This is a genomic window from Microbulbifer sp. A4B17 (genome assembly GCF_003076275.1).
Lineage (GTDB): Bacteria > Pseudomonadota > Gammaproteobacteria > Pseudomonadales > Cellvibrionaceae > Microbulbifer.
On sequence record NZ_CP029064.1, the window covers coordinates 4,807,501 to 4,865,171 of the forward strand.

General features: G+C 51.9%; 57 protein-coding genes and 1 tRNA gene (2 of these 58 only partly in view). 28 read left to right on the forward strand and 30 right to left on the reverse strand.

The window, feature by feature from the left end:
- Positions 1-103 carry the 5' end (the start) of a hypothetical protein gene (locus BTJ40_RS21025; RefSeq protein WP_108734915.1) on the reverse strand. It extends 491 nt beyond the left edge of the window, so the window shows 103 of its 594 coding nt (coding positions 1-103); it begins with the start codon at positions 101-103; its stop codon lies off the left edge, out of view.
- Complete coding sequence (locus BTJ40_RS21030; protein ID WP_108735381.1) at positions 100-603, reverse strand: RNA polymerase sigma factor; 504 nt, start codon at positions 601-603, stop codon at positions 100-102. Before BTJ40_RS21030 ends, BTJ40_RS21025 begins: the two co-directional genes overlap by 4 nt.
- A gap of 174 nt (positions 604-777) precedes the next feature.
- On the opposite strand from BTJ40_RS21030, the gene BTJ40_RS21035 reads away from it, so the two are divergent.
- The 3 genes from BTJ40_RS21035 to BTJ40_RS21045 all read left to right on the forward strand — a co-directional run bounded on the left by BTJ40_RS21035 (position 778) and on the right by BTJ40_RS21045 (position 2,961).
- Complete coding sequence (locus tag BTJ40_RS21035; RefSeq protein WP_108734916.1) at positions 778-1,221, forward strand: MarR family winged helix-turn-helix transcriptional regulator; 444 nt, start codon at positions 778-780, stop codon at positions 1,219-1,221.
- 267 nt (positions 1,222-1,488) lie between these two features.
- On the forward strand, positions 1,489-1,911 hold the full coding sequence (locus tag BTJ40_RS21040) for an organic hydroperoxide resistance protein (protein WP_108734917.1): 423 nt from the start codon (positions 1,489-1,491) through the stop codon (positions 1,909-1,911).
- 30 nt (positions 1,912-1,941) lie between these two features.
- Positions 1,942-2,961 carry an alpha/beta hydrolase gene (locus BTJ40_RS21045; protein ID WP_108734918.1) on the forward strand — a complete coding sequence of 340 codons (1,020 nt, stop codon included), beginning with the start codon at positions 1,942-1,944 and terminating at the stop codon, positions 2,959-2,961.
- A 41-nt stretch (positions 2,962-3,002) separates the two neighbouring features.
- Here BTJ40_RS21045 and BTJ40_RS21050 read toward each other — a convergent pair whose 3' ends face one another.
- From BTJ40_RS21050 to hutI, 5 genes are all read right to left on the reverse strand, one after another.
- Positions 3,003-3,404, reverse strand: coding sequence for a RidA family protein (locus tag BTJ40_RS21050; protein ID WP_108734919.1), 402 nt, complete (start codon positions 3,402-3,404; stop codon positions 3,003-3,005).
- 91 nt (positions 3,405-3,495) lie between these two features.
- The gene (locus BTJ40_RS21055) at positions 3,496-4,395 is read right to left on the reverse strand and encodes a LysR family transcriptional regulator (protein WP_108734920.1); all 900 of its coding nucleotides are present in this window, start codon (positions 4,393-4,395) and stop codon (positions 3,496-3,498) included.
- Between the two features lie 131 nt (positions 4,396-4,526).
- Positions 4,527-5,489 (reverse strand): formimidoylglutamase, encoded by a 963-nt coding sequence (gene hutG / locus BTJ40_RS21060; RefSeq protein WP_108734921.1) that lies wholly within the window; start codon positions 5,487-5,489, stop codon positions 4,527-4,529.
- 287 nt (positions 5,490-5,776) lie between these two features.
- Positions 5,777-6,892 carry a heparan-alpha-glucosaminide N-acetyltransferase domain-containing protein gene (locus BTJ40_RS21065; RefSeq protein ID WP_108734922.1) on the reverse strand — a complete coding sequence of 372 codons (1,116 nt, stop codon included), beginning with the start codon at positions 6,890-6,892 and terminating at the stop codon, positions 5,777-5,779.
- Positions 6,893-7,373: 481 nt separating this feature from the next.
- Positions 7,374-8,603 (reverse strand): imidazolonepropionase, encoded by a 1,230-nt coding sequence (hutI, locus tag BTJ40_RS21070; protein ID WP_108734923.1) that lies wholly within the window; start codon positions 8,601-8,603, stop codon positions 7,374-7,376.
- 187 nt (positions 8,604-8,790) lie between these two features.
- Here hutI and hutC point away from each other — a divergent pair, with 187 nt between their 5' ends.
- The 5 genes from hutC to BTJ40_RS21095 all read left to right on the forward strand — a co-directional run bounded on the left by hutC (position 8,791) and on the right by BTJ40_RS21095 (position 14,298).
- Positions 8,791-9,501: a histidine utilization repressor gene (hutC, locus tag BTJ40_RS21075; RefSeq protein ID WP_108734924.1), complete on the forward strand. Its 711-nt coding sequence runs from the start codon at positions 8,791-8,793 to the stop codon at positions 9,499-9,501.
- A gap of 89 nt (positions 9,502-9,590) precedes the next feature.
- A complete protein-coding gene (gene hutU, locus BTJ40_RS21080; protein ID WP_108734925.1) occupies positions 9,591-11,267 on the forward strand; it encodes a urocanate hydratase in 1,677 nt (558 codons plus the stop codon).
- A 267-nt stretch (positions 11,268-11,534) separates the two neighbouring features.
- Positions 11,535-13,085, forward strand: a complete 1,551-nt coding sequence (gene hutH, locus BTJ40_RS21085) for a histidine ammonia-lyase (RefSeq protein ID WP_108735382.1) — start codon at positions 11,535-11,537, stop codon at positions 13,083-13,085.
- A 280-nt stretch (positions 13,086-13,365) separates the two neighbouring features.
- Complete coding sequence (locus BTJ40_RS21090; RefSeq protein WP_108734926.1) at positions 13,366-13,698, forward strand: hypothetical protein; 333 nt, start codon at positions 13,366-13,368, stop codon at positions 13,696-13,698.
- 96 nt (positions 13,699-13,794) lie between these two features.
- On the forward strand, positions 13,795-14,298 hold the full coding sequence (locus BTJ40_RS21095) for a hypothetical protein (protein WP_108734927.1): 504 nt from the start codon (positions 13,795-13,797) through the stop codon (positions 14,296-14,298).
- 450 nt (positions 14,299-14,748) lie between these two features.
- Here BTJ40_RS21095 and pyk read toward each other — a convergent pair whose 3' ends face one another.
- Positions 14,749-16,185, reverse strand: a complete 1,437-nt coding sequence (gene pyk, locus BTJ40_RS21100) for a pyruvate kinase (protein WP_108734928.1) — start codon at positions 16,183-16,185, stop codon at positions 14,749-14,751.
- A 177-nt stretch (positions 16,186-16,362) separates the two neighbouring features.
- On the opposite strand from pyk, the gene BTJ40_RS21105 reads away from it, so the two are divergent.
- Both BTJ40_RS21105 and BTJ40_RS21110 read left to right on the forward strand, forming a co-directional pair.
- Positions 16,363-16,836 carry an META domain-containing protein gene (locus tag BTJ40_RS21105; RefSeq protein ID WP_108734929.1) on the forward strand — a complete coding sequence of 158 codons (474 nt, stop codon included), beginning with the start codon at positions 16,363-16,365 and terminating at the stop codon, positions 16,834-16,836.
- Positions 16,837-16,900: 64 nt separating this feature from the next.
- A complete protein-coding gene (locus BTJ40_RS21110; protein ID WP_108734930.1) occupies positions 16,901-17,461 on the forward strand; it encodes an META domain-containing protein in 561 nt (186 codons plus the stop codon).
- 91 nt (positions 17,462-17,552) lie between these two features.
- On the opposite strand, the gene smrA is transcribed toward BTJ40_RS21110, so the two are convergent.
- The 6 genes from smrA to BTJ40_RS21140 form a co-directional block, all read right to left on the reverse strand.
- Positions 17,553-18,140, reverse strand: a complete 588-nt coding sequence (gene smrA, locus BTJ40_RS21115) for a DNA endonuclease SmrA (RefSeq protein ID WP_108734931.1) — start codon at positions 18,138-18,140, stop codon at positions 17,553-17,555.
- 18 nt (positions 18,141-18,158) lie between these two features.
- A complete protein-coding gene (locus BTJ40_RS21120) occupies positions 18,159-19,022 on the reverse strand; it encodes an NAD(P)-dependent oxidoreductase (protein ID WP_108734932.1) in 864 nt (287 codons plus the stop codon).
- Positions 19,015-19,467: a thioesterase family protein gene (locus BTJ40_RS21125; RefSeq protein ID WP_108734933.1), complete on the reverse strand. Its 453-nt coding sequence runs from the start codon at positions 19,465-19,467 to the stop codon at positions 19,015-19,017. The genes BTJ40_RS21120 and BTJ40_RS21125 overlap by 8 nt, the downstream gene beginning before the upstream one ends.
- 132 nt (positions 19,468-19,599) lie before the next feature.
- Complete coding sequence (gene secB / locus BTJ40_RS21130) at positions 19,600-20,091, reverse strand: protein-export chaperone SecB (RefSeq protein WP_108734934.1); 492 nt, start codon at positions 20,089-20,091, stop codon at positions 19,600-19,602.
- Positions 20,092-20,239: 148 nt separating this feature from the next.
- Positions 20,240-20,512 (reverse strand): glutaredoxin 3, encoded by a 273-nt coding sequence (gene grxC / locus BTJ40_RS21135; RefSeq protein ID WP_108734935.1) that lies wholly within the window; start codon positions 20,510-20,512, stop codon positions 20,240-20,242.
- Between the two features lie 30 nt (positions 20,513-20,542).
- The gene (locus BTJ40_RS21140) at positions 20,543-20,959 is read right to left on the reverse strand and encodes a rhodanese-like domain-containing protein (RefSeq protein ID WP_108734936.1); all 417 of its coding nucleotides are present in this window, start codon (positions 20,957-20,959) and stop codon (positions 20,543-20,545) included.
- Between the two features lie 217 nt (positions 20,960-21,176).
- Here BTJ40_RS21140 and gpmI point away from each other — a divergent pair, with 217 nt between their 5' ends.
- The 3 genes from gpmI to BTJ40_RS21155 all read left to right on the forward strand — a co-directional run bounded on the left by gpmI (position 21,177) and on the right by BTJ40_RS21155 (position 25,586).
- Positions 21,177-22,724, forward strand: a complete 1,548-nt coding sequence (gpmI, locus tag BTJ40_RS21145) for a 2,3-bisphosphoglycerate-independent phosphoglycerate mutase (RefSeq protein WP_108734937.1) — start codon at positions 21,177-21,179, stop codon at positions 22,722-22,724.
- The gene (locus BTJ40_RS21150; RefSeq protein ID WP_108734938.1) at positions 22,724-23,851 is read left to right on the forward strand and encodes a murein hydrolase activator EnvC; all 1,128 of its coding nucleotides are present in this window, start codon (positions 22,724-22,726) and stop codon (positions 23,849-23,851) included. The genes gpmI and BTJ40_RS21150 overlap by 1 nt, the downstream gene beginning before the upstream one ends.
- 376 nt (positions 23,852-24,227) lie before the next feature.
- A complete protein-coding gene (locus tag BTJ40_RS21155; RefSeq protein WP_108734939.1) occupies positions 24,228-25,586 on the forward strand; it encodes a S41 family peptidase in 1,359 nt (452 codons plus the stop codon).
- Between the two features lie 47 nt (positions 25,587-25,633).
- Here BTJ40_RS21155 and hisF read toward each other — a convergent pair whose 3' ends face one another.
- From hisF to hisB, 4 genes are read right to left on the reverse strand one after another with little or no spacing between them, the layout of a single operon-like run.
- Positions 25,634-26,395 (reverse strand): imidazole glycerol phosphate synthase subunit HisF, encoded by a 762-nt coding sequence (gene hisF / locus BTJ40_RS21160; protein ID WP_108734940.1) that lies wholly within the window; start codon positions 26,393-26,395, stop codon positions 25,634-25,636.
- Complete coding sequence (gene hisA, locus BTJ40_RS21165; protein ID WP_108734941.1) at positions 26,395-27,126, reverse strand: 1-(5-phosphoribosyl)-5-[(5-phosphoribosylamino)methylideneamino]imidazole-4-carboxamide isomerase; 732 nt, start codon at positions 27,124-27,126, stop codon at positions 26,395-26,397. Before hisA ends, hisF begins: the two co-directional genes overlap by 1 nt.
- A gap of 47 nt (positions 27,127-27,173) precedes the next feature.
- Positions 27,174-27,827 carry an imidazole glycerol phosphate synthase subunit HisH gene (gene hisH / locus BTJ40_RS21170; protein ID WP_108734942.1) on the reverse strand — a complete coding sequence of 218 codons (654 nt, stop codon included), beginning with the start codon at positions 27,825-27,827 and terminating at the stop codon, positions 27,174-27,176.
- Positions 27,827-28,414, reverse strand: a complete 588-nt coding sequence (gene hisB / locus BTJ40_RS21175; RefSeq protein WP_108734943.1) for an imidazoleglycerol-phosphate dehydratase HisB — start codon at positions 28,412-28,414, stop codon at positions 27,827-27,829. The genes hisH and hisB overlap by 1 nt, the downstream gene beginning before the upstream one ends.
- Positions 28,415-28,515: 101 nt before the next feature.
- On the opposite strand from hisB, the gene BTJ40_RS21180 reads away from it, so the two are divergent.
- The 8 genes from BTJ40_RS21180 to BTJ40_RS21220 all read left to right on the forward strand — a co-directional run bounded on the left by BTJ40_RS21180 (position 28,516) and on the right by BTJ40_RS21220 (position 37,336).
- Positions 28,516-28,830 (forward strand): hypothetical protein, encoded by a 315-nt coding sequence (locus BTJ40_RS21180; protein ID WP_157954186.1) that lies wholly within the window; start codon positions 28,516-28,518, stop codon positions 28,828-28,830.
- Between the two features lie 80 nt (positions 28,831-28,910).
- On the forward strand, positions 28,911-31,016 hold the full coding sequence (locus BTJ40_RS21185; RefSeq protein ID WP_108734945.1) for a TonB-dependent receptor: 2,106 nt from the start codon (positions 28,911-28,913) through the stop codon (positions 31,014-31,016).
- A gap of 165 nt (positions 31,017-31,181) precedes the next feature.
- Positions 31,182-33,341: an AsmA family protein gene (locus BTJ40_RS21190; protein WP_108734946.1), complete on the forward strand. Its 2,160-nt coding sequence runs from the start codon at positions 31,182-31,184 to the stop codon at positions 33,339-33,341.
- Between the two features lie 373 nt (positions 33,342-33,714).
- On the forward strand, positions 33,715-34,242 hold the full coding sequence (locus BTJ40_RS21195) for a hypothetical protein (protein ID WP_108734947.1): 528 nt from the start codon (positions 33,715-33,717) through the stop codon (positions 34,240-34,242).
- A gap of 798 nt (positions 34,243-35,040) precedes the next feature.
- The gene (gene mutY / locus BTJ40_RS21205; RefSeq protein WP_108735383.1) at positions 35,041-36,126 is read left to right on the forward strand and encodes an A/G-specific adenine glycosylase; all 1,086 of its coding nucleotides are present in this window, start codon (positions 35,041-35,043) and stop codon (positions 36,124-36,126) included.
- Positions 36,127-36,141: 15 nt separating this feature from the next.
- Positions 36,142-36,417, forward strand: a complete 276-nt coding sequence (locus BTJ40_RS21210) for an oxidative damage protection protein (protein WP_108734949.1) — start codon at positions 36,142-36,144, stop codon at positions 36,415-36,417.
- A 126-nt stretch (positions 36,418-36,543) separates the two neighbouring features.
- Positions 36,544-36,619, forward strand: a tRNA-Phe gene (locus BTJ40_RS21215).
- Positions 36,620-36,997: 378 nt separating this feature from the next.
- Positions 36,998-37,336, forward strand: coding sequence for a hypothetical protein (locus BTJ40_RS21220; protein WP_108734950.1), 339 nt, complete (start codon positions 36,998-37,000; stop codon positions 37,334-37,336).
- A gap of 835 nt (positions 37,337-38,171) precedes the next feature.
- Here the strand turns inward: BTJ40_RS21220 and BTJ40_RS21225 are convergent.
- Positions 38,172-38,723: a nuclear transport factor 2 family protein gene (locus tag BTJ40_RS21225; RefSeq protein WP_108734951.1), complete on the reverse strand. Its 552-nt coding sequence runs from the start codon at positions 38,721-38,723 to the stop codon at positions 38,172-38,174.
- Positions 38,724-39,326: 603 nt separating this feature from the next.
- On the opposite strand from BTJ40_RS21225, the gene BTJ40_RS21230 reads away from it, so the two are divergent.
- Positions 39,327-39,764 carry a DUF1810 domain-containing protein gene (locus BTJ40_RS21230; protein ID WP_108734952.1) on the forward strand — a complete coding sequence of 146 codons (438 nt, stop codon included), beginning with the start codon at positions 39,327-39,329 and terminating at the stop codon, positions 39,762-39,764.
- Positions 39,765-39,776: 12 nt separating this feature from the next.
- Here BTJ40_RS21230 and BTJ40_RS21235 read toward each other — a convergent pair whose 3' ends face one another.
- From BTJ40_RS21235 to BTJ40_RS21245, 3 genes are all read right to left on the reverse strand, one after another.
- Entirely contained in the window at positions 39,777-41,114 is a 1,338-nt protein-coding gene (locus BTJ40_RS21235; RefSeq protein WP_108734953.1) for a dicarboxylate/amino acid:cation symporter, read from the reverse strand.
- 189 nt (positions 41,115-41,303) lie between these two features.
- Positions 41,304-42,284, reverse strand: a complete 981-nt coding sequence (locus tag BTJ40_RS21240) for a YHYH protein (RefSeq protein ID WP_108734954.1) — start codon at positions 42,282-42,284, stop codon at positions 41,304-41,306.
- Between the two features lie 56 nt (positions 42,285-42,340).
- Positions 42,341-43,372 carry a LysR family transcriptional regulator gene (locus BTJ40_RS21245; RefSeq protein WP_238152087.1) on the reverse strand — a complete coding sequence of 344 codons (1,032 nt, stop codon included), beginning with the start codon at positions 43,370-43,372 and terminating at the stop codon, positions 42,341-42,343.
- A 1-nt stretch (position 43,373) separates the two neighbouring features.
- Between BTJ40_RS21245 and BTJ40_RS21250 the strand changes: the two genes are divergently transcribed.
- The 4 genes from BTJ40_RS21250 (at position 43,374) to BTJ40_RS21265 (ending at position 47,265) form a co-directional block, all read left to right on the forward strand.
- A complete protein-coding gene (locus tag BTJ40_RS21250) occupies positions 43,374-44,288 on the forward strand; it encodes a CmcJ/NvfI family oxidoreductase (RefSeq protein WP_108734955.1) in 915 nt (304 codons plus the stop codon).
- A 65-nt stretch (positions 44,289-44,353) separates the two neighbouring features.
- The gene (locus tag BTJ40_RS21255) at positions 44,354-45,685 is read left to right on the forward strand and encodes an aldehyde dehydrogenase (protein ID WP_108734956.1); all 1,332 of its coding nucleotides are present in this window, start codon (positions 44,354-44,356) and stop codon (positions 45,683-45,685) included.
- A 34-nt stretch (positions 45,686-45,719) separates the two neighbouring features.
- On the forward strand, positions 45,720-46,517 hold the full coding sequence (locus BTJ40_RS21260; RefSeq protein ID WP_108734957.1) for a 2OG-Fe(II) oxygenase: 798 nt from the start codon (positions 45,720-45,722) through the stop codon (positions 46,515-46,517).
- 106 nt (positions 46,518-46,623) lie between these two features.
- A complete protein-coding gene (locus BTJ40_RS21265; protein ID WP_108734958.1) occupies positions 46,624-47,265 on the forward strand; it encodes a DUF6058 family natural product biosynthesis protein in 642 nt (213 codons plus the stop codon).
- 34 nt (positions 47,266-47,299) lie between these two features.
- Here BTJ40_RS21265 and BTJ40_RS21270 read toward each other — a convergent pair whose 3' ends face one another.
- Positions 47,300-47,947, reverse strand: coding sequence for an SOS response-associated peptidase family protein (locus BTJ40_RS21270; protein WP_108734959.1), 648 nt, complete (start codon positions 47,945-47,947; stop codon positions 47,300-47,302).
- 589 nt (positions 47,948-48,536) lie between these two features.
- On the opposite strand from BTJ40_RS21270, the gene BTJ40_RS21275 reads away from it, so the two are divergent.
- A complete protein-coding gene (locus BTJ40_RS21275; protein ID WP_157954187.1) occupies positions 48,537-49,508 on the forward strand; it encodes a right-handed parallel beta-helix repeat-containing protein in 972 nt (323 codons plus the stop codon).
- A 77-nt stretch (positions 49,509-49,585) separates the two neighbouring features.
- On the opposite strand, the gene map is transcribed toward BTJ40_RS21275, so the two are convergent.
- Positions 49,586-50,371: a type I methionyl aminopeptidase gene (map, locus tag BTJ40_RS21280; RefSeq protein WP_108734961.1), complete on the reverse strand. Its 786-nt coding sequence runs from the start codon at positions 50,369-50,371 to the stop codon at positions 49,586-49,588.
- Entirely contained in the window at positions 50,364-50,570 is a 207-nt protein-coding gene (locus BTJ40_RS21285) for a ParD-like family protein (protein WP_108734962.1), read from the reverse strand. Before BTJ40_RS21285 ends, map begins: the two co-directional genes overlap by 8 nt.
- 151 nt (positions 50,571-50,721) lie before the next feature.
- Here BTJ40_RS21285 and BTJ40_RS21290 point away from each other — a divergent pair, with 151 nt between their 5' ends.
- A complete protein-coding gene (locus BTJ40_RS21290) occupies positions 50,722-52,425 on the forward strand; it encodes an NAD(P)/FAD-dependent oxidoreductase (protein ID WP_108734963.1) in 1,704 nt (567 codons plus the stop codon).
- 44 nt (positions 52,426-52,469) lie between these two features.
- On the opposite strand, the gene BTJ40_RS21295 is transcribed toward BTJ40_RS21290, so the two are convergent.
- The 5 genes from BTJ40_RS21295 to BTJ40_RS21315 all read right to left on the reverse strand — a co-directional run.
- Positions 52,470-53,045: an OmpA family protein gene (locus tag BTJ40_RS21295; protein WP_108734964.1), complete on the reverse strand. Its 576-nt coding sequence runs from the start codon at positions 53,043-53,045 to the stop codon at positions 52,470-52,472.
- An 86-nt stretch (positions 53,046-53,131) separates the two neighbouring features.
- On the reverse strand, positions 53,132-53,779 hold the full coding sequence (locus tag BTJ40_RS21300) for an HAD family phosphatase (protein ID WP_108734965.1): 648 nt from the start codon (positions 53,777-53,779) through the stop codon (positions 53,132-53,134).
- 14 nt (positions 53,780-53,793) lie between these two features.
- The gene (locus tag BTJ40_RS21305; RefSeq protein ID WP_108734966.1) at positions 53,794-54,159 is read right to left on the reverse strand and encodes a hypothetical protein; all 366 of its coding nucleotides are present in this window, start codon (positions 54,157-54,159) and stop codon (positions 53,794-53,796) included.
- Between the two features lie 44 nt (positions 54,160-54,203).
- Positions 54,204-54,950, reverse strand: coding sequence for a 16S rRNA (uracil(1498)-N(3))-methyltransferase (locus BTJ40_RS21310; protein ID WP_108734967.1), 747 nt, complete (start codon positions 54,948-54,950; stop codon positions 54,204-54,206).
- Between the two features lie 131 nt (positions 54,951-55,081).
- On the reverse strand, positions 55,082-57,671 hold the 3' portion of the coding sequence (locus tag BTJ40_RS21315; protein WP_108734968.1) for an efflux RND transporter permease subunit. 542 nt of this gene lie beyond the right edge of the window; only the last 2,590 of its 3,132 coding nucleotides appear in the window; its start codon lies off the right edge, out of view; it ends in the stop codon at positions 55,082-55,084.

Consider the following 57,671-nt stretch of genomic DNA (forward strand, 5'->3'; position numbering starts at 1 on the left):
GAACCCACTTTAGTATTTCGGCTGGGACTTCATTGCTAACTGGCTGCTGCTTCCAGACACTTTCCAACTCCAACCACTGTTTTTCTGAATCTGCTTCAGTCATTTTTTACCTCCAGAAAGGCAGATATTAAGGCGCTCTTTTGCCCGATTGAGTCGCACTGCAATATTGGACTCCGTAATACCCAAGACTTCAGATATTTCTACATAACTCATCCCCTCTAAACGAAGGGTTAATGTTTGTCGAAGCCCCAAGGGCAATTTTTGCACTGCACGGACCAGCTGTTCGGATTTGCGCTCGGCTACCAGTTGCTCCGCTGGGCCCGGTTGATGGTCCTCAAGCTCTAATAAGTCATTATCATTCCCGTGATAAGGCTTTCTCCGAGTTAGTTCTGTTACACAGCGGTTGTGTGCAATGCGATATACAAAGGTTTTAAGGCTGGCATCGCCGCGAAATGTTGGTAGAGCCCGCCAAAGTCCCAACCAGATTTCCTGTAACAGGTCATCATGCTCAGCCTTCGATCGAACATAGCTGTGTACTACTCGGGAAACGCCCTCGGCATATTCCGCTATCGCTTGTTGAAATAATTGATCCCGTAATTCCACCGGCCACTCCATCGTCTATGCAAATTACTGTACCGGCTTCAAATAAAACCTTACAAAAAGTTTCGCTGCTCTCGATTGGCAGTATGTGTCGGTTCTGGAACAATGAAGGAGCGTGGTAAGTCCATACTTGCGCTACACTAGCGCAAAACTGCCACCAGTAAGTAGGGTGTGCCTATGGCCAAGTCCATAAACGAAGACCAAAAACTTGATAACCAACTTTGCTTTAGCCTGTATTCTGCCTCCCTGGCAATGAGCAAGATGTACAAGCCTCTATTGGAGACACTGGGAATAACCTACCCCCAGTACTTGATGATGCTGGTGCTCTGGGAAGATGACGGAATCACCGCTACGGAGTTGAGCCTGCGGCTCGGTCAGGATAAGGGTGCCCTAACGCCAGTTATCAAACGACTGGAGAATCAGAAGCTGATCAACCGCCACCGAGACCCGGAAGATGAGCGCCGAGTAATTATCGAGCTGACTGAGACCGGTAGGTCGATGCAAAAAGAAGCTGCTTCAATTCCCACTCAGGTGCTGAACGCCTGTGGCTTGAATCCTCAGTCTGCACGGGCGCTAAAGACGCAAATAGAGGCGCTTCGCCAATATTTATCGAACCCCTAACCTTCTCCCTCTTTTTATCGCCCCGCCATGAGCGGGGCTCCCGCTTTAACTCCATTCTCTATAGCTATCGGCCTTATAGAGATATTTAATTATCGCAACAACTATTATTGCAATAACTTTATCTGGCACCCAAGCTGACGCGCTGTTTAGAACCTGACTTAGAAATCCGGACTACTACCCCCAACTCAATAAATCCAGCGGGAAAAGTACTGGACCCCATTCCAGGTAGCTTCTGACAGACAAACACACATCAATGAGGACAAGTTAATGCAAACAGTTTACACCGCAGTAGCAACCGCAAATGGCGGCCGTGATGGCGAAGCTCAATCATCAGATGGAAAGTTAAGCGTCAAGCTCAGTATTCCCAAAGAGCTTGGCGGTCCCGGGGGCGATGGCACCAACCCAGAGCAACTGTTTGCTGCGGGTTACTCTGCCTGCTTTATTGGCGCTCTTAAGTTTGTCGCCGGTAAAGAGAAAGTAAAAATCCCGGAAGAAACCACTGTGCGTGCCGAAGTTGGAATCGGTACCCAGGGTAAGGGTTTCGGTCTGGATATTGACCTCTACATCGATCTTCCTGGCCTGGATCAGGCGACGGCAGAAAAAATTGCCAACACCGCTCACGATGAAGTTTGCCCTTATTCCAATGCAACCCGAGGCAATGTTGATGTGCGCCTGCACATATCTTCTTAAGCAACCGGTAGAGAATTGAAGGTATCCGTTATGAATGGCTTAAAAGTTTCCAAGCTGGCACTACCCCTTTTCTTTGCTCTTGGTATGACTTCTGCGTCTGCTTCTATTTCCCCTGGTGTTGAGAAAAATACCCAGGGGTTCCTTCAAGCACTGGCGCAAGGTGGCGGCAAACCCATTGAGCAACTATCACCAAAAGATGCCCGCGCCGTCCTGGTCGGAGCCCAAGAGGGTGCGCAACTGCCGCCCGCTGAAGTCAGCAAGAAAACCATTACGGTTAATGGCGAAAATCTGGAACTGACTATCGTTAAACCGAAAAACACCCGGGGCCAGATTCCCGCCTTTATGTATTTCCACGGCGGAGGCTGGGTCTTGGGTGACTACTCAACTCACGAACGCTTGATCCGCGATCTGGTTCAACGCTCCGGCGCCGCTGCGGTGTATGTAGATTACACCCCATCTCCAGAGGCCAAGTACCCGACTGCAATTAACCAGGCTTATGCGGCTACCCTGTGGGTCGCGGAGAATGGCGAAAAGATCGGTGTCGACGGCTCCCGTCTTGCCGTGGCCGGTAACAGTGTCGGTGGCAATATGGCAGCCGTGGTTGCCTTGATGGCGAAAGAGAAAGGAACACCGGATCTGCAATTTCAACTGCTGCTCTGGCCGGTTACCGATGCCAACTTCAACAACGCTTCTTATAAGCAGTTCGCCCAGGATCACTTCCTGACACGGGATATGATGAAGTGGTTCTGGAATAACTACACTACCGACCCCAAACAGCGCAACGAGATCTATGCTTCACCTCTGCGCGCCAGCAAATCCCAGTTGGTCGGCTTGCCTCCCGCTCTGGTGCAGACTGCTGAGATGGATGTGCTGAGAGATGAAGGGGAAGCTTACGCCCGCAAACTTAACGAAGCTGGTGTGACCGTAACCGCTGTTCGCTATAACGGCATGATTCACGACTACGGCCTACTAAATGCCCTGAGTGACGTGCCCGCAGTGCAGGATGCTCTTGATCAAGCAGGCTCCGAGCTGAGGGAACACCTCAAGTAAAACTAAAAGCCTCGCATTGCGGGGCTTTTTTATTCAAGTACTTACAGCAGCGTTTTAGCCACTGCCTCAATTTCTATCAATGTCTCTGGCGATGCCAGGGATGTGACTCCCACTCCCGTGATTGCCGGGCGAGTTGTACCCAAATATTTAGATAGCACGGGGGCTATTTCCCCCAGATGTTCACTCACTTCTCCACGAACATAGATGCGCAACTGCAAAAGGTTTTCTACCGACGATCCGGCCTCATCCAATACTGTCAATAAGTTTTGCATGGCGCTTTCCGCCTGTGCACCAACCCCTATGCTTTTAACTTCACAATTACTATCCCAATCCACCTGACCCGATACAAATACCAAGCCTGTTTTGGTATCAATCCGAGCGTGGGATAGGCAGGAAGAACTGCCATCATAAAGTGAAGAGGGATTAATATTCAGAATACTCATAACAGACCTGTACGCTTTCTAGCTTTTGAAAAAATCATAGTAGAAAGGCAGCCTTGCCAAAGCTATGGAGTAAAGCTTGTTACGGATACAATCAGGAAGCCATTGACTTAGAAAACTGTTGGTGCAGATCATTGAGAATCCAACTTACCAGTGGATCATTTTCCACTCGGGGATGAAAGGCGGCTACAACTTCGTAGCCAGGTGGATACTTGTCCAAGGTAATTTCCACCAAGCCCTCACAAGGCATCAACCTAGAGGGAATAAAGGCCAGGGTATCCGTCCTTTTCAAGAACTCCTGGGCTATATAAAAAGAGGGCGCCGAAACAACAATCTCTCTTTTTAGACCTTGCCCCTCTAGCCAACGATCGGCTGAACCGCGCAAGCCTCCAACCCCTGGCGATGTAATCACAAAATCAGATTGCATCAACTGATCAATAGGGACCAACTCATCTAAACTATACATAGGATTAGCCGATACACAGACATAACGCTCATTAAAGAGCACCTGTGTATTAATTCCATCAGGCACATACCCCGCTGATGTGAAAGCCAAATCAATTTCTCCCTGATGCATTTTCTGGGTGAGCGAGACGCTTTCAATATTAGTGACAATAAATTTCACTTTCGGCGCATATTGCCTGACCCTTTGGATCAATCCGGCAACAACCACTTTTTGCGCGTAATCTGTAGCAGAGATCACCAGGGTCCGGGAAGTCTGGCTTGAATCAAGAGAACCCGGGGCGGGAATCTCACTGAGTAACATCAGCACCTGTCGAATCTGTGGCTCTATAAATTTTGCATAACTGGTGGGAGCCATCCCATGCCCAGTGCGCACAAATAGATCATCCCCAACTATTTTTCTAATCTTCTTCAGCTGCAAACTGACAGCTTGCTGCGAAACCTGCAGATGCTCTGCAGCAAGGGAGATACTTTCAACCCTGAATAGTATTTCCAGGGTTCTTAGGTGATTAATTTCAAGATCTTTGATCATATCAACTGCAAAAGTGGAGCTTTCTGCCAGTCACTTACGGCTGTGGATAAAGATTAAAATAGTGGTTTCTAATACTGAAGTTAACGCGACCTCCAAAGCCATACAGGCCGCGCTGTATTATTAAAAAATACTCAGGGGATTTTTCTGGCCGCACGATTTGCAATTTGAAAACCTAAGCGGGCTGCGGTACGCGCACCATGATCCTCAATATCAAAATAGGGATTAAATTCAGCAATATCCGCCAAACAAACTTTATTGGATTCCAAAACGGTATCCAGCAAGACTTCCAGAAACTCCATGGAAACCCCCCTGCCAGAGGGGGCACTCACCGCTGGCATTACTGCCGCCGGCAATACATCCAGACATACCGTCAGATAGACAAAATCCACCTTCTCGATAAAGTCGCGGATTCGCGCCTGAACTGTATTCAGATTCCAGCTACTAATTTCACGATCCCGAATAACCTGGGCACCCAGCTCATCAGCTCTCTGGTAGAGAGCAGGTGTGTTGGCGTTATCCGCCGCACCCACACAGAGATAATTAAATTCGCGGCCATTTATCCTGCACTGCTCTGCGATCTGGAAAAATGGCGTACCCGATGACCCCTTTGGCGCAGGTGTGCGTAAATCCAAATGCGCATCAAAATTGATAATACCCAGGCTGCTCTCGCGGTGATGCTCGCGCATCCAGCGGGCAATTCCCTGATAACTGCCAAAAGCAATTTCATGGCCGCCTCCCAATACCAATGGAAAGTGGCCGGCACCAAGCAGCTCATTGATACGGGCACCCAATAGCGATTGAGCTGACTCCAAGTCTTCCCGTTCGACTCTGACGTTACCCGCATCGTATAAGGGCGCATCAAAAGTTGCTGGCAAGTTCGCCATGGCCAGACGCAATATTCTCGGTCCCTTGGCCGCGCCAATTCGCCCTTTATTCCGACGCACACCCTCATCAGAAGCGAAGCCGAGAATAGTCAGACCGGGAGGGTCATCCAGTTGCAAAGGAGAAATCCGCTGGTGCCAGCGCTCACCTGCACGTCCATCCTCAGAGTCGGTGCGACCACTCCATAACTGCATATCAGCAAGCTGTAACATCAATACCTCCGAGGAAGATCTTTATTGGCTTTAAGCCCCCACTTTGTAGGCAAGTTGATCCGGAATATCCATTGGCCGTGCGCGATATGCGCGCGCAAACCTTCGCACAGTGGGCTGTGGGAACTGTAAAGCCCCAGCGCGAGAGCTGCCGATACTTTTGGAAGTAGACGATCAAGCAATGCCCTCTGCGAGTACCTTAAAATATGTCACGAAAAAGAAGCATTTAAGTTGCGCTTCTACAACACTAACGTGCCGCATTTTTCAACAGCACGTGTTGCATGTCGGTACTATACCGCAGACGCTGCAGGCTGCTCCATAGCTTTCCCTTTATGGGAACGGAAATTAACCCAAGCTCGAGTCCCAAAATGAGAAAGCAGGAGTACGATAAACATTGCTGTTAACGTACTGGCCATACCAAGCTGCTGGGAACCAACTAACATTAATCCCCATCCAATTATCAACCACTGAGCGATATAGAACGGAGTTATGTTTTTACCCCAAAACACCATTACGTCAATGAGCTTTCTGTTCTTTACTTTGTTTAAGAGGAAATTACTAATCCAAAGCCAAAGGAAAGTATAGCCAATAAGCAGAATAATTAGACCTGGGCCACCTCTCATGTTTTCGGCAAAAAAGTATTGCGTATTCAACATGATTAGAAGGCCACCTATGCTCATTAGGGCTAAGCCAATCCATATGCTGCGTGAGAACAATGCATCTATATTTTTTGTATTTTTAAACCAGTAGCCAACTGCCATGCCTGCGAGGGGATAGGCAAGCCAGGAAAATAACGGGAACATTACCCCTTCGCGCTTATTGCCAAAAAACAACTGTAAAATTTCGTCAATAACAACGGAGTTACTGCCGATATCCCAGACGAGTGAGGAGCCGAATGCTACGATAGCTGCCGCAGCGAGCCAGTATATAGGATGAGGCAAGAAGTGCCTGACTAGTGCACAAATAGCGAGCGCAAGGCCAGCAAACTGGAAAATATCTACCATAAGAAATTCACTCAGCGGTGTGTATTCTCCCAGTTGCTCTTGTGTGACAAGACCAAACTGTAAAGAAAGCCACATAGGCACTGTGCCACGGGCGAAATTAAGTAAATACCCTATTGCAAAAAGACCAGCAGCACGAAACAAATCCTGTTTCAGACTCGGCTTCGAACTATAGCCAATGAAAATACCCATAATCAGCATAAACACTGAAGCTGCCGGAGTTCCCGCAGATACCTGGATAGCAACACCAATAGCACTGTCTGCCACGTCTGTTCGTCCATAATGATATAAGACGTGAATAGCAATCATAAACAGTACGGCAATGCCTCGGGTCAGATCAAAGGCCAAAATACGAGGATTTTTTTGCGGGAGCACCACTGCTCCTGAAAGATTGGAATTACTCATTTTCAAGAGTTCCTAGCTTTAGAGTAATAAATGTAGTGTGCATTAACTGATATAGAGATATTGCAAAGGCAAGATGCACTTCCTGTGAAAATGTAAGATATACAAAAATCCTTATTACTTATTTATCGGTTACAGTCCCCTGATCATTAATGTTAGGAGGGGACCGCTTATTTATTCCGATTGTAAATCTAAAGGAGCTTACAGTTTATAAGTATGCCCTATTTATCAGCCAACGCTGTGACATTGGCTAGCAATTTTAAAAAGTGTCGCCCATTGTAAATACAAAGCGACACTCATGAACTAAAAATAAAGCCCACGATAGATGCTAAACAGAGATCAACACTCCAAATATCAGATAATAATGGGCGCAAAAACCTTATAAAAATTGTTGATAATATTGTTGCTCATTTAGCACTAACTTATCCTTAATTCCGATGTACATCCACCCTAAGAATCAACATACCCGATTCTCAGTTGCATCTCAGCAAGCTGTAACATCGCGCCCCTCCAGGAAAATTCTTGCAGGCTTTAAGGCGCCCACTTCATAAGCGAGTTGATCTGGGGTATCCATCGGCCAAAGAACAATATCTGCTCGCAGCCCCTCGCGCAGTACACCGCGAGAACAGCACAAACCCAGTGCCCGAGCGGCTGCACGGGTAACACCTGCGAGAGCTTCTGCCGGAGTTAAGCCAAACAGCTGACAACCCATGTTCATCATCAAACGCAGGGAAGCGATTGGACAACTCCCGGGATTAAGGTCTGTAGCCAATGCCATACAAACCCCTGCCTCGCGTAATTTTTCAATTGGCGGAACCTGGGTTTCGTGCAGCGTGTAGAAAGCCCCTGGTAGAAGCACTGCCACGGTGCCGCTTTCCGCCATCGCCAGTACATCGGCATCGCTGATATATTCAATATGATCTACCGATAATGCCCCGGACTTTGCCGCCATTTCAGTGGCCCCTGTACGTGCCAGCTGCTCGGCGTGCACTTTTACTGGCAGGTCCAGTTTTTTCGCTGCATCGATAACTCTCTGGCACTGATCGACAGTAAATCCAATCGTCTCGCAAAACATATCCACGGCATCGGCCAATTGCTCGCGGGCTACAGCGGGCAATATCTGCTCGCAGATAAGGTCGATATATTCATCGGCACGACCGTCGTATTCCGGTGGCAGAGCGTGAGCTGCCAGACAGGTCGTTACTATTTCCACTGAGTTGTGTTGCGCCAGGCGTCTCGCGGTGCGCAGTTGCTTTAGTTCAGTATCCAGGTCCAGGCCATAACCGGATTTAATTTCCACGGTTGTAACGCCTTCGGCCATCAGGGCGTGCAGACGGGGCTCAGCCAACTTATACAGGTTCTCGGCACTGGCACCCCGTGTCGCCCGCACGGTAGAAATAATACCCCCGCCAGAGCGAGCCACTTCTTCGTAACTCTCTCCCCCCAGGCGACGGGCAAACTCCCCTGCGCGATGGCCTCCATATACAAGATGCGTGTGGCAATCGATCAGGCCCGGAGTTGCCCATTGACCTTCGCCATCAACAATGCGGTCTGGGGTGCACTCGGGCAGATCCCGGCGGGGACCAATCCAAACGATCCGACCTTTGGTTACCGCAATTGCAGCATCCTCGATAACACCGTAACCACCGGCAATGGATGGGTCCATTGTGGCGGCATTCAAATTGGTAATCAGCAAATCACAGCGTTCTGACATAAGCTTTTAGCGGCACGCTTTTCCTTTTAAACCATAGATGCTCGGCCCGATGACCGACAAACCAGTAACGGGCAGGATACAGCTCCCCTCTTCGACTTGACAGCCCGCAGCAGGGAAACCATAGTAGCCGTAACTACTCTTGTATATACAACAATATACAAGCAACGAAAGTACTGTACCTGAGTCTATGAATACTGCAAGTGAACCTCGATACGCGGCCATCAAGCGCCATATCCGCCAACAAATTGAGTCTGGCGAATGGCCAGTTCATTCCCAGGTACCCTCGGAAAACCAACTGGCGCAGCAATTCAGTGTGAGTCGAATGACCGCTAGACGGGCACTCACCGAACTAACCGATGAGCGCGTCCTGATGCGCTCCCAGGGGCTGGGTACTTTTGTCGCCGAGCCGGTGCCCGCCAGCTCACTGTTGGAAGTGCGCAATATCGCCGACGAGATCTCGGCCCGGGGGCACAGTTACAGCAACCGCATCCTGTTGGCTCAACCCTGTGTCGCCAGCGCCGATGTAGCCCTGGCATTGGAAGTGCCCGAACAGGCAAAAGTGTTTCACTCCATTATTGTGCACTGTGACAACGGTTTACCGGTGCAGTGGGAAGAGCGATTTACCAATCCAGCCCTAGCTCCGGATTACCTGGACCAAGACTTCGCCCACACCACCCCCAACGCCTATCTTTCCAAAGTCGCACCGCTAACCGAGGCCGATACAACCGTCGAGGCCATAGCTGCAGAAGCCGCTATCGCCCACGCTCTGGAAATTGCCCCCGGAGATGCCTGCCTCCAGGTTTGGCGACGCACTAAATGCAGTGCCGGTACCGTGAGCTTCGCGCGCCTGGTTCACCCAGGCAATCGATACCGCCTCGGTGCACAACTGAGATTCTAGTTATTGATTTATCCCGCGCGCCCTGGGAAAAGAAACAATCAAATCCGGGACGTGTGAATTTTTTTACGAGAAAAATTGACGAGGAAGCTATGTCTACCGACAAACGCCACGATCCCAGCCGCAAAATCCGCGCGCCTCGCGGCAGTGAGCTCAATGCCAAAAGCTGGCTCACCGAAGCTCCCCTGCGCATGTTGATGAACAACCTGGACGCCGAGGTAGCTGAACGCCCGGAGGACCTGGTGGTGTACGGTGGTATCGGCCGCGCCGCGCGGGATTGGGAGTGCTACGACAAAATTGTCGAAGTGCTGAAGCGCCTGGAAGACGACGAAACCCTGCTGGTGCAGTCCGGCAAGCCTGTCGGAGTCTTTAAAACCCACGCCGATGCACCCCGGGTATTAATTGCCAACTCCAACTTGGTACCCCACTGGGCCAACTGGGAACACTTTAACGAGCTGGATAAAAAAGGCCTGGCCATGTACGGCCAGATGACTGCCGGCTCTTGGATTTATATCGGCTCCCAAGGCATCGTCCAGGGTACCTATGAAACCTTTGCCGCCGTCGCACGCAAACACTTTAATGGCGAAGCGAAAGGCAAATGGATTCTTACCGGTGGCCTCGGCGGCATGGGTGGCGCTCAGCCACTGGCGGCGACCATGGCCGGTTTCAGCATGATCGCAGTAGAGTGCGACGAAACCCGAATCGATTTCCGTCTGCGCACTGGCTATGTAGACAAAAAAGCCACCAGCCTCGACGAAGCGCTGCAAATGATTGAAGCCGCGATGGAAAAAGGCGAAGCCATTTCCGTTGGACTGCTGGGCAACGCAGCAGATATCTTCCCGGAAATTGTAAAACGCAATATTCTGCCGGATTCGGTTACCGACCAGACTTCCGCACACGATCCTTTAAATGGCTACCTGCCCCAGGGCTGGACCATGGAATACGCTGCGGAGATGCGCAAGAAAGATGAAGCCGCAGTAGTTAAGGCAGCCAAACAATCTATGGCGGTTCAGGTTGAAGCCATGCTGGAGCTGCAAAAGCGCGGCGCCGCAACTCTCGACTACGGCAACAATATTCGCCAGATGGCCCTCGAGGAAGGTGTGAAAAATGCCTTCGATTTCCCCGGCTTTGTACCCGCTTATATTCGCCCTCTGTTCTGCGAAGGTGTCGGTCCTTTCCGCTGGGCGGCCCTGTCCGGCAACCCGGAAGATATCTACAAGACCGATGCCAAAGTTAAGGAACTGATTCCCGACAATCCGCAGCTGCACAACTGGCTCGACATGGCCCGCGAGCGGATTCATTTCCAGGGACTGCCCGCACGTATCTGCTGGGTGGGCCTGAAAGATCGCGCGCGCCTGGCACTGGCATTTAACGAGATGGTGGCCAACGGTGAATTGGAAGCACCGGTAGTGATCGGCCGCGACCACCTCGACAGCGGCTCTGTAGCGAGCCCCAACCGCGAAACTGAAGCCATGATGGATGGTTCCGACGCTGTCTCCGACTGGCCGCTGATGAATGCTCTGCTGAACACTGCCTCCGGCGCTACCTGGGTATCCCTGCATCACGGCGGTGGCGTAGGCATGGGCTTCTCCCAGCACTCTGGTGTGGTCATTGTCTGTGACGGTACTGAAGCCGCACGCAAACGTATCGAACGGGTTCTTTGGAATGATCCCGCCACCGGTGTCATGCGCCACGCCGATGCCGGTTACGAGATCGCAAAAAAATGCGCAAAAGAGCAGGGCCTGGACCTGCCTATGCTGAACGACTGATTTTTTACCGCAATAAAAATACCGCCGGCGGAAATCTTTTACAGCCCGAATAACTTTGATCGGGCTGCGCTGCCGGCGCCTAACAGGGTGTTGAAAAAGCCAACAAGCGACTTTTTCAAGCCATCTTTGCGGCACATGTCCACAAAGATGGGCACTCAAATCAAGCAATTGCAGTGCTTGATTTTGCGGCAGGCGCTTTCGCACCGCCCGCGCAGGCTGTTTTTCAACAGCCTGCTAAGCAGTAAATATTTTTTGGTGAATGAATTTATGTATCAATTGGAAATCAATCCCGGTCAATTGAGCCTTGCGCAACTGCGCCGCGTAGCCCGCGAGTCGGTGCAGCTGTCCCTGGCGAAAAGCGCCTATCCCGCTATTGAAGCCTCTGCTCACACCGTTGCCCAGGTTATTACCGAAGGGCGCACGGTTTACGGAATTAATACCGGTTTTGGTTTATTGGCCAACACCCGCATTGAAAAGCACGACCTGGAAAACCTGCAGCGCGCTATTGTACTGAGTCATGCCGCCGGTACCGGCAACTTTATGAGTGAAGCCACCGTGCGCCTGCTGATGGTATTGAAAATCAACTCACTCGCGCGCGGCTTCTCCGGTGTGCGCCCACAGGTTATCGAAACTTTAATGCAACTGGTCAATGCCGGTGTCTACCCCGCTATCCCTGAGAAAGGTTCTGTCGGCGCTTCTGGCGATTTGGCGCCGCTGGCTCATATGAGCGTGGTACTTCTCGGTGAAGGGGAAGTATTTATCAAGGGCGAGCGCAAGAGTGCTCACGAAGGCCTCAAAGCCGCAGGTCTTGAGCCCATTACCCTGGCCCCCAAAGAGGGCCTCGCCCTGCTAAACGGCACTCAGGCTTCTACCGCCTTTGCCCTGCTCGGCCTGTTCGCCAGTGAAGACCTGTTCGCCGGCGCCCTGGTAACCGGTGCCATTACCTTGGAAGCAGCCAAGGGCTCACGCCGCCCTTTCGATGATCGTATTCACAACGCCCGCGGCCAACAGGCTCAGCGCGACGTAGCGGCAATTTATCGGGACCTGCTCGGTGAAACCAGCCAGATCGGTGATTCCCACCAGTTCTGTGAAAAAGTGCAGGACCCCTACTCCCTGCGCTGTCAGCCCCAGGTCATGGGAGCCTGTCTGCAGCAGATGCGCTTCGCTGCCGAAGTATTGTTGGCCGAGGCGAATGGTGTTTCTGATAACCCGCTGGTATTTACCGACGAGGAAAATCCGGATAACTCCGACATTATTTCCGGTGGTAACTTCCACGCGGAGCCGGTAGCGATGGTCGCCGACAACCTGGCGCTGGCATTGGCAGAAATCGGCTCCCTATCCGAGCGTCGTATGGCGCTGTTGATCGACAGCAACCTATCCGGCCTGCCTCCCTTCCTGGTGGAAAATGGCGGGGTGAACTCCGGCTTTATGATCGCCCAGGTCACCTCAGCAGCGCTCGCCAGTGAGAATAAATCCATGGCACATCCCGCCTGTGTGGACTCACTGCCCACCTCCGCCAACCAGGAAGACCATGTATCCATGGCCACCTTTGCCGGCCGCCGTCTGCGGGATATGGCCGACAATACCTGTGGCATCCTGGCGGTGGAGCTACTTGCTGCCTGCCAGGGACTGGATTTCCGCGCGCCGTTAAAATCCACGGAAAAACTGGAGGCAGCCAAGGCAAAACTGCGCGCCCGAGTACCTTTCTATGACAAGGACCGCTACTTTGCCCCGGATATTGAGGAGGCGAAGCAATTGCTGAGCAGCGGCGCCTACTTAGAGTCAATAGACCCCAAACTCCTGCCCAGCAGTCACTAAGTTAAAGAGCCTTCAGGGCTTGATTCGCACATTGCGAGAGAACCATTTTTCTCACAATGTGTGAATTTTTAGTGGTTTCACCCGCCTGCCGACCTTACCTTTTCTCACTCTGAGAGTGCGTGTCCAGTTGCCGCGAGACTCGAAAGTTTCGATATGCCAATACAGACCCGCCTCGGTTTTCAGCTTTGTTAGAACATATATTTTGATTTGCGATGATTTATGCGACAAATCAACAGGCTGAATGTAGAAGTTTTACCCGCCAATAGGTGTGGAGGTCTTGATGAAACCGCTGCCCACTAGGTTGCTGCGTGGCTCTGGTTGTGTACTAGCCATGGCAGCAGGACTGGCCCTTTCGGCCTGTAATGGCACATCTGGCTACCCCTGTGGTGGCTACGACTGCTCTGCCAGTTATTACGGTTACAGCCCTTATTACAACAAGACGTATTACAACTTGCGTGGACGCTATGCCCACTGCCACCCGGATGGCACCTGTCACAATATGCAGCACTGTAACTTCTACTGGGACGGCAACTTTTATCGCCTCAGACCGCCCGCTGTCGTGAACACCCAATATCAGATCGTTGATCCGCCACCGCGCGCAAGGCCCTACTAAACCTCAAATTCCGTGCTCGCCTGTTTGGCGCACTAAAGGGGCTTGGCCCCTGCCGGGCCTCTCCGGGGGGAAATTCCACTTACCGGAGAAAGCACTATGAATAGAGCTGCTAAAACGGTGATACTCACCGCCATGGTGTGCACAGCCCTAACCCTGGGTGCCTGTGCCACCGATGGTTACTACACCACTTATACCAGCTATGGTGGACCAAGCGGTGGGCCAGTCGCGTATACCTCCTCCTACGCTTATCCCTATGCCACGCCCAATTACTACGCCTCAAGTAATATCTATTTAGCGTCCTATAGGACACCGGTTTATCAGACCGTTGGTTTCACACCAGTGAATACCTATTACTACGGCGGTGGCTACGCCACTTACCGATCCGCGTCATTCCGCGGCCACCCTCGCTATCGGGCTCGCTATTACTATCGCGGAATGCCCTACTACAACCGCTTCTATTATCCGCGGTCATCCCACGCACGCTTTCGCGCCCATAATCGAGCCTATAGAAGCTATCACCACCGCGCCAGCTATCGCAGCTATCGGGGCCATAGAGGCCACTATCGCGTTCGCGGCGGACATCACCGCAGTAGACGTTAGGCCTCACCTTCCCTAGGCAACCTGCTCCGCTGTGCACTGTCTCCCAAAATGTACAGCGGAGTTTTCATTCATTAACTTCGACATCTCCGCCCATTGAACCCACTTTCGTATCCCTAAGTCGATGTCGCCACTTTTAACAAATTGTCGTTAAAAACATCACAATGACAGCTATTACCTCTACCCTAAATTAACAAGTTATTCGGGATTGCGTCACTCAAGTCACACATAGAGGTAACTGCGGTGCAGAAAGTACTACTTATTCTGCTTGCCGTGGCCCTGGCGACAGGAGTTGCCGGTTGTTCGACAACCGCGCCCCAGGGAAGCCCAAAATCACTAACCTTAGACGGACAAAAATTCCGCTGTGTCGAACAGGAATTAGAAACCAAGATATTGGTAAGATGTGTTCGTGCGGGATAAATTAATCCTAAAGGTATTTTTTAACTGAAATTATCAGGGTACACGGACTATACGCAGGGTATCAGTGTGACCCCCGATGTCCTGCTGATAACCTCGGGATATCAATACAAAGTCCCCGGATATCAGCAGTTCTTGATCCAATAAATAAGAAATTGCTTTTTGGTCTCGGAGAGGACCATCCATATTAGACATATCCATTAATACAGGATCGACACCGCTGTACAGGGCCACTCGGTTACAACATTTTTGATGTCGACAAAAAGCATAGATAGGAATTAATGCACAGACTCTTGACATTAATAAAGCCGTATTTCCAGTCTCCGTCTGGCAAATTATCGCTTTTATTTCACGGCAATGATTAGCTATTGTCATCGCCGCCATTGCGATGCACGCATCACCCGCAGGGTAATCTCCACGAAGACTTTCCGGCATGGAATAATTTTTTCTATGCTTTTCTGCTCCAACAATTACATCAGCCATATGCTGAACGGTTTGAATAGGATATTCACCCGCTGCTGTCTCTGCAGATAACATCACTGCATCGGTGCCATCCAATACCGCATTGGCCACATCACAAACTTCCGCCCGGGTCGGAACCGGGCTGGTAATCATAGACTCCATCATTTGTGTTGCGGTAATCACTACCCGATTGAGATAGCGGGCATAACTAATCAGGTGCTTTTGTACCCCCATTAATTCCGCATCGCCAATCTCCACGGCGAGATCTCCTCGCGCCACCATAATAGCGTCACTGGCCAAAATCAGTTTTTCCAGGCGGGCATCATTGGCAACTGCCTCGGCCCGTTCGATCTTGGCAATGATATGCGCGGTGCCACCCGCCTCCCTTAATAGTTTTCTCGCCTTGTGGATATCACGGGCATCTCGGGGAAAGGAAACCGCGAGATAATCAACCTGCAAGTCAGCTGCAATCTTTATATCACTGCGATCTTTTTTAGTCAGTGCCGGTGCGGTAAGACCACCTCCCTGTTTATTTATTCCCTTTCTATCGGACAACCAGCCACCAGATTCAACTTCAGTTTTTAATGACAAGCCAATGATTTTTTTGATGCGTAAACTCAAGCGGCCATCATCCAGTAGCAGGCAGTCACCCTCGCTACAATCCTCAGCCAGGGCTTCATAATCAACCCAAACGCCTTCGGGACTACCACTTTCTTTATCCCAATCCGGGTCCAGAATAAATTCTTCACCTTTGCGCAAGTGAACACGCCCATCGGTGAATTTTCCGACACGAATTTTCGGTCCCTGTAAATCTCCCAGTAAAGCAATATGCCTGCCCTGGCGCTGCGCTTCCTCGCGAACAAATTTCGCCCTGCGACGGTGGTCATCAATTTTCCCATGGGAAAAATTCAGGCGAACCATATCGACACCGGCATTGATTAATTGCCGAAGTGTTTCTTCTTTATCAGTGGCTGGGCCCAGGGTAGCAACGATCTTGGTGCGCCTGATCATGTCGACGAACGTCCTTTTATCGAAGGCCAAATACTATTTTTCTACATCAGTGCAAGCATAGCTTGTCACTGCTGTCGTCTCCTCGCTGTAACCAACAACTAAGCTTTTGTGAAAGCCGTAAAGCGGTTGGCTGAGGTGTAGACAGGAGAAGGGTTTGAGTTTGGGAGTTATTCGCCGATGAGCAGGTTGGTTCAAATATGGCTGATAGGAGCCTTATTGGTTATCGGCGGATGTATTACAAATCGAATTGAGGAAGCCCAGGTTGTCCAGTCAGCGGGGAGCATGGGTGCTGTCTGTGATAAGAAATGGCAGTTGGTGCGTCTTCGCGTTGACGGCGCACTGGTACCAATCCAAAGACCCTCAGACTTTACCTTTGTCTGCAACCTCCAGGGTAATGTCATGGGAAGAAGTGGCATAAACACCTACCGAGGAGAGATGCAGGTAACGAATAACGGCCAGCTACTGTGGGATACCTCCAGCTTTGTCTCCACCAAGATGGGTGGGCCCGAGGCCTTACTGCAGCAGGAACATGCATATCTCCGCGCCCTCGCCGCTACCCGCCAGGCTTTTACCAAGTCCCGGGGTAATCGCCTGATACTGCGTGACCCATCAGGTGATATCTATATAGAATACGTAAAGGCCGGACCTTGAACGCGGCCACAGAAGGCCTGTAGATTTTTAGATTAAATGTCGCAAAAACAATGAGAACGACATCATGCCACGTCGTGCTTCTTACTTACTGCTGAGCATTGTCCTGGGCAACCTGGTTCTTGCAGGCTGCAGCACACCCCCTCCCCCCGTTCCCCAACTGCAGCGATCGGCTTGGTCTGCCTGTGAGCACGAGTGGGTGCTATCGAGCTTGTACTATTCCGGGCGTACTTATGATTCAACCCTTAGCTGGAGCAGATTTTGGCGGGATAGACCCTTCTTCAAATGCGACCGCTTTGGTTACGTTAGAGGCAATAGTGGCACCAACCCCTACCTGGGACGCTTTTCTCTCAGTAGCAGCGGAGCATTCACCTGGGAGCGTATCCCAGCGATTGCGCGTATGGGAGGCGCGCAACCCAGTGATGAGTTGGAAGTTGATTTCCTCAATGCTCTGAGAAAGTCTGATTTGATTGTTATCGTGGGCAACAAAATGATGGTCAGCAGTACCGATGGCACCGCCCGCATAGAATTTGAGCAAGTAGACCGCAGCTACCGGCAGGCACAACCCTATAAAAAAGGCGACCCATTGGGTCGCCAGGATCACAATCAAGAAGAATCAAAAAGATGAGCTTTAGGAGTCTATAAAAACCTCCTTGAGGGGAAAGCCTCAGCCGCGCATATTAATTTGCATAAGTGACAGATTAGTTACAAAAGAACACTTAGCGGCGCTTTTGATGTATTTCCAGATTCTCCTGCCGCTTGCGTTCACTCTTTCTCAGCAGCAGATAAGTCGCTCCCAAGCCCCCGTGTTGGGGTTGGGCACTGTGAAAAGCCAGTACTTCGTGCAGCTGCGGCAACCAGTGATTGATACAGCTCTTCAATAACGCCGGTTGCTTACGCCCCTCACCCTTACCGTGGGTAATCAGGGCACAGCGCACATCCGCTTCAACACAATCACGGATAAATTCCATCACGGCCCTGCGCGCCATCTCCACAGAATGGCGATGTAAATCCAGGCGCGCATCTACGCTGTATTTGCCCAGGCGCAAATTGCGATAGACCCCGTTTTGCACACCATCGCGCTTGAACTCCAACGGATCCCATGGCTCTACCAAATCGATATATTCACCGGACAGGGGGTTCATTTCCCGTTCTGTCAGGCGCGTAGCAGCGGCGCGGCGCTCCCGCAACATCGACTCAGATTGCTTCGGCTCCTTGCGTAAAGTGACACGGCGCTCCTGTGCCAGTGGTTTGACGTCTCCCATTTCGCCGAGAGCGTCTTTAAATAACTTTCTGTCGCTGCTCACAAATACCCCCTGCCAGCGTCAGTCGAGAAATAAATCCTTGGTTAAGTTGTCTGCATTGGCTGGATTGTGGGCATAGCCAGTGAAATCCTTCACACCGCGCTCTGCCAACAGCTCTTCATCGATTAACTGGCGACCGCTCAAGGCGACATCTCTGGTCGTCAGTATCTCGTAGGCCGCATCGGCCATAACGGCGGGCTTGCGGCTCTGCTCAAACATCTCGCGACTACCCACCGCAAATTCAATCGCGGCCGTGGCCACCAGTGTACGCGGCCACAGGGTATTTACACTAATCCCCGCCTCGCGCAGCTCTTCCGCCAAACCCAGGCTGAGAATGGTCATACCAAACTTTGACATAGCGTAAGGAGCGAAGGGCCCCAACCATTTAGGCTGGATATTCAGCGGCGGGCAGAGGCTGAGGATGTGGGCGTTGTCTGCTTTTTTCAGGTAAGGAATCGCCAGGTGGGCGGTGAGATACACCGCACGGCTATTGATGCTCTGCATCAGGTCGTAGCGCTTGGGCGGTGTCGATTCGACATTGGTCAGGTTGATCGCTCCCGCGTTATTAATCACTGCATCGATACCGCCAAATTTGTCGGCGGCCGCTGACATAGCCTGCTCTACCCGCTGCTCATCGCGCACGTCCACCTGCAGGGCCAGGGCTTTGCCACCGGCCATTTCCACTTCCTCCGCCACCGAGAAGATGGTTCCCGGGAGCTTCGGGTGGGGCTCTGCCGATTTAGCGGCAATCACGATATTGGCTCCATCTGCGGCACACTTAAGGGCGATCGCCCGGCCGATGCCGCGACTGGCGCCGGTGATAAATATGGTCTTGTCCTTAAGCGCCCCTGAATTGTTGGTCAGGGATACAAACTCTTCACTCATTTTTTTCAGCCTCCGGGGCAGTCACTGCCGGACTGTAAATTTCCTTGAAGATCGCCGGCATGCGTTTTGGCTTGCCAGTGGAAAGCTCAATGCACACCATCCGCCATTCGGCCCGCAATACCAATGCCTTATCGGCGGCGCGAAACACCTGAAAGCGGCGAGTCATATTCAGACGCCCGTCCACCTCAGTGAGCCAGGTGCCAAACAGCAATTCCTCCCCCTCTCTGGCCGCCAGTATATAGTCATACTCGCCATGACGAATTGCCATTCCCCGGTCAAGCTGCTGATAATTCGTGACATCCAAGCCCAGGGCTGCGCTGTGCGCCCAGGCGGTGGCCTCACACCAGCGCACATATTCCGCGTTGTTGGCATGACTCAGGCCATCCACATGTTTGGCGCCAACCGTCACTTTGGCGATAAATGGATTTGGCAGATCCCACTGCATAAGCGGCTCCAGGTTTGTACTGCGGTTGCGGAGGGGCAGTCAGTAAAATGGAAGCTATCCCCGAGAGATTACAGATATAAAAAAAGGCCCCGCTAAGGGACCTTTTTATCGTGCCAGCCGGGCTAAAGCGAATTAAGCATTCGCTTGGGCACCTTCTGACTCTTTCTGCGCCTTATCGAGGGCAGCAGCGAACAGGGCGTCGAAGTTCACCGGCGGCAACATCAGTGCAGGGAATGAACCTTTGACTACGGCATTGTCGATCACTTCACGGGCGTAGGGGAACAAAATCTGCGGGCAGGCAGTGTTCAGGGCCTGGGCCAGTTGCTGACCTTCCAGACCTTTGATACCGAACAAGCCAGCTTGTTTTACCTCTACCAGGAAAGCGGTGTCTTCTTCCAGCTTTACGGTGATAGTCAGGGTCAGAGCCACTTCGTACAGATCGTCTTCGATCTTCGCGGTCTTGGTGTTCAGCTCCTGATTAACCTGGGGCTTCCACTGCTTTTTGAAGACCTCGGCACCCATCGGGGTTTCAAAGGAGAGGTCTTTCAGGTAGATGCGCTGCATCGCAAATTGTACTTGTGGAGCCTCTGCGTTTGCCGCTGCGCCATTTAATTCTTCAGCCATGTTACAGCCTGTTCATTATAAAAAGTTTATTGATGCCTTCCGTGAGAAAGACTCCGGTAATAACTCAACAGTTGGGGCCTCGATAAAACGTTTCAAGGCCCGGACCGGATAAATAGCAAATATTGGAGACCGCATGTTGGCGGCCGCGTCAATTTTCTACTGACTCCGCTGCTTTCAGCAGTTTGTCGAGTTGGCCGGCGCGCTCTAACGCCATCAGGTCGTCGCAACCCCCTACATACTTATCGCCGATCCAGATCTGTGGGACCGAACGACGTCCCGCCTTGGCAGCCATTTCCGCACGCAAGCCGGGATTGTTATCCACGGGTCTTTCGCGATAGGCGACACCCTTGCTGTCGAGTAGCTGCTTGGCACGGACACAGTAGGGACAAAAACGGGTGGTATAAATGACAACATTCTGCATGACAAAACTCCGTCAAACTTATGCTTCAGGTTAACCTTTGCCCTTAACGACAGGCAGGTTCTGGTTAGCCCACTCGCTCATGCCGCCCTGCAGACGACGCACCTGGAAACCTTTCTGCTTCAGCATTCGTCCCACCGGGCCTGCATGCTGCCCCATTTTGTCGGCGACAATAATGGTTTTATCTTTAAAGGATTCCAACTCAGCAATGCGCTCAGCAACATCCCCGTGGGGAATATGCAGGGAATCGACGATATGACCGGAGGTGAACTCGCTGCGATCGCGGATATCCAGCACCTTGGCCCCATCGCTGTTGATCAGCTTGGTCACTTCGTGCAATGACGCAGGTTCACCAGACTTGTATCGCTCAGTCAAAACAAAAGCGTAAAGCAATGCCACAAGCAGGCCGACCAACAGCCACTGCTCAGCTAAAAAGTCGAGAAAATCCACTTCGCCCCCAAAATCCTCAAGTGGTTATCAACAGGGCGCTGCAGCGCCCGATGCCGGCGGGAGTATACACGATCATGGCGAAATTCTAACCAGCCAAATCCTTCCGCCCCAGCCCCTATGTAATCCGGCTTAAGCTAAATAACATGGTGAAATACCAGCCCCACAGGTTAAAATCCGCGTCCGCAATTTAACCCCCCGGAAGAGGAATACTGTCGTTATGGCCGCTACGCAAGCCCCGCAAAAACGCCCCCTGGTCCTGCTGATTCTGGACGGCTTCGGCCACAGCGACAATCCTGAGCACAATGCGATTCACGCAGCCAAGTCTCCGGTCTGGGACAATATCTGGGCGACCCGCCCAAAAACCCTGATCCAGACCTCCGGTATGGCAGTGGGCCTGCCCGATGGACAAATGGGCAACTCAGAAGTCGGCCATATGACATTGGGCGCCGGTCGAGTGGTCTACCAGAACTTCACCCGGATCAACAAAGCCATCCAGGACGGCGACTTCTTCCGTAATACCGCTTACACCACTGCGGTAGATAAGGCTATCGCCAACAACGGCGCCGTCCATATTATGGGACTCCTGTCCGAGGGCGGCGTACACAGCCACGAAGACCATATTGTTGCCATGGTAACCCTGGCGGCGCAGCGCGGCGCCCGCGCTATTTATGTACACGCATTTCTCGATGGCCGCGATACCCCACCGCGCAGTGCCGAACCCTCCCTGGCGCGCCTGATGCAGGTATGTGACTCCGTCGGCAATGCCCATATGGCTACTCTGGCCGGGCGCTACTTCGCCATGGATCGCGACCAGCGCTGGGAGCGCACCGAGTCCGTTTACGACATGCTGACCCTGGGTACAGCAAAGCACAGTGCCAGTGACGCCCTGGCAGGACTGGCCTCGGCCTATGAGCGCGGTGAAAACGATGAGTTTGTCGCGCCAACGGTGATTGGCGAGCCCGCCCCTATCCAGGACGGCGATTCCCTTATCTTTATGAATTTCCGCCCGGATCGCGCGCGCCAGTTAACCCGCGCTTTTACCGAGCAGGACTTCAGCGGCTTCGAGCGCAAAGCCAGGCCGCAGCTGACGGACTTCGTCATGACGACCGAATACGCTGCCGATATCCACGCCAGCTGTGCCTTCCCACCGGAAAACCTGGTCAATTCCCTCGGCGAGTACTTGTCTGCAGAGGGCAAAACCCAGCTGCGCATCGCCGAGACAGAAAAATACGCCCACGTTACCTTCTTCTTCAGCGGCGGCCGCGAAGAGCCCTACGAGGGCGAAACCCGCGAACTGATCAAATCCCCGGATGTGGCCACCTACGACCTGCAACCGGAAATGAATGCGCCAATAGTCACTGACAAGCTGGTAGCGGCAATTGAGAGCGGCGAGTACGACGCCATTATCTGCAACTACGCCAATGGCGATATGGTCGGCCATACCGGTGTTTTCGAGGCGGCTGTAAAAGCCGTCGAAGCCCTGGACCAGTGTGTGGAGCGCGTCGTAAACGCCGCTCTGGCTGCCGGGGGAGAAGTGCTGATTACTGCCGACCACGGCAATGTGGAAGAGATGTTCGACGCCAATTCCGGCCAGGTCAGCACCCAGCACTCAACTCTGCCGGTGCCTTTTGTTTATATCGGCGAGCGCAATGTGCAAATGTGTGACGGAGGTAGTCTGGCGGATGTAGCACCAACCATGTTAGCGTTGATGGATCTGCCACAGCCGGCGGAAATGACCGGCCAAAGTTTGGTAAAAATGGACTGATGAAAACTCTCGTACTCTTCCTGATCGCCCTGATTTCCCTGCCCGCCTGGAGCCAGGCGGAGGGAGATGAGCAGGCGCGCCTGGCACAGATCAAGCAACGCATTGAGTCCCTGCAACAGGAACTCAACCAGGTCCGGGGCCAGCGCGACCAATTGCTCAAGGATTTGGAAGAGAACGAGAAAGATATTTCCGGGCTGCACCAGCGCATAGACAAGATCAAACAGGATATGCGCAGCCGCTCGGACAAGCTGCGCGAACTCCAGCAGGAACAACAGCAACTGCAGGAGTCGCGACGAAGTATGCAGCGGCGGGTCGAACAGGAGATCGCCGCCGCATACCGACTAGGCCGACAGGAGCAGATCAAACTCCTTCTCAACCAGCAAGATCCACAGAACGTCGCCCGCCATCTCCGCTACCACGATTACTTCCTCCAAGAACGCAGCCGCATCATAGACACTTACCTGGAAACCCTCACCTCGCTGGAAACCGTATCCGCCTCCATTGAGCGCGAGCGCGAAACCTTGAAAGCCAAGCGAGAGCAGCTGCAGAAACGCCAGACCAGACTGCGCGTCGCACAGCAAAATCGCAAGGATACGCTGGATAAACTGGCGACACGACTTTCCGATGGCAGCGGTGAACTCAAGCAGCTCCAAGGGGATCGCACACGCCTGCAAAAGCTGATCGACGAAGTGGGCCGCGCCATCGCCTCACTGGTAAACCCCAGCGAGCAAAAACCCTTTGCGCGCCAGCGAGGCCGAATGCAGTGGCCGGTTGATGGCCGCCGCGCCAATGCCTATGGACAGCGCCGCGCCAATGGCATCACCTGGAAAGGTGTCACCTTACGCGCCAATGAAGGGGAGCCGGTACGAGCAATCCACCGCGGCCGCGTGGTTTTCTCTGATTACCTGCGCGGTCACGGCATGCTGGTTATCCTGGATCACGGCGAGGAGTACATGAGCCTCTACGCCCACAATCAGTCCCTCACCCGCAATATTGGCGAGTGGGTGGAAAGTGGTGACACCATCGCTCGAGTTGGCAATAGCGGTGGGCTCAGCCATAGCGGTGTCTACTTCGAAATTCGCCACCGGGGTAAGGCACAGGACCCCACAAATTGGTGCCGCTCCTGATTAGGAGCAGGGAATAGAGGGCACAGATCAAGACGTAAAGCCCCAGGCATTTGCCATGTAAACTCCAAGAAGCCCCTCTCAAATCACTGCAGTTGGGATTAGGAACCCGCCTAATCCGCACTACTTTACCTCTGAGCTCTCACCCCTGTGCTAATTAAATGAGACAACATCGCGACAAAAAGCCACGGGGTAACGGTTTTATTTTCATCACCAAAAGAGAATAAGAGTGGGAATCAGCCCAGGTGTAAGACCCTTGGGCTTATGACGACTAAGACTGTGACACTGTAGAATTTGGCGTCCGCTTAGAATCCCTGCCAATCTCTGCGGTCTACACTTTCGCAAAGCAGCGAAGAAATAAGGCAGAGGTCACAACAACATGTTTATCCCCAAGGCACTGACAACCCTGATCGGTGCTGCCGCTCTGACAGCCCTGCCTTTAATGGGTTTAACCGCCGGCGACAGCCCTCACCCGGTGGCTGCGGACAGTGAAGCCCGCCTGCCGCTGGAAGACCTGCGCAGCTTTGCCAAAGTGTTCGAGCAGATTCGGCAGGGCTATATCGAGGAAGTAGATGACCGAACCCTGCTGGAATATGCCATCAAAGGTATGCTGCAAGGCCTCGACCCCCATTCCTCCTACCTAGACCGCCGCTCCTTTGACGACCTGCAAGCCAACACCACTGGTGAGTTTGCCGGCCTGGGGATCGAGGTGGGAATCGAAAACGACCATATCACCGTCGTCACCCCCATGGATGACACCCCCGCCTCCCGCGCTGGCCTCAAGGCCGGCGATGTCATACTGCGCCTGTCGGGCAAATCCATGAAGGGCGTGAGCCTGGATGAAGCAGTGGAGTGGATGCGCGGGCCCAAGGGCAGCAGTGTGACCCTGACCATCGCCCGCAAAGGTTTTAAAGAACCTTTCGATGTCACTCTCAAGCGGGACACCGTACGCGTGCGCAGTGTTCGCAGCAAAGTCCTCGACGATGGCTACGGTTATCTGCGCATCAGCCAGTTCCAACTGGACACCGGCGCCGATGTGGCCGACGAGCTGATCAAGTTGCAGAAGAAAGGCACACTTAAAGGGCTGGTTATCGACCTGCGCAACAACCCCGGTGGCGTGCTGCAATCCTCGGTGGAAGTAGCGGATGCATTTTTGGAAGAGGGCCTGGTGGTCTACACCGAAGGCCGCAATGAAGCCGCCAACCTGAGCTATTCCGCCGAGCCGGGCGATTTAACCGAAGGCGCTCCGCTGGTTGTATTAATCAACGCGGGCTCCGCCTCTGCAGCAGAAATTGTCGCCGGCGCCCTACAGGACCACCGCCGCGCAGTGGTGATGGGCACCGACAGCTTCGGCAAGGGATCGGTACAAACTGTAATCCCTATCAATAATGAACGCGCCATTAAGCTAACAACCGCGCTCTACTTCACTCCCAATGGCCGCTCAATCCAGGCCCAGGGCATCACACCGGATATCGTGGTAGAGCGGGTGAAAGTCACCCGCTTGGACGACTCCCCCAGACCCACTGAAGCGGATTTGGCAGGGCATCTGGACAACGGTAATGGTGGTGCCGACCGGACTTCTGAAGACCGCTCGAGAGAACAGGAGGAACGGGAAGGCTGGATGGATCGCGACAACCAAATCTTCGAAGCCCTCAATGTACTCAAGGGCCTCAATCTCTACGCTCACAGGGACAGGGGTTTGCGCGAGCGCCTTGCCCGCGCAGACGAACAGCAGTAAGCAGAGTGCGGCGGGCCCTGGGCCCGCCGTGCAAGACCTACACCTACCTACAACCGCATTTCAATCCCTGCGCTGTGCATAAACGCTTTCGCCTCGGCAATGGTGTATTCGCCAAAGTGGAAGATACTCGCAGCCAATACCGCATCCGCACCGCCGTGCAATACGCCATCCGCAAGGTGCTGTAGATCTCCCACACCACCGGAAGCAATGACTGGCACTTGAACCGCCTCAGTAACCGCCCGGGTCAGGGCCAGGTCAAAACCGTTCTTGGTGCCGTCGCGATCCATACTGGTCAGCAGGATTTCACCGGCGCCATATTCGGCCATCTGCCGGGCCCAGGCCACAGTATCAATGCCAGTGGGCTGGCGACCGCCGTGGGTAAAAATCTCCCAGCGGCCCTCTCCCACCTGCTTGGCATCAATCGCCACTACAATACACTGGCTGCCAAAGCGCTCGGCGGCCTCGCGTACAAACTCGGGATTTTTCACTGCCGCTGAATTGATTGCAGTCTTGTCCGCACCGGCATTCAGCAGATTGCGGATATCTTGCAAGGTACGCACACCGCCGCCGACAGTGAGGGGGATAAACACCTCGTGGGCCATTTTCTCCACGGTGTGCAGGATGGTATCGCGCTGTTCGTGGGTGGCGGTGATATCGAGGAAAGTGACTTCATCCGCGCCCGCTTCGTTGTAGCGGCGGGCAATTTCCACCGGGTCGCCGGCATCGCGGATATCGACAAAGTTAACGCCCTTCACCACGCGGCCGTTGTCCACATCCAGACAGGGAATAATACGTTTCGCCAGAGCCATTATTTGTTCCGTTGGTCGCAAAGCTGCTGCGCTTCGCGCAGGTTCAACTTGTCTTCATAGATCGCCCTGCCGGTAATCGCACCGTAGATTTCACCGGCATTCAACAGCTGTTCGATATCCTCGATGCTGCTGACACCGCCAGAGGCAATAATAGGCACCTGCACTGCGCGGGCCATTTCCAGGGTCGCCTCAATATTGACGCCCTGCATCATGCCATCGCGAGCAATATCCGTATAAACAATAGAGCTGACGCCACAATCAGCAAAGCGCTTGGCCAGTTCTGTCGCCTTCAGCTCGGAGACCTCAGCCCAGCCTTCGGTAGCCACCAAGCCATCTTTGGCATCAAGTCCAACAATAATATGGCCCTCGAACTCGCGACACGCCTCTTCCACCAGCTTGGGATTTTTTACCGCCGCAGTGCCGATAATCCCCCACTGCACACCGGCATCCAGATAGCGCTCGACAGTGTGCAAATCGCGAATGCCTCCGCCAATTTGCACCGGTAAATCGGGAAACTGTTTGGCGATAGCAGTTACCGCTTCACCGTTCACCGGATTGCCGGCGAAGGCACCATTCAGGTCCACCAGGTGCAGGCGCTTGGCTCCCTCGTTCACCCAATGCTGGGCTGTCGCCAGGGGATCATCGGAAAATATAGTGGCATCATCCATCTCGCCCTGGCGCAGGCGCACGCATTGGCCGTCTTTTAAATCAATCGCGGGAATTACAATCATGTCTTTTCTTACGTCGGCAGTATTTCAGTGTGATCGGTGAGCGGGGCCTATTGAGCCCGGCCGTTCCAGTGGACAAAATTCTTTAGCAGCTGCAAGCCAGCCTCGGCACTCTTCTCCGGGTGGAACTGGGTGGCGAAGATATTCTCCCTGGCAACTGCGGCAGCCAGGGGAATGCCGTACTCGGTTTGCCCAGCAATATCCGGATTTTCAGCAGCCGGCACATAGTAACTGTGGACAAAGTAGAAACGGCTGCCATCGGCAATATCGGCCCACATAGGGTGCGCCTGCCGCTGCTGAACACTGTTCCAGCCCATATGGGGCACCTTGAGCCGTTCGGCAATCTGCGCCGAGGGAATGTTGTCACCGAAGAACTTCACCGGCTCCGGGAAAATCCCCAGGCAATCAACGCCATTATTCTCCTCGCTGTGGTGCATCATGATCTGCATACCCACACAAATGCCCAGCACCGGGGTGCCCGCACTGATGGCCTCACGAAGCAGCGGCGAAAAACCCGCATCGACAAACCCTGCCATACAATCCCGAATGGCACCCACACCGGGCACCACCAGGCGCTCTGCGCCCTCAGCCTGCTCCGGCGTCTGCGCCAGCACCACCTCAGCCTCCGGCGCCACCTTGTTCAGGGCGCTGGCCACCGAGTGCAGGTTGCCCATACCGTAATCGAGTACTGCGACCTTACCCATCACAAGACTCCTTTGGTGGAGGGCATGGTGCCGGCCATACGGGGGTCCGGGGTCAACGCCATACGCAAGGCGCGACCAAAGGCCTTAAATACAGTTTCCACCTGATGGTGAGCGTTGTGGCCACGCAGGCAATCAATATGTACGGTTACCAGCGCGTGGTTAACAAAGCCCTGGAAGAATTCGTAAAACAGTTCGGTATCAAAGTTGCCGATCCGCTTCTGTGTGAAAGGCACATCCATAACCAGGCCGGGCCGGCCGGAGAAATCGATTACGACCCGAGAGAGCGCCTCATCCAATGGGACGTAGCTGTGGCCGTAACGGGTCATCCCCTTTTTATCTCCCAGCGCTTCGGTAATGGCTTTGCCCAGGGTAATGCCGATATCTTCCACCGTATGGTGGTCATCGATATGGATATCGCCATCGCAGCTAATGTCCATGTCGATCATGCCGTGGCGGGCAATTTGATCGAGCATATGCTCCAGGAAAGGAACCCCAGTCGCGAACTTGCCATGGCCTTGGCCGTCCAGGTTAACGCTGACTTGAATCTTGGTTTCCAGGGTGTCACGAGTGACGCTAGCTGTACGCATCGAAAGCGATCCTTATTTGCACGATAAGACAGAGGGCGCAAATTATAGGATGAATGACACTCCCTGTGGTTCTCTAGTGTCAGATGAAACTTGATTCGTAATTGTTTAGCCCTATCATGCACCGCATGGTTACTCTAAAGCGCCGAAAATCCCATTACTGGGCCAGCCTGTTCCTGTTACTCGCCGTAGTAGCAGCTCAGCCGCTGTGGGCGGAGCACTTCCACCTGGGCAACACCCAGGTAGAGATGTGTGACCTGTGCTGCATGCATTCACCGGCAGCACTCGGCAGCGAGCCATTGCTCGTACAGGCTGAGCCCCAAAGTCACTATGTACGGCCCTCTGCGCCAACAGCTCACAATTGTCAGCCAGAGCGCCAGAGTGCTCGCGCCCCTCCCTTCTCCTTGTCACTCAGCTAACAAAAAAACCGATAATTTTTTAGTGAATGCCCGCGCTGGACGCGTATGGCATTGTCCGCCTGTGACAGGATTAAAAACCAATGACTAAGTTCAATACTTTGGCCCTGGCTATTGCCAGCTTGGCCGTACCCGCTATTTGCGCCGCAGAAGAAAGTAACAAACTGGAAGAAGTTAACGTAACCGTGTCCCCTCTGGATAAGCCTGCCGACGCAGTAGCTGCCCCGGTATCGGTGCTCTCCGGCGAGACCCTGCGCAAAGCCGCTTCCGCCACCCTGGGCGAAACCCTGAAGAACCAGCCGGGAGTGACCAACGCCTCCTTTGGCAGTGGCGTGGGCCTGCCGGTTATTCGCGGCCAGAGCGCCAACCGGGTGAAGATCCTGAACGACAACCTGGATGTCTCTGACGCCTCCAACACCAGCGCCGATCACGCCGCCAGTATCGAACCCCTGCTGGCCGAGCGCATCGAGATTCTGCGCGGACCTGCGGCACTGCGCTACGGCAGCGGCGCTATCGGTGGAGTGGTAAATATTATCGACGGCCGCATCCCCACCGAAGTGCCCGAGGAAGTTGAAGGCGCGGTTGAGATGCGCCACGACACCGCCAACAGCCAGGATGCCTCGGTATTCCGCTTTACCGGCGGTGCCGGGCAGCTGGCCTGGTACTTCGACGGTGTCTACCGCGAAAATGACGATACCGAAATTCCCGGCCTCGCTATTGTCGAGCACGAGGAACACGAAGAGCACGACGAGGACGAAGGCGAGCACGAGGAAGAATTCAACACCGACGGCTACGTCGGCAACACCAACGCCCGCGCCCACAGCTACAGCGGTGGAGTTTCCTGGATTACTGAAAGTGGCTATATCGGCCTCTCAGTAAACAAGCTGGAAAACAACTACGGTATCCCCCTCGGCACTCACGAGCACCACCACGAAGAGGAGGAGCACGACGAGGACGATCACGAGGAACATGAAGAGCATGAGGAGGAGAGCGAAGTCGAAGCTGTGCGTATCGATATGGCGCAGACTCGCTACGACCTCAAAGGCGAGCACCGCTTCAACAGCAACTATTGGGACAAGCTGCGCCTGCGTATCGGCTATAACGACTATGAGCACGTAGAGCTGGAAGAAGGTGAACCCGGTACCCGCTTTACCAATGAAGCCTGGGAAAGTCGCTTGGAGATCACCCACGACAACGATAGTGAGTGGCGTGGTGCCTACGGCCTGCAATTGTCCGACAAAGACTTTGCTGCAGTGGGCGACGAAGCCTTTATCCAACCCTCCCGCACCCGCAGCGCCGGCCTCTTCACCATGAAGGAACGCGAGTGGGGCAACTGGCACCTGGACCTGGGCGCGCGTATTGAGCTTGTCGATATCGATCCGGAGACCGCAGAGGATCGCGACTTCAATCTGTTCAGCACCAGTGCCACTCTGCAGTACTTCCTGCAAGAGCACCAACACATCAGCGTCGGCGCCACCCACTCCGAGCGCGCCCCGGTAGCCGAAGAGCTGTTCGCCGACGGTGAGCACCTGGCCGAGTCGCGCTACCTGATCGGTAACAGCGACCTGGACAAAGAACGCTCCTTAAACCTGGAACTGGGCTATCACCACCACAACGAAGCGGCCAGCGGATGGCATGCAGCGCAGATTGAAGCCAGCGTCTTCTACAACCGCATCGGCGACTACATCTATTCGCAGAATACCGGCCTTGAGTACGAAGAAGAGCTGCCCATTTACGCCTATGCCAATCGCGATGCCACCTTCTACGGTGCTGAAGCCTCGGTGAAATTTCCCCTGCGCAGCAACTTCTACCTGACTCTGTTTGGCGACGTTGTGCGCGCAAGCTTCGACGAAGATATCGCCGGTGAAAGTTCCGACGTGCCGCGCATGCCTCCCCTGCGCCTGGGTCTCGCTTTGGGAGCGGAATACGAACAGTGGGGCTGGGAGTGGCGCACCACTGAAGCTGCGGACCAGGATCGCGCCGGCGCCTACGAAGAGGAAACCGACGGCTATACCCGCATGGACCTGAGTGCCCACTACAACTTCAATATCGGCAGCAGCGACGTGGTGATCTTCGCCAGCGCCCGCAACCTGCTCGACGAAGAAATTCGCAACTCCACCTCACTACTGCGCGACTACGCTCCTGAAGCCGGTCGCAGCGTCGAAGCCGGTGTGCGGTTTATTTTCTAATAAACACCTGCTTCAATGGCCCCGCAGCGCTTTCCCAGCCTCGCGGGGCTGCATCTCCTACAATTCCGGCATAACCTATTTGTAGAAGTGCGCGGGAACATCGAGCCGCGCTGCGGCGTCATATGCGTGACACCACACGACAAATACACAGGGACAATGCTCTCCATGGCCTGGATAAAGCGCACTTTTATCGCACTTTTAATCGTTTTCCTGCTACTCGCTGGCGCCGTCGCCTGGCTGTTAGCAGGACTCGACATCAACCAATACAAACCCCAGTTAGAAAAACTCGCTGCCAAACAGGGCATCTCCCTGCAACTGGAAGGTGATATCGGCTGGCAGCTGTGGCCCAAGCTCGGCCTGCAACTTGAAGATGTACAGCTGGCACCATTAAAGCTACCAAAACAAACTCTGGTGAAAGCAGAAAAAATTGCCATTGGCGTGGCCCTCAAGCCACTACTGCAACGCAAAGTAGAGGCCGAAGAGATAGTCCTGGTAGCTCCGCAAATTGAGCTCACCGTCGACAAAGAAGGGCGCGGCAACTGGGAGCTGATCAGCGAGGCCCTGGAAGCTCAGAGCAAGCAACCTCCCAAACTCTCCATCCCCAAGGAACAGGAAGAGCCATCACAACAACAGGTCGACCTGAGCCTGCAAAAGCTGCGTATCGATAAGGGCGTGGTGCTCTACAGCGATGCCCAGACCAACAAAGAGTACAAAGTCCAAGACCTGCAGGTAAGCGTTATTAACCTGGTGCCGGGTGGCGAGCCGGGCAAACTCACGGCCGCAGCAGACCTTACCGGCAGCGACCTCAAACACCCGCTGAAGCTAAAAATTGACAGCACCCTCGCCCTGGATGAGGGCCTCAATGGGCTGCGCCTGCAACCGCTACAAGTAGACCTCACCTCTGAGAACAGCGCCAAGGCCAGCCTGCATATGCGCGGCTACCTGCGCAGGGACAGCAACACCCAACCCTGGCGTATACAACTAAACGTTAACGCCAATGCCGACCCTCTGCGCCCCTGGTTTGAACTGACGGGCACGGAAATCGATACCCGCGATAAAGCAGCACTGCAAAAGCTGAGTATTGAAGCGAGTGTGGAAGGTACCGAGCAAAAGCTCGACCTGACACCGCTGCAACTGAAACTGGACGACGTCACCTTTAGCGGCAACGCCCAATTGCGCAACGCAGAAATGCCAGGGCTAGACCTGAACCTGCGCGGCGGCGCCTTTAACCTGGATAACTATCTACCCCCTTCGACCGAAGATGAGGCTGGAGCCGCTTCGGCGGAACAAACCGAGGGAGTGGAAGCACAGAGTGCGCAGGCTCCTGCCGCTGAAGGCAAAAAGCAGGGAGAGCAGGCGGCACAGAGCGATCAAACTGAAACCGCAGAAAAACCAAAAAGAACAGTAGCTGCCAAGCCGCCCGCGGCAGAACCCCTGCCACTGAGCGACCTGCGCGGCTTCAACGCCAATATCAGCCTGGCACTGGACCAACTGCAAGCCGCTGACCTGCAAATGGACAGCCCGGAAATCCAACTCACTGTGGATAACGGCCTCTACCGCCTGCAAAAATTGAGCGCCGACATCTATGGTGGCCAGCTGAATACGAATGGCCAGCTCAACGCTCGCGCACAGACCGCCGAGGCGCAAATGCGCGGCGGTCTCACCAATGTGGATATCGGCAAGGTCCAGGCCGCCCTCTTCCCCAGTGAAGACGTCCAGCTGGCTGGGGAAGCCAGCGTTAACTGGAGTGCCAGCACCAAAGGCAAAACAACCACAGCCCTAGAGAAAAACCTGCGCGCCTCCGTTGAGGTTTCCAGTAAGGAAATATCGATTTCTCCATTCAACCTGGAGAAAAACATGTGCCAGCTGTTTAGCTACGCGGAAAATACCGAAATGCCCACCCGAGACTGGCCCAACAGCACCGGACTGCAAGACCTTCGCGCTACCATCGCGGTGAAAGGCGATCAGGTGGATGTGAGCGAAATTCTCGCCGGCATCGAAAATATCGCCCTGACCGGTGACGGAGAGGTGGACTTAAAGAAACAGGACTTCGATTTCAAGCTCGGCCTGGCTCTGGTGGGCGAGAGCACCTCCGCCGACGGCTGTACCGTGCGCAACAAGCGCTGGCGCAATCGCCCGCTGCCGCTGCGCTGCAAGGGTGACTTCGACGATGTGAACATCAGCACCTGCAAACCCGACAGCCGCCGTCTCGACGACTTGCTGCGGGAAGAACTGAAGCACAAAGCCGAAAAGAAATATGGCGATAAAGTTGAAGAAAAGGTCGACGAACTGAAAGAAAAATTGAAAAATCTCTTCGGCCGTTAATCGGAGCCGTGCCGGGCTCCGCCCGGCGCGCAACTCCAGCCCCGATATGCCTCTCCATCCAACCTCGCACTCGCACCAAAACAGCTTCAAAATGCCGCGCTGGCCTGCAATAGCTTATGGTAACGAGGAGAACGGAGCCGGAATAAGCCGCTCAGAGAGCAGTGTTATTACGAGTTAATTCAAGTAGTCAGTAGTGTATGCCTGGGGGCTAGTGATATGGCCGTCAAGGCACCCTAGACCATCCTCTGTCATTTTTATGCAGACGCCTGGCTTTTAGCATCGCGCGACAACTTCCACATTGCTTGCACTTTCTTTCCCCAAAATGAGTCCAGTTTCTATAAAGTCTATTGGTCATAACTAAAAGGAATAATAAATGACTTTACTGAATCCACAACGAAACAATGGTTCCAAGCAGGTGATCACCAAGCTGGTTACTAATGCTGCGAAAAACACGCCTGCGGAGGAGGAGTGGGGTAACAACCACGTTAACTGCTATGCGTGGGCTGCTAACTGCGAGGCCCCACACAAGGGCAAGCCTGACCCCGGCTCCTACTCCAACTATGTCGCGAGCCTGGAAGATGCCAGCCTGATTGAAGGAGCCAAACGTGATGGTATGGCCTATGTGGCCAACGCCCCAGCAAATGACCCACCACCTTTTTCAGAGGGTTGTTACTGTGTTGCCCTATATAAGTCCTCAACCGATCACCACTGGTACCGACGGGACCCGGAAACCGGCTACTGGACTCACAAACCAGGCGCTCATGGGGTGAAAAACTACGGTCCCGGCTTTGTGATTCTGCCCAAGCAGCTGGCAACGGCAAACCATAACTATGGTATGGCTGCCACGAATTATCGCTTTGTGGGCTACTTCTATGTGCCGGAAGAGGGCCTTCAGGTCTGATGGGCTAAGCGGCAGTTTTCATCGCGTCGCCCAGCCAGAGATGGGCAATACAAACTGTGAGGCATGCCCTACCGCATTTCACCTGGATAGCCCAAAGAATGACGTCAGTTCACGCGGGGCACATTCATAACCAGGGTCTGGGGATGCCTCTACCACTAACATTTTCTATTTCGGTGAGCTAGGTAGATCGCCCCCGGTACTAACTGATCAACGCTGATCTGAAAGTGCTGTAACCCCACCACTTTCAACACAATCCGCTGCCCTTGGCTGCTGAATTTAAAGATATAACTATTTTCAGCCTTGCCAGCCCGCTGGCACTTAGAATGGCTGCTAGGGGCACGCGCTAGGTCATGGCTCGACAAACAGGGCACAAAGACCTGCCCTGGCAACAAAGTATCAACACCTAGCGGGTTTGTGTGTCCACAATCGTTTGAAAGTTAGGTATCGAAGCGAGGGTGGAAGGTACCTAGTAATGGCTCTACCTGAAACCTCTGTACAATCACAATTGGACGACATCACCTATAGCGTCAACATGGAAATGCCTGAAATACCAAGATCAGGGGCAAAACCCTCTCAAGCCCTACAATCCCGACAGGCACCGCTACGACAACTTGCTGCGGGAAAAGCCAAAGTACAAAACCGAAAAGAAACTTGGCGATAAAGTTGAAGAAAAGGTCGACGAACTGAAAGAAAAATTGAAAAATCTCTTCGGCCGCTAAGGCCCCGCTAAAGTGCACCGGGGCCCTCCCGGTGCACAACTCCAATGTTCAACCACAGATTCCAGCCCGCAGTATCCCCATGACCCCAAAGCAGTTCCAAAATGCCGTTCTGAAATGGTTCGACAAGCACGGGCGCAAAGACCTGCCCTGGCAGCAGGACATCAACCCCTACCGGGTTTGGGTGTCCGAGATCATGCTGCAGCAGACCCAGGTCACCACAGTGATTCCCTACTTTGAGCGCTTTATGCAGAGCTTTCCCACCTTGGAAAGTCTCGCCCGCGCCCCCCAGGACAAAGTCCTGGCTCACTGGAGCGGCCTCGGCTACTACGCCCGCGCCCGCAACCTGCATAAGTGCGCCCAGACGGTACTGAAGGAATACAGCGGGGAATTTCCCCAGGACGTAGAAGTACTGACCGAATTGAGCGGCATAGGCCGCTCCACCGCTGGCGCTATTGCCAGTATCAGTATGGGGCTCAGGGCGCCGATCCTCGATGGCAACGTCAAACGGGTTCTGGCCCGCTTTCACGCCGTGGAAGGCTGGCCCGGGCAGACCGCGGTTGCCAATCATCTGTGGGAACTGGCAGAGACCTACACCCCGAACAAACGCATTAACGACTACACCCAGGTAATGATGGACCTGGGTGCCACTCTGTGCACCCGCTCCAAACCCCGCTGTGAAGAGTGTCCGGTGAAAAAGTCCTGTATGGCACACGCCCAGGGCAATCCACAGGATTACCCCGGCAAGAAACCGCGCAAGGAAAAGCCGGTGCGCAGCACCACCCTGCTCTTGCTTGAACACAAAGGTGAAATCTATCTGGAACAGCGCCCGCCCAGTGGTATCTGGGGAGGACTCTGGAGCCCACCTGAAGCCGACAATACCAGCGACTGGCTCAAGGCAAAGCGCTGGCGCGCCAGTGACACCCAGACCCTGCCGACCCTGCGTCACACCTTCACTCACTTTCACCTGGATATTTCACCGGTGTGGGTACAATTGAGCAAAGTCCCAGCACAGGTGGCGGAGAGCGGCGCTGGCTGGTATAAACTGCGGCGTTTAAACCGCCCACGCGCGGCCCAGGAGCTGGGGCTACCCGCCCCTATCGTCAAGCTGGCAAAACAACTACTGGCGATGCAGGCTCCCCTGCTCGCCCCGACCGCTGCCGACTAAAACCAGGAGGAGTCCATGTCCAGAACCGTATTCTGCCGCAAGTACCAAGAGGAATTGGAAGGCCTGGATGCACCGCCCTTCCCCGGCCCAAAAGGCATGGACATCTTCGAGAATGTTTCCAGAAAAGCCTGGCAGGAGTGGATGTCCCACCAGACCATGCTGATTAACGAAAAGCACCTGAACATGATGGAGCCTTCAAGCCGCGCATACCTGAGCGAGCAGATGCTGAAGTTCTTAAGTGGCGAGGAATACGACGCAGCCGACGGCTACGTACCGCCGGAACAGCAGTAACACAACGCCTCAAAGCTTCCCCGGCAAAGAAAGAAAACTTTTTTATAATCAAGGGGTTGACTCTGCCCCGGGGAAGGGCTTTAATACGCGCCTCGCGACGCAGGGGAAGCCCGGCAAGATCGCAAAGCCCGGATAGCTCAGTCGGTAGAGCAGGGGATTGAAAATCCCCGTGTCGGTGGTTCGATTCCGCCTCCGGGCACCATATTCAAAAAGCCTCATCCGTAAGGATGGGGCTTTTTTTATGCCCAAAATACTAAAGTAAGTTCGGATGTCCTCAAATTTGACATATCAGTCTATGTAAAAAAAGATATCGGTTCTCACTACCCCAAAAATTATCTCAGTTAATCCTCTAAGCTACATACACCATTCAAGTAAATTTACCCCCTCGTTACCACACCAGAAAGAGCCTTAGCCTCCCCTAATAATAAGAAAAAATGTAAGAGTGAACTTGTACGAAAGTCCAGCCTTTAAAAACTCAATAATTTCCCAGTTTTTTACTTTAGGTTTACTCAACCTAGCAATTAATGAATAATATAAAATTCAGTTTTATATTTCATAGCAAATATTTTATGGGGAACAAATGTTTAAAAAATCAATTGCTGCATTATGTCTATGCCTTTCCAATTTTGCATATGGAGGAAATGATCAAGTACCAATAGATCGTGAAATATACACAATAAAAACATATGAAAGTTTTGCGGTTATTTATTTTAAGCCTGGATTTACCAATACACAGGGCTGCCCAACTACAACTGAAGAGCAAGTCATATTGGAGTTCGAAGATAATACTTCTAAAGAAATGTATTCAGCTCTACTTTCAGCTGCTACAGCAAATAAAAAAGTAGGCTTTGGTATTAGCGGCTGCACCATCCATTCTTTAGGCTATCCAACAATATATCGAGTAGATGTAGATTATTGATGATAATTTCGCTACTTAAAAAAGTAACTTTCCAGTAGCGAAACCTTCATAACTTATGGCTTTGTGAAATTGAAGTACTCAGAATATTTTTAGGCAGTCATTTACCCTTATCAATATCACCAAAAATTCCACAGAAAAGTAATTATTTTTACCTAACCATCGAAAAAGAACGTTTTCACATATAATAACTAACGCAACAGAACAACCCAAGACCAAGCAAATCAAAAAACCTATCGTAAAAAAATTCGAAAATGAACAACGCTAACAACGTTGCCTCCAAACAGACTGAAATAACCCGGGAAAAAACTTATAGCTATCAGCCTAAATATAGATGACTTTATTAACCCCGAGCTCGAATCAAGTCTTATAACAGACTTATTTTTGAACAACTTAATTACCCTGAATTTTTAATTAATTATCAAAAACTGTATGGCAATTATTTAGCCTCTATAGGAATCAACAGCCATTTTCAAACTGTATTACCTAAAAACTTCACCATTTATCTTCGAGATCCTGCTTTATATTTCCATATACAATTCAAATGGCCAAATAAATGTAGCGATTGATGTTATCAGTAATGCGAAAACGTATCTGTTCGAGTTGAATTTAGCTATCTATATAAAAATAGCGGAACCCCTATGATTAGATAGAAAAGATATCTAAACTGCTAATCAAAATCAGCAAGCTTAAAATTTCATAAAGACAATATTGACTTCGAATATACAGTTAAATATTTCGAAAGAATTAAAAAATTAAAATATATAAACAATGACAACATTAATTGAAGCATATAAAGGATCACCCACATTAAAAAATATTAACTTTTGCCCCCCAGTTACTGCCAATCTGTATTTAAAACAGATGCAATACTCAAAGGAACATCTTTACTGGACATTTTTTTAATTTTTAATACATCCAGCGCCTGGCCAACTGGAAGCTGCGAACTTCCCCAAAACTGTCTTGACACATCATTAATATCGAAGGTTTTTAATAATCTATATAAAACCCCATCACGTGCCTCAACGTAATAGTGCATCCAAAAGTCAAATTTGTTCCCTGTTGGAGCAAATATCCCAATTACATTAACATCCAATTCACATAAATTGTTATTCTCTGGGTCAGCTGAATTCGGCCTAAAATTTCCATAATATATTTTATCCAGATCCCACAACATACATGCTGTCATAACAGCATTAAATGTATTCACTGTTTCAAAGCCAACGTAAACTCCACACCAAGGGATTGTGAAGGCGCCTTCCGGTTCAATAATGAACGTAACATCATCATGGAAGGTGCTTCTCCACCCGTCATGATCTTTAGCGAGCCAGGTCTCATAGTTCTTCGTCATAACCTGTCGCGCCACTGAGTCGTATTCAGACTTTGTCATCTCATATTTCTCCTTTCGGGTATTTTGGAAGTAATCTCCTTGTGGACTCAAATCATTTTTCCCTCAACCCCCAACACCTATCTAGTTTAGTTTCATTTCCCTTGAGATAAACTAATAGATATTTTACATATTTATTTCAACACTGAATTAAATCACCATATGCTATTGTCGACAGATAGATATTCACAAATAATTTCAGCAACACTAATGACTGGCAAGACTAAAAACTTAGTAATTAAATATACTATTAGTATTGAAAATGCGACCAATGAAATATCAATTATAAATTCAACAATAAAATACGGGCTGAATCCTACCCTAGTAATTACTTGTTAATAAGAAAAATCAGTATATTCAAAGTTCAGCAGGAAAATTCTATATCTGATACTTTCAATACTGGCTTCCCTTATAGATCAGACATTATCCAGCAATGTACGTCACCTGATTCACCTATGGGCTTGATGAAATCGATCTCACTGAAGTTATGATGAATGTCGAATAATTGTTGAAATGCCGGCCCGCAGGTATTTCACACTCTCGCGCTCATATTTAATACTGCTAACCTTGGGCCTGTTAGGAGATAACAATAAGGAGAGGCAAGGAATGACTCAATTATTTCACCTGGAGCGCTTTGTTACGGCGCAAGATAGCTCTTATGAGAGCGCCTTAAGCGAATTGCACAGCGGACATAAACGCTCACACTGGATGTGGTACATATTTCCGCAGGTCTCCGGCTTGGGGCACAGTGCGACGTCCGAGCATTTCGCGATTAAAAACCTGGAAGAAGCCCGAGCTTATTTGGAACACCCTGTGCTCGGGCCCCGGCTCAAAGAGTGCTGCAGGGAGCTGTTACAGCTGAATAAGCTATCCGCTCACCAAATATTCGGCTCGCCGGATGACGTTAAACTCAAGTCATCCATGACGTTGTTTTCCATTGCAGATCCCACCGACAAGTTATTTGATGAGGTGTTGGAAAAGTACTTTGAGGGACAAAAGGACACTCGTACATTTGAGATCCTGAAAGTCCCTCTCCAACATTAATATCCTCTCAAGTTAAGCAGTTTGGGTAGTCGCTTCCTCCAGCCTATCGCTACCCAGCAGCTTATCCATCACCAAACAAGCAGTCAGGTCTCCGGTGACATTCACTGCTGTACGACACATATCGAGAATCCGATCCACTCCCAGAATCAGTGCAATGCCCTCCGGCGGTACGCCAATGCCGGCCAGAATTGTCGCCAGAATTACGATACCGACGCCCGGTGTACTGGGAGAGCCAATTGAAGCGCCAACAGTAGTCACTGTCAGGCCCACTAGTTGCGCAGTTGTCAGGTCAATACCGTATACCTGGGTTAGGAATACCGCGGCGATTACCTGGTAAAGCGCCGTGCCATCCATATTCACGGTGGCGCCAAGTGGCACGATAAATTTAGCGATGGATGGTTTTACTCCCAAAGGGCTCTCCGCAACACGCATGGATAGGGGCATTACAGCGGCAGAACTGGATGTGGAGAATGCCAGCAGCTGCACTCCGCTAATTCGCTGTAAAAAGGTAACCGGGCCAACTGAGGCGACCAGGGAGACAATGATCAGGTAAAAGCTGAGAAGGATTAGTAGCCCCAGGATCACGGTGCCCACGTACACGGACATCCCGAGAATTGCAGTGAGACCGACGCGAATAGCGATATCTGCCAGGAGACCAAATACGGCCAGGGGCGCAAACAGCATGGCCCAGCCAACCACCTTAAGTGCCACCTCCTGAATAATGCCAAAGGCGTATACCGCTGTTTCCCGCTGCTTCTGCGGCAATAGCATCACTGCAACACCAATAAAAATCGCGTAGACCACCAGCTGCAACATATTGCGCATGGCAATACTTTCGTTGAGGTTGGCGGGAATCAATTCAGCAATACGCTCGGGGAGTGGCTTGGACTCCATAACCTGGGGGGCACTCGCGGCCTGCAACTCGGTAGCGGCGCTAAGCAGGGACTCATCGATATAGTCGCCAGGTTGGATCAACTGGACCAGGATAATCCCGATAATCACCGCAACGGTGGTGGTACCGACAAAGTAGGGGGCGATTCGCAACCCGACACGTTTAAGCTGACTGACATTCCCGCTGCCACTGAGCCCCAGAATGATTGAGGACATAATCAGCGGTATCACCACCATCTGGATCATATTTAGAAAGATGGAGCCCGGCAGCTTAAACCAGCTGGCCAATGCCGCACTGAGATCCTGGCTTACCAGCGCGGCCCCCTCAGGAGATAGCAGCAGGCCAACTGTTAACCCAAGGATCATGGCAATCACTATCTGCATCCAAAGGCGAGTGCGCACCAGCACACCTAGGGATTCAACCATTCGGATCAAATAGAAATTCGTACCATTGCTCATAGTTGGTATTCCGGTTTACCTGAAATAGTTAGAGGAATTATGTCCCAGGGCCATGAAGGAAACCTGACGGTCAGATCAAGTCCGGGGCTTAAATGACAGTTATTTGGCGCTATTTATTGTTACCAGGACCAATAAAGAGCACTGAAACTTACGCCGTCACCGTTAGTTGAAGCAACAATCGGGCCTTAGTTAGCGCCTGGGTGGCCCTGGGGGTCCCCGATGGGAGAAATCGCATTGGCTTTGGTTGCCGGCCAGGGCGCAGCCTCTCTCTCCCATAAGACAGTACAGGATATCGTTTTCTGCAGCGAGGTTGGCGTGGTAGTGATAACCCAGATCGGCAAATTCATGGCCTCGGCATTCATCCAGGTCGTCAGGCTCGCGACCATCGGCATTCTCCCGCGCATAGATCAGGTAGCCATCTATAGCGATACCGACAATCGCAGCATGGCTTGCAGCAGACGGGTAGGCTTGACTGCAACCCAGGGCAGCGTGGTAGTGATAGCCCACATGGGGGTTTACATGACCACCGCAGGCATCCACTGGCGCCAAGGTGTGTGCGCCTAAAATTGCACCGATGGGCGCGCTGATATCAAATTTAACCCCATTAAAAGCGACCCCATAACCGGAAAAACCATCGGGATTCTGCTTTGACTTGGCCTTCTCAGGCTGTACGGGGATCAGGTAGCGGGTATGAAATTCTGGGCCCATATAGCTGGCCAAACACTCCACGCAGTAATTGTTGTATTGCGGTGCCACATCAGGCCGCGCGGCCATCTCGCAGGCCTGCTTCGAATCGGTAACCTTTATCGCCCCGGTTTTGGGATCATATAGGCTCCATTTTGGATCAGAGAAAAAGGTCGCGGCATTTTTAACGAAAGGTCCATCAATCGGCACTATCTGCTGCTTGATAAACATCATACCGCCAGACGTAATTGGGTCGACAACATTGCGTGGGCACCAGGGCCCCATTTTATGTTTGGGTTCAGCCTTTACCACAATCATCCAGCATTGGGTCTTACGCCCCTCAGAGAGGGTGCAATCCACTTTTTTAATTTCCTCAACCAATGCGTCTTTGGCAAATAAGTGGGGGATACCTATTTGCTCGGTAAAATCGGTATGAGCGTAAACAGAAGCGCTTAAAAATATCAGTAGAAAAAATGCTACACGCATGGCGACCACTACCTGAACCCTTGGAATGCTCAAGTTTAGCAGCGCTGCCTCACTCACTAATTACTGGGAAATTGTTGTGCTAACAGGGTGCGAATCCACTTGTGCAAAGGGTCCTGACTACTGCGAGTATGCCAGGCGGCAATCACATCAAACCCCGGGGGCTGTTCGACAATAGGCAGTGTTTTGAGTCGGGGGTCAGGCAACAGTCGCGAGGGCAAAAAGGCAACGGCATTGGTAGAAGCAATGCACTCGGCTGCGGCGGCAAAAGAGGGGACAGACAGCACCACATTGCGCTCCAAACCAAACTGCTCAAACCAACTATCCGCCATGCCCCGCAGATCTCCCCTGGAAGGTGATACCACCAGCTGTGGTAAAGCCGCCAACACTTCCATTTCCAAAGGCTGATTGGCGCTGTGCAGCATATCGGTGTGCTGACAACATACGCAGACGTAGTGCTCTCGATACAACAACATACTGGGACTATTATCCGGCACAAATCCCGGCGTGCTAAACACCAGATCCACTTCACCGGTTTGCAGTTGCTGGGCCATGCGATCAATCTCCAACTTAAGCACCACGACTTTTATATCCGGGGCCTGCTGACGCAGTTGCTTGAGGAGAACCGGCAGTACCACCCGCTGCTCAAAGTCCGTTGCACTGATGGTAAAGATGCCCCGATGCTGTGCCGGATCAAATTCATCCGCACGCAGCAGCGCCGCGACATTATTCAGGATCTCATCCAATTTCGGAGCCAGGCGCTCGGCCAGGGGCGTGGGAATAACACCGTTGCTGGTGCGGATAAACAGCCGGTCATCAAATATTTCCCGCAGGCGTTTCAATTGTTCACTGACTGTTTGCTGGCTCACACCCAGCTGGTCAGCCACCCGGGATAAATTCAGTTCCCGCAAGATAGCGTTCATTAAGCGAAGTTGACGTAACTCCAGCCTCTCCAGTGGGTTCGCCCGATGATTTCTGCTCAAACCTGTATCACTCACAACTGTTACTTGGTTTTCATTGTATCCACGTAACCCTAGCATTGTGAGCAGATTGGCCCGTATGGCATCCACTTCGGTGGGGGGAGAGTTCACTATGCAAACCGCAGCCCGATCCTCCTTTCAGGATCAATTAGTTACAGCAATTATTCACTACGCTGATCCCAGTAGCGATCTGGTGTACGACAAGCGTTCAGAGGGCCCAGGGCCCGCCAATCTGGTCGAGAATGTTATTTCCCAGCAGGTTCATATCTACGATGGTCGCGCCCTGAAAACCGCCGGGGAGCGTTTTCGTCTCGATACCCAGGGATTTGAGCTGGTACGCCCTATGCTCGGCATTAACCTGCGCCAGCTGGATGATGCGCTACACGCGCTGGACCAACCCTCAGGGAGTAGCCCCAGCCCTGAGGAGCGCGACCAGTTGATTCGCACCCAATGGTATCCAGCCATTGAATCCTGGATAGGCGCTCACCTGGGTGCAGCAAAGGTACTGACCTTTGACCACACGTTGCGAGCCCAACCATCGACTGATGCGACACCAGAGCTGAGCCGCAGTCGCCGATCCCCCGTGAAATTGGTGCACAACGACTACACACCCTGGTCCGCAGAGCGCCAGCTAAAGGAAACCCTGGAGGCCCGGGGTTACAAACCCTCAGATTACCCGCGCTACCAGTTTATTAATCTCTGGCTGCCCCTATTGCGCCCGGTGCAGGAGTCGCCGTTGGCAATGGTGGACCTGCGCACTGTCGCCGCCAGTGATTTCCACAATATGCGATTAATTTACCCAGAGCGAAAAGGGCAGATTTCGGTGCTGAGTTTCAACCCGGTTCACCGCTGGATTTGGTTTAGCGATATGCAGCCCGGCGAAGGCGTTTTACTGCGGGTCTTCGATAGCCAGCACCGAGGCGATGTAACCGGTGTTCCCCACTGCGCTTTCGACCTGCCGGGAAGTGCAGGGGCACCCCGTAGAACCAGCCTGGAAATTCGCACTATTGTCCTGTTTGACCAATAACACCAACGCTTTTAAGAAAATACCCGGCCACTCAATAAAGTGGCCGGATTGAGTGAGACCTCATTATGGAAAATATACTTCGATCGATTGATCCACTAACTGGAAAGGCCATCGGATCGCTACCTGTCAGCAAGCCCCAAGATATTCAGGACATGGTGGAGAAAGCCCACAAAGCGCAGCAAGTGTGGTCGAGTAAATCTCTTCAGGAGCGGGTACAACTACTTCAGCAGGCTTACACAAAACTGAATGCGGAAGAGAGAGAGCTGGCACAACTTATCAGCCGTGAAATGGGCAAAGATGCCCGGCGTGCACAGTATGAAGCCGGCGGCGTAGTCCAAGGCGGTGCCTGGTTAGCGGGGGATGCCGGAGAGGCCCTGCGGGCAAAACGCAGTGGCGGTAGCGAAATTCAATATCGACCACTGGGCGTTGTTGCGGTTATCTCCCCCTGGAATTATCCACTTGCCATGGCCAATAACCTGATTGTTCCCGCCCTGGTCGCCGGCAACGCTGTGATTTTGAAACCTTCAGAAGAATCGCCATTGGTCGCTGACTTATTGGTGAAAACACTCAATCAAACCCTGCCCCAAGACATTTTACAAATTGCTCACGGCGATGGCGCCACCGGTGAAGCCCTGGTGAAATCCCCCATCAATATGGTCGCCTTTACGGGATCGCGAACAACGGGCCAGAAAATTATGGCCAATGCCGCTCCGGCATTGAAACGCCTGGTTATGGAGTTGGGTGGCAATGACCCAATGATCGTGTTGCAGAGCGCCAATATTCCCCAGGCTGCACAATTTGCCGTTGGCTCCAGTTTTGAGAATTCAGGCCAGATGTGTACCTCCACAGAGCGTATTTATGTGGACGAAAAAATTGCCGATAAATTCGAAAATGCCGTGGTGGCATTGGCGAAGCAATATCGTGTCGGCGGGTGGCAGGAGCCACAGGTGGATATCGGCCCCTTGGTTAATCACCGCCAACACCAAAAGGTGGTGGAGCATATCCACGATGCCCTGAATAAAGGCGCAAAGCTTCTTTTAGGGGAGCGCGATCCACAGGTGCCGTTTATTCCGCCCACAGTTATCAGTGGTATTCGACCGGGCATGCTGGTGGAAGATGATGAGACTTTTGGGCCTATCGTAGCCATCGACCGCTTTAGCTCAGTGGACGATGTGATCGAGCGGGCCAATAACTCTGTTTACGGTCTCGGTGCGGTTGTGTTTGGTGAAAGCAAACAGGCCGAGCAAGTCGCCAGCCAGCTGCAAGCGGGAATGATTGGCATCAATCAGGGCGCCGGCGGCTCACCTTGGGTGGGCGCCAAGCAAAGTGGCTTTGGCTTCCACGGTGGAGCTGAAGGGCACCGGCAGTTTGCACAAATTACCGTTTTAAACCGCTAAGTCTTTTAAAAATTTTTCTATAGAAGTACAGCAGATGTCCACGACTGAAAGTATTGATACTGTCACCCACTTGGATGACTTTTTTGTTATCGCTCGCGAACCTGGAGCAGAACATCCGGCCCTACCTACCTGGGCAACTCGCAGTAAAAACCCGGCGGCGCTGGCCGAGCAAGCACCGCAAGCGGTTTCACGACGAGATATCGCCGAGGTACCCGGAGCCTTTCAATTGCTCAATGTCTTTTCAAAAGAGGAATGCCAACGGCTCATTGATATCACTGAAGCGGTGGGTTATTTACCGGATGCAGCCGTCTCCCTGCCCCGGGAGGTCCGCCATAACGACAACCTGACCTGGGTGGTTGACGAGGTTACAGAGCGGCTGATCTGGCAGCGATGCCGAGACCTGGCGCAGGACTTAAATGGTTACTTTGGTGGAAGAGAGGCTGTTGGCATCAATCGGCGTTTCCGCTTTTATCGCTATGGTGAGGGAGATTTCTTCCAGTTCCACACCGATGGCGCCTGGCCCGGTAGCCGCATTGACAACAACCAGTTGATCACCAATGGCTTCCCCGATCGCTATAGTGAAATGACGTTTTTAGTACTGCTGAGTGAAGATTTTGAAGGTGGTGCAACCCGATTCAGGGTGAATGCAGATGATCCCCTAAAACAACCCAGTCGGGACTCTTTATTAGACATCGATGTCCGCACACCTGCCGGGGCCGTACTGTGCTTTCCCCATGGAATGCATCCCTTACACAGAATTCATAGCTCTACTCCAATCACCCGAGGAATCAAATATATTATTAGAACGGATATTCTATTCCTGCAGGAATAAATTCTCCAAGACCTGTTAAAAGGGAAAAGATGCTTCGGCTCACATCGAAGTATTAAGTGCTCCAGGCGCTAGAATTTCATTCGATTTCTACCTTGGAGCACATTCAGTGGAATTGCTTAATTATCTGGATAAACACTTCCTAACCAAAGAACAGCTTATTCAGGCTACTCAAATCAGCGAACTACAATTGCAGCGCTACCATGACGAGGGTGTTATGCCAAAGCCCTCTTATAAGCTCAATATTCAATGGGAGTGTGAATCCTTTTTTGGACCCCACTCCGAAAAACAGGCAGTTGAGTACTTTGCAAAAGGCTACGCCAGCTGGATTGGTATCATAGAAGTTAAGCAAGACTTTAACTCTATTTATCAGTGCTTTGCTAATCGATACATGGCTAAAATAGCTCAATTGCGAAATTTAGGATACGAATCCAGCAATCCAAAATTTTCATCCGGAATTTCTCAATATATCGAAGAGGAATGGCAACACTTTATTGAGGGGACTTATGGATTATGTACTCGCAGTGGCCTGCCAGAAGATATAGCAGCAAAGGAGCTGGCTAGCACAGAAATCGATGCACTTCTTGCTCAAGATAATTTAAACCAAAAACAAATACATCGGCTTAATCGCTTTGTAGGTCTTCTAGATGAAACCAGCGCATATTTTGCACCTCACGAAAGAAGTGTAAGTTCAAGAACGAAGCTAATTGATATACCACGCCGGGAGTACAATTTGGATTGTGCAATTTAAATTTTTCTATACCCCAATATCCCAGGGAAAATAATTATTCAATTACGGGGATAGGGTCCCCGATATACTCCGTAGAAATTGCCCTGAGCAAAGGATGAGCCGTAAGTATTTTCCCCGAGTACTCAATGGATGGTTTCAGGAATGAGCTAAAATCTTCTGTCCCCCCCGCACAATTTAACCAGGACTCTACAAAATCTGGGCGATTGGGTGCAATCATGGGAAGCGACTTTTCGTGGTAGCGCCTTGTGGCAGGGTGAGAGTCCAAAGTAATGATTGAGCAGCTTAATAATTTCTCCCAAACTTTATACAAACCACAAAAGAAAAAAGGCTCACCATAACTGAATTCCACCGGGTTCTTACCACCCTGACTTTCCACCCAGGCTGTAGCGGGTATTAAACAGCGAGACTTGCGGTATTCCGGTCTGGAGTTCAATTTTTTCCAATTACTGTTGATGGACCAGTATTTTTTATGGGGCCGCCAAGTATCACCATGTCTCTCAAGGTAGAGATGCCAAATGGCGTTTTCTATTTCAGGAGTACCCTTCCTTGTAGTTACGATAGACACCTGCTGGGTGGGCCTCCGGCGTCTACCGTAAATCATATCTCCGGCACCCCGAATACCATAGGTATCGAGAAAGCGTTCCATGCCAGCATGATCACTCACATCGAAGACACTACACACCCAAAATCTCCCGTTTTAGTCTAGTTACCTGAAAGAGTTTTCTCAGTATGCTCTGCCAGCCATCCCAAGCTACTCTCGATTCCCCTCATCTGGCATAAGGTTAGCTCCAGCTCCTTACGCAGATCCACTCCGACGGCAACAGAAAACCTCCTTACGTATCTTTCATAGTTCAAAATACTAATCGCATACATGGGGCGGTTGTCATAACTGGATCTATAGCGGCAAATTCTTATGGGTTCATTATCAAAAACTATAATTCTTGGACGCATAATAACCCACCTCAAATACTGTATAAAAACACAGTATATCTTGAGCCAATACAGACCTGTCAAGCCGATAAGGAGCTGGCGCGCTATCAACTTCTAAAGGCGTCAAATAGTTTTATCTTATGAGGACAGTAATGAATAATTGGCGCAAAGATTAATAATGAATCACTACCAAATCTAGAATCCTTATAAGGATTAGAAAAAGATTTCATTTGAATATTATCCAGGCGAGATAAAAGCAATTTAAAATTCTAAAAATTTTACTAGCAGCAAAATCGTGTAAAGCCCCTTTACTTATAAATCCGCCTCGCGAGGTATTCATGATGAACAAACTTAAATTGTACGCGACGGCTATATTTTCTGAATTATTCATTCCATTGTCAGCAGTCGCCGTTGAATGTGGTGATACTATTACTTCACCAACCACACTGACAGAGGATCTTATTTGTGCAGTAACAGAGCAAGATCAGGTGGTTTTAACTGTAGAAGGCCCCTCTGGGTTACTGGATATGGGCGGCTATCAACTCACCTGCATTGATGAGGATAATCTAGCAGAAGCAGCAATACTTCTTAATGGTACTGGCGCGCAGGTATTTAACGGATCTGTTACCGGGTGTCGTGATGGTATAGTTGCCTTAGGTGAAGGGTCTCATAGCATTTACTCCATGACTCTTACCGATATGTTTGGTGATTTAATTTATGTGGAAACCAATAATACCGTAGTCAGAGACAATACCCTTTCCATAACTCAAAGTGGGGACGGCGCAGAGCTTCGTGGAGATTACAATACCGTAACTCGAAACACTATTATCGACATTGATAATTCAGGTATTGAATTAAGAGGATTATTTAATAACATCAGTTTTAACACTATCAGCGGTAGTGGTAATCAAGGCATTGAGGTAAATGGACAGTTCACCAATGTATTTTCAAATATTGTTACCGATGGGTTAAATGATGGAATTGCCGTAGGGGAGGGCGATGAATTTGATAATGCAGACTTTCCTACGGTATCCCTAAATCATGTATCAGGAAATGTCGGCTTGGGTATTCCCGTCAGGCTAACTTCCAATACTTTAATCACACAAAATGTTGTGGAAAGTAATACAGAAGGCGGTATTGGTATATTTATTGAGGGTAGTGAATTCAATAAAATTGTTCGAAATACATCCCTGAATAACTCTCCCTACGACCTGGAGGACGATACCGATCCCGGCGATTGTAGCGGAACCAATACCTGGGTATTTAATACCTTTGCAACGGCAGAGCCTGCCTGGAATAAGGTAAACCTTTGAAACGGTAGATAGCGAGGAGATGCGCTGTCTCACTATCTGCCGATTTTTATTTAGAAGGTATCTACGCCATTTTCATACTATTTAGGTAAGGAGGATTTTTCCTCATTCCTAAGCGTTAACACTTCATAGCCGTCACCGGTTACCAAAATCGTATGCTCCCATTGAGCCGATAGCTTTTTATCCTTAGTTACTACAGTCCAGCCATCTTTCTTAAGTTTGGTTTTACGATTTCCCTGATTGATCATGGGCTCAATGGTAAATGTCATTCCCTCCTGCAAAGCTTCACCGGAACCAGGCCGCCCAAAGTGAAGAACCTGCGGGGCCTCGTGCATTTCCCGGCCAATACCGTGGCCACAATATTCCCGTACGACACTGAAGCCGTTGCGCTCGGTATGGCGCTGGATTGCGTGGCCAATATCACCAAAGGTAATTCCTGGCTTTACCATGGCAATACCGGCCCACATAGCTTCATAGCAGGTGGTTACCAGTTTTCTGGCAATAGGGGTCACGGTACCGATGCTATACATTTTGCTGGAATCCGCGATATAGCCAGATTTCTCCAGGGTAATATCCACATTGATGATATCTCCCTCCCGCAACAGCTGCTTATCACTTGGCATGCCGTGACAGACTACTTCGTTGACTGAGGTGTTCAGGGCGTAGGGATAATCATATTGCCCCTTGCTGGCAGGGCGGGCATTGAGTTCCTTTACAATAAATTCCTCGACCCGCTCATTGATCTGCATCGTCGAGACCCCCGGCTGAATAAAGGAATCCAGCATGGCAAATACACGGCTTAGCAATTGACCCGAATGACGCATTAATTCCCGCTCATCGGGAGTCTTAATTTTTATTTCACTCACGTGTCAGCTCTTCCAGAGTCAGCGCTTGATTACGCAGTAACTTCTTACACAATTCGCTGTAGCTTAATTCCGGGTTCAGCTCCGCCAACATCCCAATCTTTATCCAGTACTCCGCCTGAGAATTAATTGAACGAGCCATCACCGTACTGGCCTTGCGGATCTCGTCGTGCAGCTCATCCGATATCTTGACGATACCCATCACTTTCACCTTGATATGTAACATATACAAAGTGTATATGATTTATATAAAAACGCACAATATACAACCAGAATATTAATATGCAACTTATTGCATAGCTCAATAGGGGACGCTATGGTTGAGGAATAAAAACAATAGTGGCGAGGCCATCATGACAGAGACCCCTGAGAAGAAGCGCAGTGCCCCAAAACCAAGCCGGCTGCGCATTGGCCGGCGCTATCGCCCAAGCCGCCTGGAAGGAAATTACGACGCCATTATCATTGGTTCCGGTATCGGCGGACTGACCTGTGCTGCGATGCTCAGTGCCATGGGCAAGAAAGTACTTGTCCTTGAGCAACACTACACTGCCGGGGGATACACCCACGCCTATGACCGCAACGGCTATGAGTGGGATGTCGGCGTCCACTATATTGGCGATGTGGGTGAGCACCCCACCATGACCCGCAAGATCTTCGACTTTATCACCAATAACCAGCTGCACTGGGCGCCAATGGACAGCACCTATGACCGCATCTGTATTGGCGATAAACAATACGACCTGAAGGCCGGTCGCCAGCAGTTTATCGATGAGCTGGTCAGCCACTTCCCGGATGAGCGCGCAAACATTGAGCAATACCTGCAACGACTGGCGGTAGTCGCCAAAGCCATGCAGCGGCTGGCAATGGAAAAAATGCTACCCACCTGGTGCGGGCCTTTTATACGCCTGTGGAAAAAACTACGCGAGCCCGCATGGCTCAATAAAACCACCCGCGAAGTTCTCGGCGAAATCACCAATAACGAAAAGCTGATCTCGGTGCTAACCGGGCAGTGGGGTGATAACGGCATGACCCCATCCGAAGGCAGCTTTATTATTCACGCGCTGATCGCCAAACATTATCTTTATGGCGGTTACTATCCTGTCGGTGGCGCCAGTAAAATTTCCGAAACTATTATTCCCCAGGTTCAGGCCAGCGGCGGAGATGTATTTACCTATGCCAAAGTCGAAACCATCCTGATGGATGGCAATCGGGTCAGCGGCGTAAGGATGTCCGACGGACATGAAATCGAAGCACCATTAGTTGTCTCCGGCGCAGGAGTATTTAACACCTTTGAGAAGCTGTTGCCGCGCAGTACCAGTGAGCGCATGGGGTATATCCGCGATCTGGAAACCGTCAATCGATCCATGTCCCACCTGTGTCTGTATATCGGTCTGGAAAAAACCGCCGAAGAGTTAAACCTTCCCAAAACGAATTACTGGATCTATTCCAGCGATCGTTACGAAGAGGATATGCAGGCCTTTATCGACGATCAGGATAAGGAAATACCGCTGGTCTATATTTCTTTCCCGTCAGCGAAAGATCCCACCTTTACCCAGCGCTACCCGGGCCGGGCCACCATCGAAATCGTGGCACCAGCCAACTACGACTGGTTTGCCCAGTGGCACGGCAAGCCTTGGGGCAAGCGGGGAGATGATTACGAGAACCTGAAGGAGGCATTTAGCCAGCGCCTGTTGGAGCACCTGTATAAGCACATGCCGCAGTTGCGTGGGGAAATCGATTACTACGAGCTATCAACCCCGCTATCCACAGATTATTTCTGCTACTATCCTCGTGGTGAAATCTACGGACTGGATCATGACCCCAATCGCTTTGAGCAATCCTGGCTGAGACCCAAAAGCCGGGTCAAGGGGCTCTACCTTACAGGACAGGATGTGATGAGCTGCGGCGTAGCCGGTGCAATGATCTCCGGTATGCTTACGGCGCAGAGTATTATTGGATTGCGCCAAACCGGAAAATTGATGAAGAAAATATTTTCCAACCAAGCCCCCAAGCCGCCGGTAAACCCCGGCGAGGAACTGGGTAATGCCTCAAGCTGAGACACTACCCCAAAGCGACCTCTTCACCTGCAAACTGTTCGGGGTTAGCGCCTCGGCAGTTTGCTGGGAACACGATCAAAATTTAATACCCGGATCATCAGGCGGCGGTTCTCCCGCTTGCCTTTCTCTGTCTCATTATCCGCAATCGGATCAGTATCGCCATAGCCTTGCGCTTCCATACGGTCAGCAGAGACGCCCCGCTCTATCAGGAAATGCTTTACCCAATCCGCTCTGCGCTGAGACAGGCTGAGATTCTTCTTCGCGTCGCCGCCACTGTCTGTATGCCCCTCAATGGAGATTCGCATCTCTGAAAAATCGCGCATGATCACCAGCAAGGCTTCCAGATCGGCAATAGTTTCTATGCGGGGGGCAAAACCGCCGGGATCAAACTCCAGGCGCAGGCGGAACGTATCTCCGATGGACCGGTTATTTCCCCGTAAAAACCTCACCAGCTCATCGGCAAACGGAGACGACTCACGGGCAATTTTTTCACTATCGCCCGACTGTATTCCATCGACAGGTTCGAGCATATATTTCTTTGAGGATTCGGACTGATCGCAGCCCACCAGGATAAAGGCCAATAAGAATAGGCAACAGGCAGACAAGAATTTACCCGCCATAGGTACAGCTTCCGGTTTCTCGACGTCAAATTCAGTGTAGAACAGCGAGAGCGCTGATCAACCGGAAGCCCCGGCCGCTGCGACCGTTAAATAAAGTTCAGGACCGCCATCATATCAGTGACTACCCGGGCCCCCTGCTGTTCCAGCTGGGGGCCCCTTACTGGGTGAGCGCTATAGCCAACCACTCGCATACCGGCAGAAACTGCCGCAGAAACACCGGCGATGGAGTCCTCCACCACCAGGCAGCGCTCCGGTGCCACCCCCATGGCATCTGCCGCGTGCAGGAACAGCTCGGGCCAGGGCTTGCCACGGGATACATCATCAGCACTGAAAATCCGCCCATCGAAATAATCGTACAAGCCGGTTTTATTCAGCGTCAGCTGCATTTTCTGATGGGAACCCGAGGAGGCCACACAACTGCGCAGGCCCATCTGCTGTAGCTGGTCGAGCAGGCCTTCGATACCCACAACCGGCTGCAATTCCTGCTGAAACGCCTCACGGATACGGCGTTCCGTATTGCCAAAATAGTTATCCGGCAATGGCCCGCCAAAGCGCTTCTCGATCTCCACCAGGCAGTCCCTGGCCGGGCGACCGCTGAATTGCTCATCCAGCTCCTCAGCGGTGGTCTGCAAGCCAAGGCGGTTCATTTCTTCTGCCAATATGCGACAGACGATGCTCTCGCTGTCTACCAGCACACCATCACAGTCAAAGATAACTAAATCGGTAGAAGACATGGGAACCTACATCGTTAACGCGCAGAAAGGAGCATCAGGCCGAGAATGACGCCGATAACACCACTAATGCGCAGGAAGTTTTCATTGCCACGGGAAATTTTAATCGCTAATTCCTTGCCCCGCTCAAAACCGATCTGCAGCATATAGGCACCACTTAACAGCACCAGTACACCCAGGGCATTAAATAAGATATACCAGTGGCGAGTATCTGCGATCAGTAACAGGATAAGACCAACAATAATACGCCCCCATGCGGAGAGGGCATAACCGGTTTCATTGAGACGCTCACTAAGACTTCGCGCCAGTTGCGGCTTGGCAACAATCGCCAGCGATAACACAATGATGACAATTCCCAACAGCCAGATAAACGCTTTTATCATGCTCTTCTCTCCCTGAATACTCTTAAGTCCAATCCTTCAGCGACTTACAAATCACCCCATTGAAATTGCAATACCGACAATGCCGCAATCGGCGCTGTCTCAGTGCGCATTACTCTCGGCCCAAGGCGCAGCGACATAAAATCCTGCGCCAGTGCTGCATCGATTTCCACCTGCGATAGTCCGCCCTCTGGACCTACCAGTAACAGGGCGGATTCCGGTGTACCTCGCTCTGCCTGCCATTGGCGCAGATCCAGTTCGGTGCGGTGATGCAATACCAATTTGGCTTGTGATTCAGCCTCACCGGACACACTTTGTAAATACTGCGCCAGCTTTATCGGTTCGGCAATCTCCGGCACCCGGTTTCGCTCACACTGCTCGCAGGCACTGATAGCGATCTGGCGCCAGTGGCCCAGTTTTTTTTGTAAACGATCTCCGGAAAGCTTTACTTCACAGCGTTCGGTAAACAGCGGCTGTATTGCCGCCACTCCCATCTCTGTGGCTTTCTGTATCACCCAATCGAAGCGATCGCCACGGGAAATACCGATCGCCAGGGTCAGTGCCAAAGGCGATTGGCGATCTTCTGCACAGTACTCTCCCGTGCGCGCACGCGCCCGTTTACCGGTCTCGATCAACTCCGCCGTGTACTCACCGCCATTGCCGTCAAAAAGAACTAAAGGGTGGCCGGCATTCAGGCGAAGCACTTTTACCAGGTGACGGGAAGCCAGCTCATCCAGGTCTACTTCCTGATCGGAAGCCAGAGGCTGCTTGGAAAAAATACGCGGGATGCGCATGGGAGAATCCTATTCAAACACCATAAAAAAGCCGACAGGAATGTCGGCATTTTGCTGGCAGTTAGTTTAGGCATTTATACCCCATAGGCGCAATGGTGGAGGCGATCCACCATTGCGCCTGAACACCTGCGCTACACAGTCTCCAATGAGACCGGGGTATCGTCTTCTACTGCAACGTTGTGCTTCGGGCGTAACCTCTCAATAACTTTGTACAGGTTGGGGACCAAGATCAAAGTCACCGCCGTTGCAAACAGAACGCCAAATGCCAGGCTGATCACCATCGGGATCAGGAACTGGGCCTGGATCGACCGTTCGAACATAATCGGTACCAGACCGATAAAGGTAGTAATTGAGGTCAGGATAATCGGACGGAAACGATCCCGGCCCGCATGTACCACCGCATCCATCACCGCCATACCCTGAGCGCGCAGCTGATTAATGCGATCCATCAATACCAGGTTGTCGTTCACAACCACACCCGCCGCTGCGAGGAAACCGAGCATCGACATAATGCTGATGTTGTGCCCCATCAACAGGTGGCCAACTAAGGCACCGAAGAACCCAAACGGCACAGCAGTAAGGATCAGCAATGGCTGTGAGTAAGAGCGGAAAGCAATCGCCAGCAGTGCATAAATGCCGAACAGGGACAATACAAAGAAGGCCAGAATAGCACCGTTAAACTCTTCTTCCTCCTGCATTTCCCCTGCGGTTCTCAGGGAGAAACCGGGGAACTGGCGCTCCAGCTCAGGTACCAGGGTCTCGCGCATATCCTTAAGGATATCCTGCGCGCTGGAAGTATTCGGCGTTATTTCGGCAAATACCCGCACGGTGCGCTCGCGATCGTTGCGGCGAATCGTGGTATAACCGGGTACATAAACCGCATCAGCCACCGCTGAGAAGGGTACTTCTCCATCGTTGGTGCGAATGCGGATACGGTCCATCTGCTCTTCACTGGCGCGCTCCTCCATGGGGTAGCGAACCATTACGCGAACATCCTCACGACCACGTGGGATACGTTGAACCTCCTCACCGTAGAAACCCTGACGAACCTGCCTGGCCACATCTGCGAGATTAATGCCCATCGTAGTGGCATAGGGTTTCAGCTGGATTTCAATATCGCGTCGGGCACTGGTCAGGTTATCCCGCACATCGTAGACACCGACATAACTATCCAGTTTTTCCTTAACCAAATCAGCAGCAGCGCGCAGTTCACCCATATCCCCTGAGGCAGTACTCAGGTTCAGGCTCATACCATTACTGCTATTGTTGATGCTCGCATCAATATTCATGTCCTCGACACTAGCCGGCAGCTCGCCAATCAATTCGCGCCAGCGCAACGCTAAAGACTCGGAGGTGACATCGCGCATCTCTCCATCGGTAAGCTGCAAGGTTACATAGATGTTGCCACGCCAATTGAAAACCAGGGAGTTCTGCAAGAACGACTCACCCTTGTTCTGCTCCAGCATTCCCTCATCGGTTTCCAACTTATCAGCGGCGGTGAGTACCTGCTCCATTACCCGTTCAGCTTCACTGAAGGGTTCACCTGAGGCCATAGAAATTCGCAATTGCAATAAATCAGAGGGGACCTGGGGTGAGAATGAAGAGCCCACATAACCACTCTGGAAAACAGCGATCGACAAACCCAGTGCCAACATAAAGCTCATCACTGTGGTGCGGCTATTGCTAAGGGACTTTTCCAGTAAAGGTAGGTAGTACTTATCTCCGGCCGTCTTCATCGCACCGGCAAAACTTCTACGTACGTTTTGTAATTTAATTCCCAGTGTCGATTTGGCAGGTTTCTCTGGCTTCATGCCCACCAAGTGAGCCGGCAGGATCAACAGGGATTCCACCAGGGAGAAGACCAGACACAGCAGTACTACCACCGGCAAGGCCAGCATCATCTGTGCGGTAACGCCGGGCAGGAACAGCATGGGGATAAAGAACACCATGGTGGAGGTCACGGCGAAAATTACCGGGGAAGCTACCTGCTTCACCCCTTGCTCAGCTGCAGCCAGGCCAGATTCACCTCTATCGTGGGCAGCATGCACTGCCTCCCCAACAATGATGGCATCGTCCACCACAATCCCAAGTATTAACAGGAAGGCGAACAATGACAGCATATTTAGACTGACGCCGGTCACCGGCAACAGCCAGAAAGCACCCAGGAAAGCGACAACAATGCCCACGGTTACCCACATGGCCAGTGCCGGGCGCAGGAACAGCATCAGCATGACAAACACCATGGCAAAACCGCTCAGGGCATTAGTAGTCAGCAGATTCATGCGGCCTTCAAATGCCTTGGAGAAGTCGAACCAGACATCCAGTTCCATGCCCGGTGGCAATTGCTCGCGAGTCTCCTCCAGGAACGCTTTGATTCTCTCAGCGGTTTTCACCACATCCAGGGGCTCGCCCTGAATAATGCGAAGGTTCATGGCTGGATTGCCATTAAAACGAATAACGTTGTTGTATTCCTCAAAGCCATCACGCACTGTCGCTACATCGCGCAGCAACAATACAGAGCCATCGGCACGGCTAACTACGGGGATACGCTCGAAGTCTTCAGCGGTATAGGCCTGGCCACGAGTTTGCACCTGAATATCACCGCGGTCCGAGCGCACCATGCCGGCAGGCAAATCCAGGGAGGAGCGGCGCACCGCGTCGGCAACCTGATTAAAGCTCAGGTTGTAGCGACGTAAATCCAGCTCGGAAACTTCAATGGAT

Coding starts and splice junctions, on each gene's coding strand:
- BTJ40_RS21275 (WP_157954187.1), top strand. CDS start 48,537: ATGAACAAACTTAAATTGTACGCGACGGCTATATTTTCTGAATTATTC.
- BTJ40_RS21250 (WP_108734955.1), top strand. CDS start 43,374: ATGCAAACCGCAGCCCGATCCTCCTTTCAGGATCAATTAGTTACAGCA.
- BTJ40_RS21155 (WP_108734939.1), top strand. CDS start 24,228: ATGTTTATCCCCAAGGCACTGACAACCCTGATCGGTGCTGCCGCTCTG.
- grxC (WP_108734935.1), bottom strand. CDS start 20,512: ATGCAGAATGTTGTCATTTATACCACCCGTTTTTGTCCCTACTGTGTC.
- hisB (WP_108734943.1), bottom strand. CDS start 28,414: ATGCGTACAGCTAGCGTCACTCGTGACACCCTGGAAACCAAGATTCAA.
- pyk (WP_108734928.1), bottom strand. CDS start 16,185: ATGATCAGGCGCACCAAGATCGTTGCTACCCTGGGCCCAGCCACTGAT.
- BTJ40_RS21110 (WP_108734930.1), top strand. CDS start 16,901: ATGCCACGTCGTGCTTCTTACTTACTGCTGAGCATTGTCCTGGGCAAC.
- BTJ40_RS21065 (WP_108734922.1), bottom strand. CDS start 6,892: ATGAGTAATTCCAATCTTTCAGGAGCAGTGGTGCTCCCGCAAAAAAAT.
- hutH (WP_108735382.1), top strand. CDS start 11,535: ATGTATCAATTGGAAATCAATCCCGGTCAATTGAGCCTTGCGCAACTG.
- BTJ40_RS21305 (WP_108734966.1), bottom strand. CDS start 54,159: ATGATAAAAGCGTTTATCTGGCTGTTGGGAATTGTCATCATTGTGTTA.
- hutU (WP_108734925.1), top strand. CDS start 9,591: ATGTCTACCGACAAACGCCACGATCCCAGCCGCAAAATCCGCGCGCCT.
- BTJ40_RS21045 (WP_108734918.1), top strand. CDS start 1,942: ATGAATGGCTTAAAAGTTTCCAAGCTGGCACTACCCCTTTTCTTTGCT.
- BTJ40_RS21055 (WP_108734920.1), bottom strand. CDS start 4,395: ATGATCAAAGATCTTGAAATTAATCACCTAAGAACCCTGGAAATACTA.
- BTJ40_RS21295 (WP_108734964.1), bottom strand. CDS start 53,045: ATGGCGGGTAAATTCTTGTCTGCCTGTTGCCTATTCTTATTGGCCTTT.
- hutI (WP_108734923.1), bottom strand. CDS start 8,603: ATGTCAGAACGCTGTGATTTGCTGATTACCAATTTGAATGCCGCCACA.
- BTJ40_RS21120 (WP_108734932.1), bottom strand. CDS start 19,022: ATGAGTGAAGAGTTTGTATCCCTGACCAACAATTCAGGGGCGCTTAAG.
- hisH (WP_108734942.1), bottom strand. CDS start 27,827: ATGGGTAAGGTCGCAGTACTCGATTACGGTATGGGCAACCTGCACTCG.
- BTJ40_RS21225 (WP_108734951.1), bottom strand. CDS start 38,723: ATGACAAAGTCTGAATACGACTCAGTGGCGCGACAGGTTATGACGAAG.
- hisA (WP_108734941.1), bottom strand. CDS start 27,126: ATGATTGTAATTCCCGCGATTGATTTAAAAGACGGCCAATGCGTGCGC.
- BTJ40_RS21125 (WP_108734933.1), bottom strand. CDS start 19,467: ATGCAGTGGGATCTGCCAAATCCATTTATCGCCAAAGTGACGGTTGGC.
- BTJ40_RS21105 (WP_108734929.1), top strand. CDS start 16,363: ATGAGCAGGTTGGTTCAAATATGGCTGATAGGAGCCTTATTGGTTATC.
- BTJ40_RS21235 (WP_108734953.1), bottom strand. CDS start 41,114: ATGAGCAATGGTACGAATTTCTATTTGATCCGAATGGTTGAATCCCTA.
- BTJ40_RS21210 (WP_108734949.1), top strand. CDS start 36,142: ATGTCCAGAACCGTATTCTGCCGCAAGTACCAAGAGGAATTGGAAGGC.
- BTJ40_RS21035 (WP_108734916.1), top strand. CDS start 778: ATGGCCAAGTCCATAAACGAAGACCAAAAACTTGATAACCAACTTTGC.
- BTJ40_RS21260 (WP_108734957.1), top strand. CDS start 45,720: ATGTCCACGACTGAAAGTATTGATACTGTCACCCACTTGGATGACTTT.
- mutY (WP_108735383.1), top strand. CDS start 35,041: ATGACCCCAAAGCAGTTCCAAAATGCCGTTCTGAAATGGTTCGACAAG.
- BTJ40_RS21240 (WP_108734954.1), bottom strand. CDS start 42,284: ATGCGTGTAGCATTTTTTCTACTGATATTTTTAAGCGCTTCTGTTTAC.
- BTJ40_RS21050 (WP_108734919.1), bottom strand. CDS start 3,404: ATGAGTATTCTGAATATTAATCCCTCTTCACTTTATGATGGCAGTTCT.
- BTJ40_RS21150 (WP_108734938.1), top strand. CDS start 22,724: ATGAAAACTCTCGTACTCTTCCTGATCGCCCTGATTTCCCTGCCCGCC.
- BTJ40_RS21230 (WP_108734952.1), top strand. CDS start 39,327: ATGACTCAATTATTTCACCTGGAGCGCTTTGTTACGGCGCAAGATAGC.
- BTJ40_RS21195 (WP_108734947.1), top strand. CDS start 33,715: ATGACTTTACTGAATCCACAACGAAACAATGGTTCCAAGCAGGTGATC.
- BTJ40_RS21185 (WP_108734945.1), top strand. CDS start 28,911: ATGACTAAGTTCAATACTTTGGCCCTGGCTATTGCCAGCTTGGCCGTA.
- BTJ40_RS21090 (WP_108734926.1), top strand. CDS start 13,366: ATGAAACCGCTGCCCACTAGGTTGCTGCGTGGCTCTGGTTGTGTACTA.
- BTJ40_RS21095 (WP_108734927.1), top strand. CDS start 13,795: ATGAATAGAGCTGCTAAAACGGTGATACTCACCGCCATGGTGTGCACA.
- BTJ40_RS21040 (WP_108734917.1), top strand. CDS start 1,489: ATGCAAACAGTTTACACCGCAGTAGCAACCGCAAATGGCGGCCGTGAT.
- hutG (WP_108734921.1), bottom strand. CDS start 5,489: ATGTTACAGCTTGCTGATATGCAGTTATGGAGTGGTCGCACCGACTCT.
- BTJ40_RS21300 (WP_108734965.1), bottom strand. CDS start 53,779: ATGTCTTCTACCGATTTAGTTATCTTTGACTGTGATGGTGTGCTGGTA.
- BTJ40_RS21290 (WP_108734963.1), top strand. CDS start 50,722: ATGACAGAGACCCCTGAGAAGAAGCGCAGTGCCCCAAAACCAAGCCGG.
- gpmI (WP_108734937.1), top strand. CDS start 21,177: ATGGCCGCTACGCAAGCCCCGCAAAAACGCCCCCTGGTCCTGCTGATT.
- BTJ40_RS21285 (WP_108734962.1), bottom strand. CDS start 50,570: ATGGGTATCGTCAAGATATCGGATGAGCTGCACGACGAGATCCGCAAG.
- hisF (WP_108734940.1), bottom strand. CDS start 26,395: ATGGCTCTGGCGAAACGTATTATTCCCTGTCTGGATGTGGACAACGGC.
- BTJ40_RS21255 (WP_108734956.1), top strand. CDS start 44,354: ATGGAAAATATACTTCGATCGATTGATCCACTAACTGGAAAGGCCATC.
- BTJ40_RS21310 (WP_108734967.1), bottom strand. CDS start 54,950: ATGCGCATCCCGCGTATTTTTTCCAAGCAGCCTCTGGCTTCCGATCAG.
- BTJ40_RS21190 (WP_108734946.1), top strand. CDS start 31,182: ATGGCCTGGATAAAGCGCACTTTTATCGCACTTTTAATCGTTTTCCTG.
- BTJ40_RS21220 (WP_108734950.1), top strand. CDS start 36,998: ATGTTTAAAAAATCAATTGCTGCATTATGTCTATGCCTTTCCAATTTT.
- hutC (WP_108734924.1), top strand. CDS start 8,791: ATGAATACTGCAAGTGAACCTCGATACGCGGCCATCAAGCGCCATATC.
- secB (WP_108734934.1), bottom strand. CDS start 20,091: ATGGCTGAAGAATTAAATGGCGCAGCGGCAAACGCAGAGGCTCCACAA.